Below are 57671 nucleotides of genomic sequence, written 5' to 3'. Positions count from 1 at the left end.
GCCGGCCCGATCCACCAGAACTCGGCGATCGTCGCCCAGAGCGGATCCACGCCCTCAGCCTAGCGAGGCCGGCTGGGAGCGCTCGCAGAGCGGGATGCCGCGGCATCCGCCCCTCGCCTCCGCTCGTCCCGCCCCTCGCCCGCACGCGTGAACGTCGACGAACTCCGCAGATTGTGACGAACTCCGCACGCATCCGGGCACGCGGGTGCGGAGGACGTGCCTGTGCGCGGAGCTCGTGGGGCGGCTCAGCCGAAGAGCAACGCGAGCACCGTGGCGCCGCCGCCGACGAGGATCAGCGCGACGATCGTGACCCAGGCGATGATGCGGGTGCGGCGCGTGCGCGCCTCGTTCATGCCCTCGTACTCGTCCGGCTCGCTCATGCGCCTCAGCCTACGGGCTCGACGACCGTCGGTCCGAAGGCGGCCGGCAGTGTCGCCTGCGAGCGCGCCCGCAGCTCCGAGACCGCGACCGTGAACACGTCCTGCACCTCGAGGGCGTTCTCCGCTGTGTCGGCGGTCGCGTCGGTGACGCCGATGCGCAGTACCGGATAGCCCCGGCCCTCGCACAGTCCGCGGAACTTCACGTCCTCCTCGCGCGGCACCGAGACGATGACGCGGCCGGTCGACTCGCTGAACAGGGCGGTCGCGGCATCCACGCCGTCGCGCTCCATGATCTCGCGCAGCCAGACGCGGGCGCCGACGCCGAAACGCGTCACCGCTTCGGCCAGGGCCTGGGCGAGTCCGCCCGACGAGAGGTCGTGGGCGCTGGAGACGAGCTCCTGCTGGGATGCCGCGTGGATGAGCTCCGCGAGACGCTTCTCCTGGGCGAGGTCGACCGCCGGCGGACGTCCGCCGAGGTGGCCGTGCACGGTCTCGGCCCACGCCGAGCCGCTCAGCTCGGTGGCCGTGACGCCCAGCAGGTAGATGTTCTCGCCGGCATCCTGCCAGCCGCTCGGAATGCGGCGGGCGACGTCGTCGATGATGCCGAGCACGCCGACGACGGGCGTCGGGAAGATCGGGGTGTCGCCGGTCTGGTTGTAGAAGCTGACGTTGCCGCCGGTGACCGGGACGCCGAGCTCGAGGCACGCGTCGGCAAGACCGTCGACGGCCTGGCCGAACTGCCACATGACCTCGGGGTTCTCCGGGCTGCCGAAGTTGAGGCAGTCGGTCACGGCGGTCGGAACGGCGCCCGTGACGGCGACGTTGCGGTACGCCTCGGCGAGGGCCAGCTGCGCGCCCGCGTAGGGGTCGAGCTGGCAGAAGCGCCCGTTGCAGTCGGTGGCGATGGCGAAGCCCAGGCCGCTCTCCTCGTCGACGCGGATCATGCCGGCGTCGTCGGGGAAGCTGAGGGCGGTGTTGCCCATGACGTAGTAGTCGTACTGGTTGGTCACCCAGCTCGTGTCGGCGAGGTTCGGGCTGCCGAGCAGATCGAGGAACTGCGTGCGCAGGGTGGCGGGGTCGTCGGTGCGCGGCAGGGCGGATGCCGAGTCGTCGCGCAGGGCGTCGATCCAGGTCGGGTAGGCCACGGGGCGCTCGTAGACCGGGCCGTCGACCGCGACCGTGGAGGGGTCGACGTCGACGATCTGCTCGCCGTGCCAGAAGATCTGCAGGCGGCCGTCGCCGGTCACCTCGCCGAGCACGCTGGTCTCGACATCCCATTTGCCGGTCACTGCCAGGAACGCGTCGAGCTTCTCGGGCGCGACGATCGCCATCATGCGCTCCTGGCTCTCGCTCATGAGGATCTCCTCCGGCGTGAGCGTGGGGTCGCGCAGCAGCACGTTCTCGAGGTCGACGCGCATGCCCGAGCCGCCGTTGGCGGCCAGCTCGCTCGTGGCGCAGGAGATACCCGCGGCGCCGAGGTCCTGGATCGCCTCGACGAGCTCGTCGCGGTACAGCTCGAGGCAGCACTCGATGAGCACCTTCTCGGCGAACGGGTCGCCGACCTGCACGGCGGGACGCTTGGTCGGGCCGCCGTCGGCGAAGGTGTCGGACGCGAGGATCGATGCGCCGCCGATGCCGTCGCCGCCCGTGCGGGCGCCGAAGAGCACGACCTTGTTGCCCGCGCCGGTGGCGTTGGCGAGCTTGATGTCCTCGTGGCGCATGACGCCGACCGCGAGGGCGTTGACCAGCGGGTTGCCCTGGTAGACGGCGTCGAACACCGTCTCGCCGCCGATGTTCGGCAGGCCCAGGCAGTTCGCATAGAAGCTGATGCCGCTGACCACACCGTGCACGACGCGGGCGGTGTCGGGGTTGTCGATCGCGCCGAAACGGAGCTGGTCCATGACGGCCACCGGACGGGCGCCCATCGAGATGATGTCGCGGACGATGCCGCCCACACCCGTTGCGGCGCCCTGGAACGGCTCGATGTAGCTCGGGTGGTTGTGGCTCTCGACCTTGAAGGTCACCGCCCAGCCCTCGCCCACGTCGACGACACCCGCGTTCTGGCCCATGCCGACCATGAGCCGCTTCTTCATCTCCTCGGAGACCTTCTGGCCGAAGCGGCGCAGGTAGATCTTCGACGACTTGTAGGAGCAGTGCTCGCTCCACATCACCGAGTACATCGCCAGCTCGCCGCTGGTGGGACGGCGACCGAGGATCTCCTTGATCTGCGCGTACTCATCGCTCTTGAGGCCGAGCGCCGCGTACGGCTGCTCCTTCTCCGGCGTCTGGACGGCGTTCTCGACAGTGTCTGCGACCTTGCTGTCGGATGCGGGGGTGCTCACGCGGCGGGACTCCAAGACTCGGGTGCCGGGGACGGCCTCAGTCTAGCCGGGCGGCCGTCGACCGGGCGGCGCGGGTCGGGCCGTGCCGTTCAGGCCTCGTCGTCGATCACGCCGATGCCGACGGCGTGATGGCTGGGCTCGGCGGCCTGCGGCAGCGTGGGCTCGGTCGGGTGCGGCGCGAGCGGCTCGTCGGGATGCGGCGCCAGCGGCTCTTCGGGATGCGGCGCCAAGGGCTCCTCGCCCGGATCCTTCTCCGTGCTCGGCGCGGTCAGCTCTTCAGTGTCGGGCTCGGTCGTCGCGGGCGCGTCTTCGGTTCCCACACCAGGCGTGTTGTCGGGGGATGTGTGCGGGTCGGTCATGTGGTCCTCCTGCGTCATGACCTCCACTGTTCGCCGCCATCGGCGGTGACGCACGGGGGTTGACAAGAGGGCTCGTGGATGTTGCCGCTGCGACGTATCCTCGCCCCCATGACCGGACTCACCCCGTATCTCTCCTTCGACGGCACGGCTCGCGCGGCCCTCGAGTTCTACCGCGGGGTGTTCGGCGGCGAGCTCGTCCTCGCGACGTTCGGCGATTTCGGGCGCGACGACGGGCCCGCCGACCACATCGCGCACGGCATGCTGCAGGGTCCCGTCGAGCTGTTCGCGTCGGATGCCGCTCGCGGCGAGCCGACTCTGGAGCTTCGCGGCATCCTGTTCTCCCTCTTGGGCACCGCCGAGCCGGCGACGCTCGAGGAGTGGTTCGCGGCGCTCGCCGAGGGCGGCGACGTGCTCGGCCCACTCGCGCTGCGACCCTGGGGCGACCATGACGGTCAGGTGCGCGACCGGTTCGGGGTGGCCTGGCTCATCGGCTACCGGGGATGAGCGACCCGGTCGCTGCGCGGCGGAAGGGGATGGTATCCCGAGTCGAACAGACGGTGCCCTCGCGGTCATCGGCGGTTAACCTGCTCGCTTCCGGCCGTCTGCTTCCGACCGCTTTGCTCACCCTTTGTGTCCCTCAACGTACCGTCCTTCCTTCGCACCCATGGGGCCGGAGCGCTCGTCGTCGCTCTGGCCTTCGGAACTCTGACCGCGACCGGAGCGGTTGCGGCCGAGCAGCCCGCGGCGTGGCCTCTGCTTGTCTCCGAGATTGCGCCTGACAACGCGGGCACCCCCGACCTCACGGGCGGCAGCACGGGGGATCAGGACCAGTTCGAGTTCTTCGAGATCACCAATCTCTCCTCGGCGCCGATCGATGTGCGCGCGGGCGGGTACGCGCTCAGCTACATCTACAACGCGACGGGTTCCCCCACCGACGTCACCGCCGAGAAGCCCCTCATCGTCACCGAGGCGAGCCCCGTGATCCCCGCGGGCGCGTCCGCCGTGTTCTGGATGCAGTACACCAGCGGCTCGACGGCGGACAGCACGCGCTTCACCGATGCGCAGTTCCGCGCACACGTGGGAGCCACCGACGAGGTGCCCCTGTTCCACGTGACAGGACAGGCGGGGATGTCCAACACCGGCACTCGCGGCATCCGCATCGCACGCAACGGCGAGACGGTCACGTGGTCCTCGTACACACGAGACGCGACCGACAAGGGTCGCTCCACCCACTTCGGCGTCCCGACGGACGCATCCTCGCGGGGCGCGCTGTCGCTCGGAGACGGCGTGTACACGGCCGGCACCGTGACGGACGCGCAGAGAAAGCCCGCCGTCAGCACCCCGACCGAGCCCACCCCGACCCCCACCCCGACCCCCACGGCCACAGCTCCCACCGTGGGTCCCGGCGCCGCCGGCAACGCGGCCCGCTACTTCCCGCTCGCGATCACCGAGATCCTCGGCGACAACCCGGGCACCGACCTGTACGAGTACCTCGAGGTCACCAACACGACCGATCAGCCGATCGATCTCGACGCGCAGAAGATCGGCATCCGTTACAACACGTCGCAGTGGAACGCCGGCAGCGACCAGCCCATCTTCCGCCAGGACGGCGACGGCACCACCGCCACGGTGATCCCCGCCGGCGGTGTGGCCCTGTTCTGGATGAACTACAAGGAGAGCAGCACGCAGCGCTCCATGAGCATTCAGCAGTTCCGGGACTATTACAGCCTCGGCGCCGACGTGCCGGTCTACCGTTTCGGAACCCAGGAGGGCTTCGCCAACGGCGGGAACCGGGGCTTCAGCCTTGTCAAGGACGGCGCCGTGATCAACCGCGCCTGGGTGGGCGCAGGCAAGATCGACAGCGCAGGCGGGGTCGTGCAGTTCGGCGTGCCCTCGACCATCGGCGGCACCGACGCGGTCGTCGTCGCCGAGAACGCCCCGCGCACCCCCGGTGCGATCACGACCGCTCAGGTCACGAGCGCGCTCACGCGCCCGACCGACGCGGCACTGACCTCGCCGATCCTGCAGATCACCGAGCTCGCCCCCGACACCGTGAACGTGCACGGGTCCGACGGCTACGAGTTCGTCGAGGTCTACAACGCCTCCGACGCGCCGGTGAACTTCGGCGACTACGTCCTCAACTACATCTACACGGACAACTCGCTCAGCGGCCCGGTCTCGCAAGGATCGACGCAGTGGCCGGCGACGCCCGCGAACCCGGTCATCCAGCCCGGCACGGCGTTGGTCCTGTGGGTGAAGAACGGCAACAACACCGCGCTGACAGCCGCTGACTTCAATGCGCAGTTTGGCACGTCACTGGTCTCCGGCCAGAACCTGATCGAAGTGTCGTCCGGTGGCATGGCCAATGGCGGATCGCGCGGCATCCAGATCTCCACCAACGTCGGCACCGATGTGAGCCGTGCCTACTACTTCAGCGACGACCAGACGACGTCCACGACGGCGATCCAGTACGCCTGGAATCCGCAGGGCGCCGCGCCGATCTGGTCTCCCCAGCCCGCCGACGGCACGGTCCAGGCGCTGCTGCGCCTCGACACCCCGACGCCCGGGTCCGTCAGCGACGACCAGGTGCGCTCCGGGCTGCGCCCCGCTCCCGCCGCAGGTACCGCACCCGTCATCACCGACCTCACCGGCGGCACGGAGACACCCAGTACGCCGGGCCTGGACCTCGGGTTCGACATCACCGACGATCACGAGGTGCGTACCGTCACCCTCACTCTCACCGACAACCTGGGTGCGACGATCACGCGCAATCTCACCTTCGGCGCCGCGAACCGCTACCTGTACTCCGTGCCTCAGGTCGACCTGTTCGGCAAGCGGTGGGTGGAGTACACCCTGACCGCGACCGACGGCTCGCAGACCACGACCCTGGGGCCCGTGCGCGTCACGTTGACGGATGCCGCGACCGACCCGGTGCGGCTGAACCTCACCGAGGGGCAGTTCGTGTCGGGCCCGGTGCGCGTGCAGGGCACGAGCGACGCCGCACCCGGCGCTCTGGCGCTCAGCGCCGACGGTGCGGCGCTGGACTCGGCGACCCCGTCGCTGGAGGCCGGGCCGATCTTCGCCTTCGAGGCGACCAACACCGACGCGTTCTTCCGCAACGGCGTCAAGCTCGGTGACGACGTGCTAAAGATCTTCGACGAGGGTTACTACGAGCGCATCGTCACCGTCGACGCGGCGGTGCCGGTCACCCGTGTGGAGAAGGGCAAGCCCCTCACCCTCACCGTCACGTCGGGCACCAAGGCCCAGCCCAGCGGCGACCCGAACGAGAACAACGACGACTTCTCGGCGCTGAACTTTCGCCTGGCGCTGCCCGACGGACGCGTGCTGCGCCCGGTCAGCTGCGCGACCAGCTGGGAGGCCGACGGGGCGGTGACCGCTCCGGCGCCGTACACGTGCGCCACGGGCGACAAGCGCGTGAACTTCAGCGACGACGCGCTCGTCTCGATCGATCTCACGTTCGACATCCCGGCCGACGCGTTCGACTCGATCGCCGCCACGTGGGACACCACGAAGGTCGTCGACGGTGCCCACACCGTCGCGGCCACCGACGGCGCGGACCGCGTCGCACGGTCGGTGCGGGTCGACAACACCGCGCCCGTCATCACGACGGCCCTCACCGACGGTCGGCTCTACCGCGGCGAGTTCTCGGTCGACGGTTCGGCCGCGGATGCCGGCTCGGGTCTCGACACGCTGACCGCGACACTGGACGGCGCCGCGGTCACGCTGCCGCTGACCACCTCGTCGCTGACGCTCGCCCCGGGCGACCACACGGCCGTCTTCACGGCGCGCGACCACGTCGGCAACACCGCCACGCGGACGATAGCCTTCCGCACGGCGGACGAGCGCCCGGGCATCACGCTGCTGGCGCCCTCGGCGGGCGGCACCGTCACGGGCGACAAGGCGACGCTCTCCGCCACTGCGACCTCGGCCGAGGCCGACGCGCTCGACCTGAGCTTCCGCCGGGGGTACACGTTCACGCCCGCGCAGAGCCAGGTGCACGTGGCATCCGGAGCGACGACGACGGCAGCGGCGGGCGACCGCACGGATGCCGTGCCGCTGAGCGCCGACGACCTCGCCACGCTCTCCGCGACCGACGGGGTGGATGTCGCCGCCACGAGCGACACGGCCTTCCCGTACCAGCTGTTCACGATCGACGTGCCGGCCGATTCCGGCTCGGGCGCGCTCGCCCGCGTCACCTGGAAGGGGCGCGCCAACGCCGACGCGAAGGTGCTGCTGTACGCCCGCAAGACCGACGGATCGTGGGAGAAGGTCGACCAGTACCTGACGACCGGGGGTGCGGCCACCGACTTCACCCTCAATGCGCTCGTCCCCGTCGACACTCACGCCGACGGCGGCACGCTCACCTTCCTCGTGCAGCACTCCGAAGGCTTCGCCGGCACCGCGCGCTCGAGCCGGACGGATGCCGTGACCGCGTACAACGCGGGGGCCACCCCGCGCGACCAGTACGACTTCACGATCGGCTGGGAGTCGGACACGCAGTACTACAACGAGAACCAGGGCTACCTGGCCGGTACCACCGGTGACGACACCTTCTACCAGCACCAGGTCGACATCCACGACTTCCTGCTGAAGCAGCGCGACAGCCTCAACCTGCAGTACGTCATGCACACCGGCGACATCGTCGACGACTACGTCGCCACCGACCGGGCCGTCGGCAACGACGACCCCGAGTACGAGTGGAAGAACGCCGACGCGCAGTACAAGCGTTTCGACGAGGCGGGGCTGCCGTACGGCGTCCTCGCCGGGAACCACGACGTGGGCCACGCGGCCGATGACTACTCGAACTTCTCGACGTACTTCGGCGAGAGCCGCTACCGCGGCAACCCCTGGTACGGCGGGTCGTACAAGGACAACCGTGGCCACTACGACCTCATCACGGTCGGCGGAGTCGACTTCCTGATGCTGTACATGGGCTGGCCCGCGGTCAACAACGCGGCGTCCAACGACGAGGACATCGCGTGGATGAACGCCGTCATCCAGCGCTACCCCGAGCGCAAGGTGTGGATCGACCTGCACGAATACATGCTCACCACCGGTGGTCTGGGGCCGATCCCGCAGCGCATCTTCGACGAGGTCGTCAAGGCCAACCCGAACGTCTTCGCGGTCAGCTCGGGCCACTACCACGATGCGTACACGCGCACCGACGCGATCGACGACAACGGCGACGGCCAGCCCGACCGCACGGTCTACTCGATGCTGTTCGACTATCAGGGTCTGCAGGAGGGCGGCCTCGGCTACCTGCGTCTGCTGCACTTCGACAACAAGGACGGGCGGATGATCGTCCGCACCTACTCGCCGTCGCTGGACATGTTCGACTCGCAGGACCCGGCGCTCACGAGCCCCGAGGGCATGCAGGAGTTCACGATCCCCTACTCCGCGATCGGGCTGAAGACGCAGACCAAGACGCTCGCGACCGACTCGTTCCGGGCCGACATCCTCACTGCCGACGAGGTCGGAAAGGTCGCCCAGGCGCCCTCCGGCTCGGTCTCCACGGTCGACTGGAAGAGTCTGACGGCGGGCGAGCGCGGATGGTACGTCACGGCCACCGGCCCGCACGGCGGACTGGAGTACTCCGAGGTGCGCACCTTCACCGCGGTCACGGGCGGTTCGACCGATCCGGGCGCGGGGGGCGGCACCGGGCAGCCCGGGACGGGCGGTGGCGCTCCGCAGCCGGGCACGGGAGGCGGCACCGATCTGCCGAGTACCGGCGGCGCTACCCCGGCGGTCGCGCTCGCTCTGTCGCTCGACCGCGTGAGCGCGGGAGCAACCGTGCGCGTGATGGTGCAGGGGCTCACGCCCGCGGCCTCCTACCGGTTGGTGCTGCATTCGACGCCGGTGCTCCTCGCGACAGTGACCGCCGCCGCGGACGGCTCGATCGACGTGACCGTGCTGATACCGCAGTCCATCACGCCCGGAGCGCACACCCTGCAGCTGTCGCGCGCCGACGCTCCCGACACGGTCGTGGCGTCCGCTGCCGTGACGGTCACGGCGGCGGGCCTGGCCGCCACCGGTGGACACGGTGACGACCTGGGGGCGGTTCTGGCGGGAGGCATCCTGCTGATGCTCGTCGGCCTGGTCGTCGTGAGGCGGCGTCGCCGTCACGCGCACTGATCCCCTCGTCGCAAGGGGTGCGTCCGTCCTGCGGGTGCACCCCCTGCGTCCCGGTGGGGGAGGCCTGACGTACCCTCGGGGCATGTCCCGTGACGTCCTCTCCGCACGGCGGCGGGAGCTCGATGCCCTGCTGATGCGGCTCGACACCGATGACGCGGCCGTGCGCGCCGACCGGTCGGCTGCGACCGCCGATGACGAGCACGACCCCGAGGGCTCGACGCTCTCCGGCGAGTGGCAGCGCATCGATGCGCTTCGTCGTTCCGTGCTCGACGAGCGGGCGGAGGTCGACGCCGCGCTCGCCCGCGTGGATGCCGGGACCTACGGCATCTGCGTCGTCTGCGGGAACGTGATCGCGCCCGGCCGGTTGGAAGCCCGGCCGATGGCCACCACCTGCATCGCCTGCGCCGCCTGACCCGTAGCCGATCCTGCGCGCCCGAGGCTCCGAGCCTCCCGACATCGTGTGTGACGCATGACGCGGCGTCCCGAACTCCTCCATTCGGCCGGTTCACGGCGGTGTGGAGCGGCCTCAGCTGCAGGATCGGGCCGAGATGGAGGAGTTCGGCGCGCCCTCCGCACGCAACGCGGTGGCAGCGCCTGGCCGGGAGGCGCCGGTCGACCCACCGAGGGTATTGACGCCCGGCATCCACTGTCCTAACGTACAACCAAATGGTTGCACAAATTGAGTTGAGCGACGATGAGACCGACCGCCTGTTCCACGCCCTCGCGGCGGCGACGCGACGCGACATCCTGCGGCGCACGATCGTCGACGAGCAGTCGGTCTCGACACTCGCCGCGGATTACGACATGTCGTTCGCCGCGGTGCAGAAGCACGTGGCGGTGCTCGAAGCCGCCGGCCTCGTCATCAAGCGGGCTGAGGGACGCGAGCGTCTCGTGCGCGCCGACCCGCGCATGATCTCCCGCGCCCGGGCGCTGCTCGCCCGTTACGAAGACCTGTGGCGCTCGCGCATCGACCGCCTCGACGCTCTGCTGGCTGAACCGCACGATCCCCGTCCCACGCAAGGAGACTGACATGCCCGTCACCGACATCACGACCGACCCCGAGAACCTCACGATGACCCTCGTCGCGGATGCCGCGGCGCCCGTCGCCCGCCTCTGGGAGGCCTTCACCGACCCCCGGCAGCTCGAGCGCTTCTGGGGCCCTCCCGGCTGGCCCGCCACCTTCACGTCGTTCGATCTGCGTCCCGGCGGACGCGTCGACTACCGCATGACGAGCCCGCAGGGCGAGCGTTCCGCCGGATCGTGGGAGGTGCTGAACGTCGAGCCCGGACGCAGCTTCGAGGTGCTCGACTCGTTCATCGGCGACGACGGTGAGAAGCTCGACGGCTTCCCGTCGATGCGGATGCTCTTCTCATTCGAGGCGACCGCCGAGGGCTCGCGCCTCACCAACACCACCTTCTTCACGTCGCTCGAAGCGCTCGAGCAGGTCGTCGCGATGGGCGCGATCGAGGGTTCGCGTCTGGCGATGAGCCAGCTCGACGCGGTGCTGCAGGACCTCCGCGCCTACGCGCAGGGCAAGGGCACCCGCACCGAGCTGCTGACCGATCAGCACGTGCGCATCACCCGACTCATCGAGGGCTCGCGCGAGCTGGTGTGGCGCGCCCACCACGAGCCCGAGCTGCTGCGGCAGTGGCTGCTGGGACCCGACGGCTGGCAGATGATCGAGTGCGAGGTCGGCGAGACCACCCGCTTCGTCTGGCAGCAGGGCGACGACGAGTCGACCCGGTTCGGGTTCGAGAGCGAGACCGTGCTCAGTGAGCCGATCTGGCGCGAGGTCTCCACCGAGCGGATGATCGGGATGCCGGGACCGGCCACCCTCAACGACCTGCAGCTCTACGAGGAGGATGGTGCGACCCTGCTGACGTTGCTGCTCGAGTACCCCGACAGGGAGACGCGCGACATGATCCTCGCCACCGGCATGACCGACGGTATGGAGGCCTCGTACGTGCGCCTGGAGGCGGTCGTCGCCGGCTGAGGGGCGGCGCGTTTCGACTCGGCGCTGCGCGAGCGCAGCGAGTCGAAACGCGGGCGCGGTCGCTCCGCGACGCAACTGCAAGGGATACTGCCCGACACGCCGCGGCATCCCTTGTCCCTGCCCGCGTGTCGCGGCTACGGCCTTGCAGTTCGGATGGGGGCGGGGGCGGCGCGACTCGATCGCGGTCAGTCCCCGAGCACGAGGCGGTAGCCCATCCCCTGCTCCGTGAGCAGATGCTGCGGGTGCGCGGGGTCGCGCTCCAGCTTCTTGCGCAGCTGCGACATGTACAGGCGCAGGTATCCCGAATCGGCTACCTGGTCGGTGCCCCAGATGTCCTTCAACAGGTTCTGCCGGGTCACGAGCGTTCCGGGGTTGCGGGCCAGGAACTCGAGCATCCGCCACTCCGTCGGCGTCAGGTGCACGACCTCGCCGCCGCGGACGACGCGGGTCGCGGCCAGGTCGACCTCGACATCACCGAAGCGCACGACCGGGGTATCCGCGGATGCCGCGGATGCCACGCCCCGCCGGCGCGCGAGGGCCCGCAGGCGCGCGAGCAGCTCGTCGATCTGGAACGGCTTCGTGACGTAGTCGTCGGCCCCGGCATCCAGAGCCTCGACCTTGTCGGCCGAGCCTGTGCGTCCGGAGACGACGAGGATCGGCACGTCGGTCCACCCGCGGAGCGCGTGGATCACCTCGATGCCGTCGAGACGCGGCATTCCGAGGTCGAGCATGACGACGTCGGGGCGCGCCTGTGCCGCGGCGGCGATCGCGGCGGCGCCGTCGGGCGCGGCGATGACGTCGTAGCCGTGCGCGGCGAGGGTGATGCGCAGCGCCCGCACGAGCTGCGGGTCGTCGTCGGCGACCAGGATCTTCACGCTCTCATCCTCCCGCCTCGGCCGCCGGCGGGGCGGCGAGGTCGGATGCCGCGGCATCCACCGGCAGCGAGACCACCATCGTCAGCCCGCCGCCGGGCGTGGTCTCGGGTGTCAGGGTGCCGCCCATGCCCTCGGTGAAACCCTTCGACAGGGCGAGCCCGAGTCCGAGCCCGGTGGTGTTGTCGGTGTCACCGAGCCGCTGGAAGGGCGTGAAGATGTCGTCCTGCCGGTCGGCGCTGACGCCGGGGCCGTGGTCGACGATACGCAGTTCGACGGTCGGTCCGAGCCGGCTGGATGCGATGCGCACGCGCGTGCCGGGCGGCGCGTAGCGGCGCGCATTGGCGAGCACATTGACGATGACCCGCTGCAGCAGCACGGGGTCGGCGCGCACCGCAGGGACGGTCGGATCGAGCGCGAGCTCGACGACGTCGGGTCCGATGCCGAGCTCATCGAGGGCTTCGAGGACTGCTCCCGCAAGGTCGACGGGGGAGAGCGAGACGGCGAGCACGCCCGCCTGCACGCGGCTGACGTCGAGCAGATCGGTGACCAGCGCCGCGAGCGCGGCGAGCGACTCGTCGGCGGTCGCGACGAGCTCGTCGTGATCGGCGGCGCTCAGCGACGGCCCCGCCGCACGCAGGCCGCCGACGGCCGCGATGGCCGCGGCGAGCGGGCGGCGCAGGTCGTGGCTGACCGCCGACAGCAGCGCCGTGCGCACCTGGTCGGTGGCGGCCAGGGCGTCGGCGGTGCGGGCCGTCTGCGTGAGCTCGCTGTGTTCCAGAGCTGCGGCGAGCTGGGCGGTGATGACATCGAGGAGGCGTCTTTCCGGGGCGCCGACATCGCCGCCGTGCAGCTCGAGCGTGGCGCGAGGGCCCCCCGCGGCATCCGTGCCGACGGGCACCACGATCGCCCGGCCGTCGCGCACCGGCTCGCCGTCGGTCGCCAGCACCTGCTGGGTGGATCCGTCTCCGGCCAGCAGGCGCGCCCCGCTCACGCCGAACGCCTCGCGGGTGCGGCTGACCAGGGCCGGGACGGCGCTCTCGCCGCGCAGCACGCTGCCCGACACCGTCGCCAGCAGCTCCGACTCGGCGGCCGCGCGCCGAGCACGGCGCGTGCGACGTGCGGCTTGATCGACGATCCAGCTCACCAGGATCGCGATGACGACGTAGAGCACGAGCGCCAGCGCATGCAGCGGGTTGTCGATCGTCACCGTGAAACGCGGATGGATGAAGAGGAAATCGAGCGTCAACCCCGACAGCACCGCCGCGAACAGCGCCGGCCAGATGCCGCCGATCAATGCCACGACGACCACGAGCAGCTGGTACGAGAGCACGTCGGAGGTGATCGTCTCCTCGTTGGAGGTCGCGAACAGCAGCCACGACAGCAGCGGCCCGCCGGTGAGCGCGACGACCAGACCCAGGATGCGCCGGCGCCAGCCGAGCGCTCCGCCCGTCACGCGCGGCAGATGCAGGGTTCCGCCCGCGGCGGCGTGGGTGACGATGTGCACGTCGATGTCGCCCGACTCGCGGATGACCGTGGCCCCGATGCCCGGGCCGGTGAACGCCGCGCCGAGGCGGCTGCGGCGGCTGGCGCCCAGCACGAGCTGCGTCGCGTTGACCGATCGCGCGAACTCGACGAGGGTCCGCGGCACGTCCTCGCCGATCACCTGGTGGTAGCTGCCGCCGAGCGACTCGACGAGTGCGCGCTGGGCAGCGAGGGCTCCGGGAGCGGCGGCACGCAGCCCCTCCTGCGTCGTCACGTGCACGGCGAGCAGCTCGCCGCCGGCAGCACGCGCGGCGATGCGCGCCCCGCGCTGCAGCAGCGTGTCGCCCTCCGGGCCGCCGGTGAGGGCGACGACGACGCGCTCGCGCGCCTGCCACGCCCCGCGGATGCCGTGCTCCTCGCGGTAACTCTGCAGCGCGCTGTCGACCTCGTCGGCGAGCCACAGCAGCGCGAGTTCTCGGAGCGCCGTGAGGTTCCCGAGGCGGAAGTAGTTCGACAGGGCGGCATCGATCCGCTCCGCGGGATACACCGCGCCGGCGGCGAGGCGATCTCGCAGCGACTGGGGTGCGAGGTCGACGACCTCGATCTGGTCGGCGGCGCGCACCACGGCATCCGGTACCGTCTCGCGCTGCGTGACCCCGGTGATCTGCGCGACCACTCCGCCGAGCGAGGCGATGTGCTGGACGTTGACGGTCGTGATGACGTCGATACCGGCGGCCAGCAGCTCTTCGACGTCCTGCCACCGCTTCTCGTTGCGGGAGCCGGGTGCGTTGGTGTGGGCGAGCTCGTCGACGAGCGCGATCTCCGGATGCCGATCGAGCAGGCCGTCGAGGTCGAGTTCGTCGAGCTCGACCTCGCGGTGGCGCAGACGCCGGCGTCCGAGCGTGGGCAGGCCTTCCGCGCGCGCCGAGGTCGCCGCACGGCCGTGGGTCTCGACGATGCCCACGACGACGTCACGACCGTCGGCGAGCAGGCGATGGCCCTCGGACAGCATCTCGTACGTCTTGCCGACGCCGGGCGCGGCTCCGAGCAGCACCCGCAGACTGCCGCGCTTCATGCGTTCACCCTAGTTCTCCCGCCGCCCGCCCGAACGGCAAGGGATGCCCGGCGACGCGCCGTGGCATCCCTTCCGGGGGCGGCGTGTCGGCGCGTAGACCTTGCAGTTGGGGTGCGGTCCGCGGCCCGGACGGGGCTCCCGCCGTAGGCCCGACCCGACCTGCCCGACCTGCCCGACCTGCCCGACCTGCCCGAACCGGCCAGACCGACCCGACGAGACCGACCCGACCCGGCCACCGCCACCTGCCCGAGCTGAACCAACCGCAACCGACCCGAACTGCAAGGGATGCCGGGGGGCACGCCGTGGCATCCGTCGCACCGGCGGCGTGTCCCGGCGTCGACCTTGCAGTCCGGTTGCTCCCGCGAGTTCCGACTCGGCCCCGCTCGTTGAGCGACGCAGCGCGTCGAAGCGCCGCTTGCCGCCGTCCCGCACGCGTCAGCGTCCGAGGGCGTCGAGGGCGATGTTGAGCTCGAGCACGTCGACGCGGGCCTCGCCCAGGAAGCCGAGGTCCCGCGCCGTGGTGTGCTGATCGACGAGCGCCGTCACCACGGCCGGGTCGAGGCCGCGCGCCGCCGCCACACGCGCCACCTGCAGCTTCGCGTACGCCGGCGAGATGTGCGGGTCGAGCCCGGAACCGGATGCCGTGACGGCATCGGCGGGGATGTCGCCCACCGGCACGCCGTCCGCCGAGGCGATCGCGGCCTGACGCTCACCGATCGCGGTCACGAGGTCGCTGTTCTCGGGCCCGAGGTTCGACCCGCTCGAGGCCGTGCCGTCATAGCCGCTGCCCGCGGCCGATGGCCGCGACTGGAAGTACTGCGGGAGGGCTGCGCCGTCGGCATCCGTGAAGGACTGGCCGATCAGCGCGCTGCCGACGACCTGCCCGTCGGCGTCGCGGACGAGCGAGCCGTTCGCCTGCGCGGGAAGGGCCAGCTGGCCGACGCCCGTGATCACGGCCGTGTACGCGATGCCGAGCACGGCCGTGGCGACGAGCATCGCACGGGCGGCGACGCCGAGGTGGCGGGCATATGTACGGGTGGAGGTACGGGTGGACATGACGATGCCTTTCGAGAACCCGGCTCAGAAGCCCGGGAGAAGGCTCACGACGAGGTCGATGAGCTTGATGCCGACGAAGGGGGCGATGACGCCGCCCAGGCCGTAGATGAGGAGGTTGCGCCCGAGGATCTGCGAGGCGCTCGCCGGCCGGTACGCGACGCCCTTCAGCGCCAGCGGGATCAGGACGACGATGATGATCGCGTTGAAGATGATGGCGCTGGTGACCGCCGACGCGGGCGAGTGCAGCTGCATGAGGTTCAGCGCCGCGAGTCCGGGGAAGACGCCCATGAACATCGCCGGGATGATCGCGAAGTACTTCGCGATGTCGTTGGCGAGAGAGAACGTCGTCAGCGCTCCCCGGGTGATGAGCAGCTGCTTGCCGATCCGGACGATGTCGATGAGCTTCGTCGGGTCGGAATCGAGGTCGACCATGTTGCCGGCCTCCTTCGCGGCGGAGGTGCCCGTGTTCATCGCGACGCCGACGTCGGCCTGCGCGAGCGCGGGGGCGTCGTTGGTGCCGTCACCGGTCATCGCGACGAGCGCGCCGCCGGCCTGCTCGCGCTGGATGAGCGCCAGCTTGTCTTCGGGGGTCGCCTCGGCGAGGAAGTCGTCGACGCCCGCCTCCGCGGCGATCGCCCGCGCGGTGAGCGGGTTGTCGCCCGTGATCATCACGGTGCGGATGCCCATCGCGCGCAACTGCGTGAACCGCTCGGCGAGGCCCTCCTTGACGACGTCCTTCAGGTGCACGGCGCCGAGCGGAACTCCTCCAGTTCGGGGGTCGAGCGTGGCGACCACCAGCGGGGTTCCGCCGGACTGGGCGATGGCGTCGGTGAATTGGAGGAGTTCGGCGCGCTGCTGCGGCGCCACGGGCTGCCCCTCCGCCTCGAGCCAGGCGAGCACGGCGGATGCCGCACCCTTGCGCACCTGCGTGCCGTCGGCCAGGTCCAGACCGCTCATGCGCGTCTGTGCGGTGAACGGCACGGGAGTCGATCCCTCGGGTGCGGCGGGGGCGACCCCCTGAGTCGCGGCGAGTTCGACGATCGACACACCCTCGGGAGTCGGGTCGGCGAGCGACGACAGCACGGCCGCGCGGGCCAGCTCGTCGCCGTCGACACCGGTGAGCGCGGCGAAGGCGCTCGCGCGGCGGTTGCCGTAGGTGATCGTTCCGGTCTTGTCGAGCAGCAACGTGGTCACGTCGCCGGCGGCCTCGACGGCGCGCCCCGACATGGCGAGCACGTTGTGCTGCACCAGTCGGTCCATGCCGGCGATGCCGATCGCCGACAGCAGCGCGCCGATCGTGGTCGGGATCAGACACACCAGCAGGGCGACGAGCACGGGGATACTGACGGGGCTCGCCGCGTACGAGGCGATCGGGTTGAGCGTCAGCACGACGATCACGAACACGATCGACAGGCTGGCCAGCAGGATGCCGAGGGCGATCTCGTTGGGGGTGCGCTGACGGTTCGCGCCTTCGACGAGCGCGATCATGCGGTCGACGAAGGTCTGGCCCGGCTGGGAGGTGATGCGCACGACGATGCGGTCGCTGAGCACGCGGGTGCCGCCGGTGACGGCGCTGCGGTCGCCGCCGGACTCCCGGACGACGGGCGCCGATTCGCCGGTGATCGCGGACTCGTCGACCGTGGCGATGCCCCAGATCACGTCGCCGTCGCCGGGGATGAGCTCGCCGGCCGACACGACCACGACGTCGTCGAGGGCGAGCTCCGAGGAGGCCACGTCGTCGGTGGCGGCAGCTGTGGCCGCGGCATCCGTGGCGGCGTCGTAGGCGCGCACCCGGTGCGCGACCGTCGCGGTGCGGGTCGTGCGCAGGGCCTGCGCCTGCGCCTTGCCGCGGCCCTCGGCCACCGACTCGGCGAGGTTGGCGAACAGCACGGTCAGCCAGAGCCAGACGGCGATGCCCCAGGTGAAACCGGCCGGCACGGGCGTGCCGCCCGAGTTCTGCGGACCGCCGAGGAAGGGTTCGGCGATGGCGATGGCGGTGGTGAGGGCCGCGCCGACCCACACGAGGAACATGACGGGGCTCCGCCACAGCTCGGCGGGGTTGAGTTTGCGCAGGGCCCCGGGAAGGGCGCCGACCAGCTGTGTCCAGCCGAACGCGCGGCGGGTGGGAGCGGGCGACGACGCGGCGTCGTCACCGGCGGGTTGCGGACGGTCGAGGACCGGAGCGGACGTGTTCATGTCAGGAGAGACCTTCTGCCAGGGGACCCAGCGCGAGAACGGGGAAGTAGGTGAGAGCGGTGATGACGACCGTCACGACCGCGAGCAGGCCGACGAACTGCGGGCGATGCGTCGGGAGGGTGCCGGCGGTGGCGGGCACGCGCTCCTGCGCGGCGAGCGAGCCGGCCAGGGCGAGCACGAGCACGATCGGTACGAACCGCCCGAGCAGCATCACCACCCCGAGCGCCGTGTTGAACCAGGGCGTGTTGGCGGTGAGCCCGGCGAAGGCCGAGCCGTTGTTGTTCGCGGCCGACGTGAACGCGTAGAGCACCTCGGTCATGCCGTGGATGCCGGGATTGAGGATCGACGTCGCCTCGACATCGGCCCGCACGGCGGGGATGCCGAAGCTCAACGCCGTTCCCGCCAGCACCAGGGTCGGAGTCACCAGGATGTAGAGGCTCGCGAGCTTGATCTGGGTGGGGCCGATCTTCTTGCCGAGGTACTCGGGGGTGCGACCCACGAGCAGTCCGCCGACGAACACGGCGATGATCGCGAGCACGAGCATGCCGTACAGGCCCGACCCGACACCGCCGGGGGCGACCTCGCCGAGCATCATGTTCAGCAGCGGAATCATGCCGCCGGTGGCGGTGTACGAGTCGTGCATCGAGTTCACGGCGCCGGTCGAGCTGAGGGTCGTCACGGCTGCGTACAGCGCCGAGCCGACGATGCCGAAGCGTTGCTCCTTGCCTTCCATCGCGCCGCCCGCGAGCTGCGGGGCGGTGCCGTGTCCGGCGACCTCGAGCGCGCTCACCGCGGCGATCGACGCGATCGCCAGCGTCGACATGACCGCGAGGATCGCGTAGCCCTGACGGTTGTCGCCGACCATGCGGCCGAACGTGCGGGGGAGCGAGATCGGGATCACGAGGATCAGCAGCAGCTGGACCAGGTTCGTCCACGGCGTCGGGTTCTCGAACGGGTGGGCGGAGTTGGCGTTGAAGAACCCGCCGCCGTTGGTGCCGAGCATCTTGATCGCCTCTTGCGAGGCGACCGGTCCGCCCGGGATCGACTGCGTCGCTCCGGTGAGGGTGTGCGCGTCGACGAATCCGTTCAGGTTCTGGATGACGCCGCCGGACAGCAGGACCACCGCGGCCACGACCGCCATCGGCAGCAGCAGCCGACCGAGTCCGCGCGTGAGGTCGACCCAGAAGTTGCCGATCGTGCTCTGCCCGCGCCGCGCGAAGCCGCGCACGAGCGCGATGGCGACCGCGATGCCGACGGCGGCGGAGACGAAGTTCTGCACGGTGAGGCCGGCGAGCTGCACGAGGTAGCCCATGGTCGCCTCGGGAGAGTACGACTGCCAGTTGGTGTTGGTGACGAAGGATGCCGCGGTGTTGAACGCCAGGCCCTCCGGCACGGCCGGGAGCCCGAGCGAAGCGGGCAGGAAGGCTTGCAGGCGCTGCAGCGCGTAGACGAAGAGCACGCCCATGAGCGAGAAGGCGAGCACGCCGCGGGTGTAGGCCTGCCAGGTCTGTTCGCTGCGCGCGTCGACGCCGATGAGACGGTAGACGACCCGCTCTGCGGCGGCATCCTTCTCACCCGTGAAGATGCGGAACATGAGGTCGCCGACCGGGCGGTACAGCAGAGCGAGCAGCAGGATGAGGGTGGCGATCTGGAGCACGCCGAACCAGATGTCTGCGGAATCGACGCCCATCAGAAGCGCTCCGGCTTCACGAGGGCGACGACCAGGTAGACGACGCTGGCGACACCGAGGACGGCGCCGATGATCGAGAAGATGTCCATCAGAGCCGCTCCGCCCCCTTCGCGACGAGGGCGACGATCGCGAACACCGCGATCGTCACGACGACGTAGATCACATCGAGCACAGGAACTCCCGGACACTGACCGCGCTCGCTGATTCCGCGCGGGCGCCCACCATGGGCACGGGATCCGATACAACTCCGCTGCCGCGGCGGCTTCCGACGTCCTTACGGTTTCCCTACGGGTGCTCGCGATGTCCTCACGGCTCGCTCACGTCGCGGGCGGGGGCCGCGCCGAAACGCCGATCCGGCGCAGCCTGCCGCATCCGCTACCTTAGGTAAGGCAATCCTTACTCAAAGATCGTAGGAGGTCCCGTGCGCGGTTCCGTCTCGTCGCGTCCATCCGCCGCCGCGGCTCTGCTGCTCGTCGCCGCCCTGCTCACGGGGTGCGCGGCCGTCGCCACTCCCGCCGACACCGAGGCGAGTGCGCCGCGCGCGCGGCTGACCGAACTGACGCCGCTGGCCGATCCGCGCAGCCATGTCGGTCCGTCGACCGCGACCCTCACCGACGCGCGGATCCTGCGGGTGGCCGAGAGCCCCACCCCGAGCCTGCCCGTCACCGTCACGTCGCACGACCTGTCCGGCGACGTGCCCGTGACGGTGACGGACGTCTCCCGCATCATCGCGATGGACCTGTCCGGGTCGCTCGCCGCGACCGTTGCGGGCCTCGGCTTCGCGGGCGGGCTCGTCGGACGCGACATCTCGACGACCTTCCCCGAGGCGCGCGAGCTGCCCCTCGTCACCGCCGGCGGACACTCCGTCAACGCCGAAGCCGTCATCGCGCTCGCCCCGACCCTCGTCATCACCGACGGCAGCATCGGACCCGCCGACGTCGTCCAGCAGCTGCGCGACGTCGGCATCACGGTCGTCTTCGTCGAACGCTCGACGTCGTTCGCCGGTGCCGTCGCGCAGGCTCGGCAGGTCGCGCAGGCACTCGGCGTGCCCGAGACCGGTGAGCTGCTGGCCACGCGCATCCAGGACGACGTCCAGCGGGTGACGGCGGAGGTCGCACGGCTCGCGCCGGCCGCGGCATCCGACCGCGTGCGCATGGCGTTCGTCTACCTGCGCGGGTCCGCCGGTATCTACTACCTGTTCGGCAAAGAGTCGGGCGCCGACGACCTCATCGCGGCGCTGGGCGGCGTGGATGTCGCCGGGGAGCTGGGATGGCGCGGCATGCAGCCGCTCACCGACGAGGCGATGGTCGCCGCCGACCCCGACCTCATCCTGGTGATGACCGACGGCCTCGCCTCCGTCGGCGGCGTCGACGGCCTGCTCGCCGCGAAGCCGGCCATCGCCCTCACGGCCGCCGGCCAGCACCGCCGTTTCGTCGACATGGCGGACGGGCAGATCCTCTCGTTCGGGCCCCGTTCGGCCGACGTGATCGACGCCCTCGCGCGCGCCGTCTACGCTCCGGATGCCGCGCCCTCCACCTCCGGGACGAGCCCGGCGCCCGCGCCGTGAGGGCCGCTGCGCCACCCCTCGTGAGGGCCGCCGTCGCGACGGCCTCGTCCCCGGGGCGCCGCGCCGTGGTCGGGATCGTCACCGGGATCCTGTTGGTGGCCGGGGTGATCCTCTCCGCCGGGAGCGGTCAGCTGCCCATCGGTCCGGCCGAGGTCGTCGGCTCGCTGCTGCGCGCCGTCGGCGTTCCGAACGGGTGGGCACCGACGGACGCCCTCGTCGAGCAGACCCTGTGGCAGATCCGATTCCCCCGGGTCGTGATGTCCGTGCTCGTCGGTGCGCTCCTCGCCGTCGCCGGCGCGATCATGCAGGCGATCTTCGCCAACCCCCTGGCCGAACCCGGGGTCGTGGGCGTGTCGTCGGGAGCCGCCGTCGGTGCGGCGCTCGCGATCACCCTCGGGCTGAGCACGTTCGGCGGATGGACGACCGCGGCGCTCGCCTTCCTCGGCGGGCTCGCGGCGACCCTCATCGTCTACGCGACCGCGCGATCGCAGGGGCGCACGGAGGCGGTCACGCTGATCCTCACCGGCATCGCGGTCAACGCGTTCACGGGCGCGGCGCTCGCGGTGATGATGTTCCTCGGCAACACGGCGTCGCGGGAGCAGATCGTGTTCTGGCAGCTCGGATCGATGAACGGGTCGCGGTGGCCCGAGGTGGCGCTCGTCGCACTGATCGGCCTCTTCGCCACGGCCATCGCTCTCTCGCTCGCCCGGCCGCTCGACCTCCTCGCGCTCGGCGACCGCACGGCCGCGCACCTCGGCGTGCGCGTGGAGCGGCTGCGGGTCGTCAGCATCGTGCTCGTCGCGCTGCTGACCGGTGTCGCGGTGGCGTTCATCGGGATCATCGCGTTCGTGGGTCTCGTCGTCCCGCACGTCATGCGCATGCTGCTCGGCCCGTCCAACCGTGCGCTGCTGCCCGCAACGCTCCTCGGCGGCGCGGTCGTGCTCGTGTACGCCGACCTGCTCGCGCGCACGGTGATCCCCTCGGCCGATCTTCCGATCGGCATCCTCACCTCGCTCGTCGGCGGCCCGTTCTTCTACGCGCTGCTGCGGCGCAACCGGCGCCGGTCGGGAGGATGGGCGTGAGCGGCGTCGCGTACGCGCTGGAGGGGGTCGGTCGCCGGGTCGGCGCACACGAGCTGCTCGCCGGAGTCGGTCTGGAGATCGTCTACGGTCGCGTGCTCGCGCTGGTCGGACCGAACGGCGCGGGCAAGTCCACGCTGCTGAGCGTGCTGACGGGGGATGCCGCGGCATCCACCGGCAGCGTCCTGCTCGACGGGCGTCCGCTCGCCGCGTGGCGCACCCGTGAGCTGGCCCGCACGAGAGCCGTGCTGCTGCAGGCGCAGCACGTCGCGTTCTCGTTCACGGCCCGCGAGGTGGTGGAGATGGGGCGCGCGCCGTGGACCGGCACGGAGCGGGCGGATGCCGATGAGGAGCGGATCGCGGCGGCGATGGCGCGTGCCGACGTGACGCACCTCGCCGATCGCGCCTACCCCTCGCTGTCGGGCGGTGAGCGCGCCCGGGTGGGTCTGGCGCGGGTGCTCGCGCAGGACACGCGGATCGTGCTGCTCGATGAGCCCACGGCGGCGCTCGACCTGCGCCATCAGGAGGACGTGCTGCGCATCGCACGCGATCTCGCCGCCGCGGGACGGGCGGTCGTCGTGGTGCTGCACGACCTGTCGCTGGCGGGAGCCTACGCGGACGAGGTCGCCATGCTCGACGGGGGCCGTCTGGTCGCCTCCGGCGCCCCCGAGCGAGTGCTCACCGCGGCGCGGGTGGAGGACGTGTACGGGACGCCGGTGCGGGTGCTGGCCGACCCCGACACGGGGCGACCTCTCGTACTCCCGCGCCGCGGGTCGTGACGCGGCCCGCTCCCCGCGCGCTTCCCGGTCGTTGAGCGAGGCGCCGGGCGCCGAGTCGAAACGCCCCGGCGCCCGGCGTGCTCAGGCCTCGGGGGTGCGCCGGCGCTGCGCCTTCGACGGGCGGATCGCGGGCACGTCGCCGACGATCGGCACCGGCGTGCGGTACAGGTGCACGCCGTAGCGCGCCACGAGCCCGATGAGCACCATCAGCTTGTTGCGCGGGCCGAGCAGGCTCACGATGTGGACGAACAGCCACGTCATCCACCCGAACGAGCCCGTGAGGGTGACCGTCTTTCGCAGCAATGGGATCTTCGAGAGGAAGCGCAGAGCATGCAGCCCGGGGAGGTTGGCGATGCCGGGCAGCTCCCCGATGGCGGCGCGGCGGCCGATGATCGCCAGCTGTCCCTTGTCGTAGTACGAGAACGGCTGCGTCGGCTGTCCCGCGATCAGCCGCACGATCTGGCGCGCCACGTGCTCACCGCCCTGGATCGCCGGCTGTGCCAGCTGAGGCAGGTCCTGCGGCGCGATCGCGACGTCGCCGGCGGCGAAGACTCCCGGCAACCCCACGACCTGCAGATCCTCGCCGACGCGAATGCGGTCGCCCTTGTCCAGCGGCAGGCTCCAGTCCCGCACCTCCTCATGCGGTGCGACGCCCGTCGCCCACACGGTGAGATCGGACGGCAGCACCGTGCCGTCCGAGAGCACGACGGCATCCGGTCGCACCTCGTCGACGCCGGAGCCGAGGCGCAGCTCGACGTCGCGGCGGCGCAGCTGGGCGGCCGCGTAGTCGCGGAGCTTCGGGATGAACGGCTTGAGGATCTCGCTGCGCTGCACGAGCGTGATGCGGAACGCATCGCCGTCGAGCTCGGGGTACGCCGGCTCGAGGCCCTGGTCGCGCAGTTCCGCGAGGGCACCCGCCATCTCGATGCCGGTCGGCCCGCCGCCGATCACGATGACCGAGAGGCCCTTGGTGCGCTCGCCCTGCACGGCGACGCGCTCCAGCCGTGTGAAGAGGGCGTCACGGATCGCGATCGCCTGCGAGCGGGAGTAGACCGCGAAGGAGTTCTCCTTCGCGCCCGGCGTACCGTGATACGCCGTCGTCACCCCGTTGGCGACGAGCAGGTAGTCGTAGGACATCTCCTGACCGTCCAGCAGACGCACCGTGCGGGCATCCGTGTCGATCTCCATCAGGTGCTCGTGCACGACGTCGAGGTTGGGCTGGCGCACCCGCAGACTGCGGAGGAAGTGGGTGACGTCGCCCGGGTTCAGACCGCCCGTGGCGACCTGGTACAGCAGCGGCTGGAACGTGTTGTAGACGCGGCGGTCGACGAGCGTCACCCGCACGTCGGCGTGACGCAGGGCCCGCGCGGCGCTGATGCCGGCGAAGCCGCCGCCGATGATGACCACGTGCGGCCTCGCGTCGTGCGTCGGGTTCGTCGAGTCGTCGGGAGCCTGCGATGCGGATGCCGTCATAGCCGCAGATTACCGCGACCACGTGTCAGACCCCTGTCCCTCGCGGCCGATGCGGGGGTGGGAGAATAAGGGGATGAGCCCTTCCGACGACCGCCGCATCGAGACCGCGCAGGTGCGCCGCAGCCCGCGGTACACGGTTTTCCTGCTGGCGGGCGCGTTTGTCGGCATCCTGGCCGCCCTCGTGCTCACGTTCGCCTTCGGCGGTGACAATGAGAGTGCGAGCACGGGGGTCTCGTACTCGACGACGCAGGTCTTCGGGTTCATCTGCCTGTTCGCGATCCCGATCGGCGTCGCCGTCGGCGGCGTGGTCGCGCTCGTTCTCGACCGCTCGCTGGCCCGTCGTGCCCACGAGGTGCGCGTCGAGCGCGAGGTCATCACGATCGACGACGCGGAGTAACCGCCCGCCGCTTGCCCCGGAGTCGCCGGCGACAGGCAATCTGCCCAGAACAGGCCGATCAGCCGCGCAATGGCCTGCCCCCGGCAGATTGCCTCTGCTCGGTCGAGCCGGGGATGCCGCTCCCGGATGCCGCCGCTGCCGGATGCCGCCGCTACGCGATGTCGGCGATGATCGGCGCGACCGCGGCGTCGAAGGCGGCGATGTCGCCGCGCAGGCCGTCGGTCACCGCGATCGTGAGCGCTCCGATCCACCAGACGCCGCGCTGCGTGAACGGCAACACCTGGACGTTGAGCTCGAACGAGTGCGCCCGCCGCCCCACGACGCGCTCGTGCTCGGCGATCGCGCTGGCGTAGGCGCGGTACGACGCTCCCGTTCCCAGACGCGACCGGTAGTGCTGATGTTCCGCACGGGCATACGCCACGGCATCCGGCCCGTGGGGCATGATCGCGTCGGCGAGCTCCTCGAAGCCCTCGACGGGAAGTGCGACCACGGTCTCGAAGCCGTCGATGAGTTCGAGCGGTACAGGGGAGGGGTTGGCCTGCGGTTCGACCGTCAGATCCCAGTACGCGCGCCACTGCCGCTCGATCGCGGAGCGGTCGTCGTACTCGCTGATCGGTGCGCTGCGCGGAGGGACGCCCCGCAGGTGCGGCAGCTCCTCCGGAAAGCGGATGCCGAGCACCTGGCGCAGATACAGTGCGACGAGGACCGGGAGGGTGGCGTCCTCGCGGACGATCCACTCCGGTGCTTCCGCGGCTGCCATGCCGCCATCCTAGGGACAGGGGTTCGCCGGGCGACAGGGTGCGTCTGCTGCGCAGCTCCCACGGTCCGCGCGCCCCGCCCCTGCCGGTAGGCTGTTCGCGTGGCAGAAGCCCCACAGAATCCCTATTCCGAAGCCGGCGTCGACACCGCGGCGGGAGATCTCGCCGTCGAACTGATGAAGTCGGCCGTTCGTCGCACCCACGGGCCCGAGGTGCTGGGCGGTGTCGGCGGGTTCGCCGGCCTGTTCGACGCCTCGGCGCTGAAGTCGTACGAGAAGCCGCTGCTGGCCACGTCGACCGACGGCGTCGGCACCAAAGTCGCGATCGCGCAGGCGATCGACAAGCACGACACGATCGGCCACGACCTGGTCGGCATGGTCGTCGACGACATCGTCGTGGTCGGCGCGAAGCCGCTCTTCATGACCGACTACATCGCCTGCGGCAAGGTCTTCCCCGAGCGCATCGCCGACATCGTCCGCGGCATCGCCTCCGGCTGCGAGCTGACCGGCACGGCACTCGTCGGCGGCGAGACCGCGGAGCACCCCGGCCTGCTCGGCATCAACGACTACGACGTCGCGGGAGCGGCGACCGGTGTCGTCGATGCCGGTGACGTACTCGGGGCCGACCGCGTGCAGCCGGGCGACGTGGTGCTGGCCCTGGCCTCCAGCGGGCCGCACTCGAACGGCTACTCGCTCGTCCGCCACATCGTCGCGGGCAAGGGCATCAGCTACGGCGCCCACGCCGCCGACTTCGGCCGCACGTGGGGGGAGGAGCTGCTCGAGCCCACCCGCCTGTACACGCTGCCGCTGCTGGACCTTCTCACCTCGCTGCCGGGTGCGATCCACGCGCTCAGCCACGTGACCGGTGGCGGCATCGCCGCGAACCTCGCCCGCGTGCTACCGCCGCAGGCGTGGGTCGAACTCGACCGCTCGACGTGGTCGCCCAGCCCCGTGTTCCGCGTGCTCGCCGACCTGGGCGGGCTGCGGCTGGAAGACACCGAGGGCACCTGGAACCTCGGCATCGGTTTCGTCGCCGTCGTCTCGGCCGAGAAGGCGGATGCCGCGGCATCCCTCCTGTCGGCCGCCGGCATCGCGACGTGGCAGGTCGGCGTCGTCCAGGAGGGTGCGCGCCCGGAGGGCCACTTCGAGCAGGGCGCCAAGGGCGTGGACGGCGGCGCCGTGCGTCTCGTCGGCGCGTATTCATCAGCCGTCTAGGTTCATCGGCTGCCGAGGTTCATCAGCCACCTCGGCGCAGAAACGGATTGAGCAACACCACATGTGCGGAATCGTCGGCGTTGTCGGACAGGGCCCGGTCAATCAGGACATCTACGACTCGCTGCTGCTGCTGCAGCATCGCGGGCAGGACTCGACGGGTATCGCGACGGCCGAGACCAGCGGCGTCTTCCACCTGTTCAAGGCCAAGGGACAGGTGCGCGAGGCGTTTCGCACCCGCGACATGCGTGCCCTCTTGGGCAACATCGGCCTCGGACACGTGCGCTACGCCACGAAGGGCACCGCGTCGAGCGAGGAAGAGGCGCAACCGTTCTACGTCAACGCCCCCTACGGCATCGTCCTGGTACACAACGGCAACCTCACCAACACGCGTGAGCTGACGCAGGAGCTCTTCAGCAAAGACCGCCGTCACCTCAACACGAGCTCCGACACCGAGCTGCTCGTCAACGTGCTCGCCAACGAACTGCAGTCTTCGATCTCCGGGCTCGAGCTCGACCCGGCGCAGGTGTTCCAGGCGGTCACGCGGGTGCACGAGCGCGTCGAAGGCTCGTACGCGACCATCGCGTTGATCGCCGGGTACGGTCTGCTCGCGTTCCGCGACCCCTTCGGCATCCGTCCCCTCATCCTCGGCACGCGCCCCGCGGTGGATGCCGAGGGAGCCCCCACCGGCCGCTACGAGTGGATCGTCGCGTCCGAGTCGCTGGTGCTGGAGAACGGCGGCTTCGAGGTCGTCCGCGACGTCGAGCCCGGCGAGGCCGTGTTCATCGACGTCGAGGGCAACCTTCACACCCAGCAGTGCGCGACGAACCCGCAGCTGGTCCCGTGCTCGTTCGAGTACGTCTACCTCGCCCGTCCCGACTCGATCATGAACGGCATCTCGGTGTACGAGGCGCGGCTGCGGATGGGGGAGCGCCTGGCCGACACGATCGCGAAGTACACCCCCGCCGGCACGATCGACGTCGTCATGCCCATCCCCGACAGCTCGCGACCGGCGGCCATGCAGGTTGCGCGCAAGCTCGGCATCGAATACCGCGAGGGCTTCTACAAGAACCGCTACGTCGGTCGCACGTTCATCATGCCCGGCCAGGCGGTGCGCAAGAAGAGCGTGCGGCAGAAGCTCAACGCGATGTCGAGCGAGTTCAAGGGCAAGAACGTGCTGCTCATCGACGACTCGATCGTCCGCGGCACGACGTCTAAGGAGATCATCCAGATGGCCCGGGATGCCGGGGCCAAGACGGTCACGTTCGCCTCGGCCGCCCCGCCGGTGCGCTACCCGCACGTCTACGGCATCAACATGCCCTCGCGCCACGAACTCGTCGCGCACGGCCGCACGATCCCCGAGATCGCCGAAGAACTCGGTGCCGACTACATGGTCTATCAGGAGATCGACGATCTGAAGGCCGCGATCCTCGAGGGCTCGACCGACGTCCAGGACCTCGACATGAGCTGCTTCGACGGCCGGTACGTCACCGGCACCGTCTCGGAGGAGTACCTCGCCTGGGTCGAAGGCACGCAGGAGAGCTGACCCGGGTCTTTCTCCCGTCCTGCCCCGGCGCCGATACTCTAAGTCCAACATCGTCGCCCGTCCGCGACAGCTCGATGAGAGTGAGTGCAGCGATGAACAGCCGATCCGGTGAACCCGCGACTCGTGCTCAGAGACTGGCCCGCGGCCTCACGAAGGCGCTCGGTGCCGTGGCGGACGTCGTCGGAAGGCTCGCCCGAGCCCTCTCCGGCCGGTACTGACCGTCGGCCGCGCGCGGCGTTTCGACTCGGCGCCGTGCGCCTCGCTCAACGAGCGGTGGCGCTGCCCCCGGTCGTTGAGCGGCGGTGGTGCTGCCCCCGGTCGTTGAGCGAGCGGAGCGAGTCGAAACGTGCTGCGCCCCGCGCCCTAGGGTGGATCGGGTGACCGATCCCCGCCCCCGCTCCCTCTGGCGGGGCCGGCTCCTCGCGCTCGTCGGCGTCGTGCTCGTCGCGTTCTCCCTGCGTTCGGCCGTCGCCGCGCTGTCGCCGATCATCTCGGAGGTGCAGGCCGACTTCGCCGTGCCGACATGGGTGGCCGGTCTCATCGGCACCGCGCCACCGGTCTGCTTCGCCGTCTTCGGCATCGTGACCCCGATCCTCGAGCGCCGGTTCGGGCTGGAACGGCTGGCGGCGGCATCCATGCTCATCGTCACCTCCGCCCTCATCGCGCGTTCCCTCGCGGGGGATGCGGCCACGCTGCTGCTGGCGACGACGGTCCTGTTCGCCGCCGTGGGCGTGGGCAACGTCGTCCTGCCGCCGCTGATCAAGACGTACTTCCCCGATCGCGTGGGCACGATGACCGCGCTGTACTCCGCTCTTCTCGCGATGGCCGCGTTCGTGCCGCCGCTGGTGGCGGTGCCGGTCGCGGATGCCGCGGGCTGGCGGTTCTCGCTGGGCATGTGGGCGATCCTCGCGCTTCTGGCGGTCGTGCCCTGGGTGACGCTGGTGGCGCGCGCGAACGTCGCCCGCGCGCAGGCGCCCGTCACCGTGGATCTCGACGCCCCCGCGCCCGGGGTGTTGGGACGTCTGCCTCGGCTGGCGCTCGCGTGGGCGCTGGCCGGGACCTTCGGCATCTCCGCGGCGAGCGTCTACGCGTGCTTCGCCTGGCTGCCGGTCGTTCTCGTCGACATCGCCGGCGTCTCGCACGCCGAGGCCGGCGCGCTGCTGTCACTGTTCGGTGCGATGGGCTTGCCGTGGTCGATCATCGTGCCGATCCTGATCACCCGGTGGCGTCGGGTCGGCGTCGTGTACGCCGCCGCTCTGATCGCGGGGCTGACGGGGGTGGCCGGAATGCTGATCGCGCCCGCCGCGGCCACGATCCTCTGGGTCGTGCTGCTCGGTACCCCTCAGGCGTTGTTCCCGGCGGTGCTGGTGCTCATCCAGCTGCGCTCGCGCACGCACGAGGGCTCCGTAGCGCTCAGCGGCTTCGCGCAGAGCGTCGGCTACGGCATCGCCGCGCTGTTCCCGCTCATGTTCGCCGTCGTCCACGAGCTGACCGGACAGTGGCAACCGGTGCTCACCGTCTTCGGCTTGCTGTTTCTCGCGACGATCCCCACCGGCCTGATCGTGACGAGACCGCGCACGATCGAGGACGAGTGGGAACACCGTCACGGAACGTGGTGAGCGCCTCTCAGCGCGCGAGCGACTCCCGACGCGTCAGGCTGTCTCCAGCTCGTCCTCGTCGTCGGCATACTGATCGGCCCACTTGTCGACGTACGGGTCTTCCTCGTGGTGTCCGAGCTCCTTTTCGAGCGCGGAGTAGTTCACGTTATAGGTGTCGTACTTCAGCTCGCGAGCGATTTTGGTGTGCTTCGCTTTCTGACGGCCACGCCCCATGCGAGACCCCCTCATTTCTGAGTCACGGACGATGCGGGTTTCCCGCATTTCGTCCGGCGCATTCACGATGCGATTGACGATCCGGCTTCCTGCCGGGAAGAGTAGCATTCAGAATAACACGGTGCCCCCGGCGCCTCGCGGTGCGGGGGAGGACGGGGAGTGTCGCATGGCCGAGACAGACGAGAGCGCGGTTCCTCAGCGAGCGGTGATCGTGGGCGCGATTCCCGATCAGCCGACGCGCGTCCTGAAGGAAGCCGCCCGCTACGCGAAGCTGTTCTCGGCACCGCTGATCGTCGCGCACGTCGACGTCACACGCTTCGTCACGTACGAGGACCCCGACGGCTACATGCACACCGCGCCGATCGACATCGACCTCGCCATCGGGGAGGCGCAGCTGAGTGCGGTCACCAGCGCCGCGGCATCCGTCCTCGACGGCTCGGGCGTCGACTGGAGCGTCACCCAGCTCGTCGGCGACCCGGCTCTGGCGATCAAGCACCTCTCCGAGAAGGCGCAGGCGCGCCTGATCGTCGTCGGCACGCGCCGTCGCGGGTTCGGCGAGTCGGTGCGCGAGTTCTTCACGGGGTCGGTCGCCGCTCGTCTCGCCCACCGCCAGTCACGCCCGATCCTCGTCGTCCCCCTGGAAGACCCGGTGGACGACGACGAGGACCTCTGGCCCCCGTCCTAACCCCGCCGCTCCCTCCCGCGAGCCACTACGAACTCGCCGAGCCGCCATCCTTTGACGCGCCGGAACGTGGCGGCTCGGCGGAATGATGGCGGCTCGGCGGGGACAGGGGGGTGGGGGCGGGGTCAGCGGAGCGTGCGCGTGAGGGCGGCGAGGGCCTCATCCAGCGCGCGCGACAGGTCGTCGACGGCGTCGGCCGCGAGCCGTCCGCCGTGCGCCAGATGGGTGCGCAGATCCGCCCGCACGGTGCCGCGGAACTCGGCGACGATCGCCTCGGCCCGCCTCATCTGCTCGCGCGACGACGCCCGCGCCTCGTCCCACCCCGACGCGGATGCCGAGGCGCGTGCGTCGTCGCGGTCACGCTCGGCGTTGTCGCGCTCGGACTGCGCTGAGGCGGCCAGGTCGGCGCGCAGGCTCTTCATCGCCTCCCGGACGCTGCCGCGAACCTCGTCGGCGATCAGGCGCACGCTGTCGGCGAGTCCGGCCTCGATCCCCTCGAGCTCGTGGGCGCGAGCGGCCACCTCGGCGCGTCCCGCCTCGGTGATCGCGTAGACGGTCTTGCGGCCGTCGACGGTCTTGGTGACCAGACCCTCCTCCTCGAGCTTCGACAGCCGCGGATAGATGGTGCCGGCGCTCGGCGTGTAGGTGCCGCCGGTGCGATCCGACAGCGCCTGCATCAGGTCGTAGCCGTGACGCGGTGACTCGTCGAGGAGGTTCAGCAGGTAGAGGCGCAGGTCGCCGTGCGAGAAGACGGGAGGCATGCTCAGTTCTCCTCTGCGGTCGCGGATGCTGCGGCATCCGGAGCCGCCGGCGAACGGCGCAGCACCGTGACATCGCCCGACACGGAGTTCGCGCGCACATCTGCGAAACTGCCGCTGAGCTCTCCGACGGAGTCGACGTAGTTCGACGGCCCGGAGCTCGATCGCTTGACGCCGTCGACCATGAGGCGGCCGCTGACGCTGCGCAGCACGAAGTTCGCTGGGTGGCCTTCGTCGAGACGGACGGTGGCGTCACCCGACACCGTGTTGAGGCTGACGAGATCGACCCGATCGGTCGAGTCGACGAGCATGCCGCCCGACACCGTGTCGATCGTGGCCTTGCGGATGCTGCCGGTGGCCGCCACATCACCCGAGACCGAGTTGGCGCTGAGCGCGCCGTCCAGGCCGCGGATCTGCACGTCGCCCGAGACGGCGTTGACCGAGAGATCGCCGGCGAGGCCGTCGACGATGATGTCGCCGGAGACGGTGTTCAGGCGCGCGCCAGAGGTGAGCCCCGACACGAGCGCACTCGCGGAGACGACGCCGAGGTTCAGCAGGATGCCGCGGGGGACCGCCACGCTGATCTCCGCCTTGGGACCGCCGGAGCCGAAGTTGCGGAACACCTCGAGGAAGTTGTCCCAGCGCAGCTGCGGGTGATCGATCTCCACCACGTCGCCGGAGGCCTCGATGCGGAGGTCTTTGATGGTGACGGCATGCACTTCGATGCGGACGCCGGGCTCATCGTGCGCGACGACATCGATCTGGCCGCCGACGAGGCCCACCTTCAGCTTGCGGATGTCTTCGAGGTCGATCACCCGGGTCTCGCCCGGCTTGATGAGCCACTTCTCCAGAGTCATGGTGTTCTCCTGACACGAGGCGATTCGAGATATATCGCGTTGAATCAACGATAACACGATATATCTCGACTTACCAGTGCGCGCCGACTCCCGGGTTCGTCCGTCCCTTGTTGACGCTGACGGGCGGCGTCACCGACAACAAGGGACGGACGACGGGAGCGATTCGTGGCCCGCAACGCAGACGCGCCGGCCCACCGTGAGGTGAGCCGGCGCGTTGTCCGGTTGAGCGGCGTCGCTACGCGCGACCGCCGCGAACGAGTCGCAGCAGGAACGCGATGATCGCGATCACGGCAACGATCAGGGCGACCCACAGCAGCCAGTTCAGGGCGGCGTTCATGCCGCCGACGATAGCGAGGACGATCGCGACGACGATGATGATGATCAGAGCGAGATTCATGTGATTGCTCCATTCTCGAGGGACTCCATGACCCCCTGAAACTAGCCGTGTTCTGTGGGGCGGACACCCCCCTTGCCGCAGCCCCCGAAACTGCGATAGGGACGGATGCATGCCCCAGAACGGAACATCTCCTTCGCTCAAGGATCCCGAGCTCTACGAGGAGCTGCGCGCGGACGGCGCGTCGAAGCAGAAGGCCGCCCGCATCTCCAACGCCGCCGCGCGGGACGGCCGTGAAGCCGTGGGGCGACGGGGCGGCGCGTCCGGCTCATACGAGGACTGGACGGTCGCCGAGCTGCGTGCCCGTGCGAAGCAGCTCGGCATCCGCGGATACTCCGGGGCGCGCAAGGCGGAGCTCATCGACATGCTCCGAGACTCCTGACGTGCCGCGCCTTCGCCGCGTCCGCCCCGGACGCGACCTCGGCTACCGGCGCCTGCGGTCCGGTTCGGGATTCCGATACGTGGATGCCGACGGGGCCGCTCTCCCCGCCGCGGAGCGTGAACGCGTCGTCGCGCTCGTCATCCCGCCCGCCTGGAACGACGTCTGGATCTGTGCCGCCGCGAACGGGCACGTCCAGGCCACCGGCGTCGACGAGGCCGGACGGATGCAGTACCTCTATCACCCGGACTGGTCGACGACCCGCGACAAGGGCAAGTACGCACGGGCGCTGCAGCTCGCCGAGTGCCTCCCACGCGCCCGGGGCCGCATCACCGCGTCGCTCCGCCGCGACGGCCTCGACCGCGAGCGGGTGCTGGCGACCGCCTTCCGGCTGCTCGATCAGGCGGCACCTCGAGTGGGCAGCGAGCGCTACTTCACGGCGCACGGCAGCCGCGGTCTCACCACGCTGCAGCGGCGGGATGCCGCCGTCAGCGGCACGGTCACGAGCCTGCGGTTTCCGGGCAAGAGCGGCAAGCGGCAGAGCCTCGAGGTGGATGACGAGGATCTCGCCGTCGTCGTCGAGCTGCTCGCGGCGGGCCGACCGGCCGCACCGCTGCTGGCGTATGTGCGTGGCCGACGCCGCGTTCCCCTCACCCCGCGGGATGTCAACGTGTACGTCCGCACGATGACCGGCGGCAGCTTCACCGCGAAGGACTTCCGCACGCTCCGCGGCACCATTCTCGCCGCCGACGCCCTGGCGCGCATCGGGACCACCGCGACCAAGACCGACCGCAAGCGCGCCGAGGTGCTGGCCATCAAGGCGGCGGCCGCGGGTCTGGGCAACACGCCGACGGTGGCCAAGAGCTCCTACATCGACCCCCGCGTGTTCGCGCGGTATCGACGCGGCGAGCTGTTGGACACGACCGTTTCGCCGGAATCGGCGATCCGTGCGCTGCTGTCCCCGTAAGGCGACGCTAGTCTGCGGACGTGACTCGTCCTCGCTGGTTCTCGCCGGTCGCCCTCGTGCTGGTGATCCTCGGCGGAATGATCGGTGTCGCGATCCGCGCCGTCGTGGTGGTGCCCCTGGGCGCTGCGAACCCGCATCCGCTCGTGGTGCCGGCCGTCACACTCGTGATCAACCTCGTCGGTTCGCTGCTGCTCGGCGTCATCGTGGGCTGGCTCGCCGACCGGCATCCCCGCGCCCGCCTCTTCCTCGGTACGGGAGTCATGGGCGGCTTCACGACGTACAGCGCCTTCGCCGTGCAGGCGCTGTCGACCTCCAGCGCCTCGCCCTATGTCGGCATCATCCTCGTCGTGGTCTCGCTGTTCGGCGGTGTCTTCGCGGCCGTCGTCGGTCTTGCCTTCGGACGACGGATCGCCGATCGGCCGGGCGAGATCGAACAGCCGGAGGATGCCGAATGAACCCGTTCGAGATGGCAGCGCTCGTCGTCGGCGGCGGGCTCGGCGCCGGCGCGCGGTATGTGATGGATGCCGCGATCATGCGCGGGCGATCCGGCGCCTTTCCGCTCGGCATCCTTCTCGTGAACGTCCTCGGGTCGTTCCTGCTGGGTCTGGTCACCGGTCTCGGACCGAACGTCTCGCCGGCGTGGGCCAGCATTCTCGGAGTGGGCGTGCTGGGCGGGTTCACGACGTTCAGCACCGTGTCCACCGAGACGGCTCTGCTGGCCGAGCGCGGACGCCGTGACTGGGCGTGGGTCAACCTCATCGGCACGCTCGTGCTCGCCCTCATCGCCGCCGCTGCCGGCCTCGTCATCGGCGAGCTCTTCCCGCGCTGAGCGCCGGCTGAGCGTCGGCACCCCTGGGTGTCGACTGTTCGGATTGTCGGGTTATCCCCCGGCTCCCGCCGCCGCCCGCCGCCGGTCCGCGTGCGAGAATGAGGCGGATACACGCGTGTATCGAACGCTTCGTCCGCGCCCGTCCGAGAGCAAGGGTCTTCTGTGTCGCACCTCGCCGTCCTGAGCCTGAAGAACCGGGCGCTGATCGCCCTCATCACGATCGTCGCGGCCATCTTCGGCGGCCTCGCCCTCACGAGCCTCAAGCAGGAGCTCATCCCCTCGGTCGAGTTCCCGCAGCTCTCGATCCTGTCGACGTACCCCGGTGCGTCGCCAGATGTGGTCAACAATGACGTGTCGACGCCCATCGAGACGGCGATCCAGGGCATTCCCGGCCTCGAGTCGACCACCGCGACGAGCACGACGAACGCCTCGATCATCCAGGCGTCCTTCACCTACGGCACCGACCTGGCGACCGCGGAGCAGAAGATCCTGCAGGCGATCAACCGCATCAAGTCGACGCTGCCCACCGGCGTCGAACCCAATGTGGTCTCCTTCTCGATCGACGACCTGCCCGTCATTGCGCTCGCCGTCACCGGCTACAGCGACGAGAAGACGATCCAGGCGCAGCTGCAGGCCACGACGATCCCCGATCTCGAAGACGTCAAGGGCGTCAGCGCCGCCACGATCGTCGGCGGCCAGGGCCAGCGGGTCACGATCACCCCGGACCAGGCGAAGCTCGCCGCCGCCGGCTTCACCCAGAACGCGCTCACCGACGCCCTCAAGCAGAACGGTGTGCTCTTTCCCGGCGGCACCGTCACCGAGGGCGACCAGACCCTCACGGTGCAAACCGGCAGCAAGCTCACCTCGGTCGATCAGATCTCCGCCCTGCCGCTCGTGCCCACCTCGGCGGCCCAGTTCGAGGGGGCGGCCAAGAACGGTCCGCTGAAGATCGGCGACGTGGCCACCGTGGCGCTCGCGCAGGACCCGGTGACCTCGATCTCGCGCGTGAACGGCGAGCCCGCACTCACCGTCTCCATCACGAAGCTCCCCGCCGCCAACACCGTCGACGTCAGCCGCGCCGTCACCGCTCTCCTGCCGAAGCTGCAGAGCGACATCGGCGGCGATGCCCGCTTCAGTGTCGTCTTCGACCAGGCTCCCTTCATCGAGCAGTCGATCGAGTCGCTGGCCCAGGAGGGGCTGCTGGGCCTCGTCTTCGCCGTGCTCGTGATCCTTCTCTTCCTGCTGTCGGTGCGCTCGACGCTCGTGACCGCGATCTCCATCCCGACCAGCGTCCTCATCACGTTCGTCGGCATCCAGGCGTTCGGCTACTCGCTGAACATCTTGACCCTGGGTGCCCTCACGATCGCGATCGGCCGCGTCGTCGACGACTCCATCGTGGTCATCGAGAACATCAAACGTCACTACGTCGAGGGTGCCGACAAGCTCTCGTCGATCCTGCTCGCCGTCCGTGAGGTCGCCGCCGCGATCACGGCCTCGACGATCACCACCGTCGCGGTGTTCCTGCCGATCGCGTTCGTGGGCGACGTGACCGGCGAGCTGTTCCGGCCGTTCGCGATGACGGTGACGATCGCGATGGCGGCGTCGCTGTTCGTGGCGCTGACGATCGTTCCCGTGCTCGCGTACTGGTTCCTGCGACCCGGCAAGCCGGTGCGCGACGCCGAGGGCAACCAGGTCGACCCGGAAGACCCCGCGGCGCCCCCCTCGCGCCTGCAGCGTGCCTATCTGCCGGTTCTCGGCTGGACCCTGAAGCATTCGTGGGTGACGCTGCTGGTGGCCGTTCTCGTGCTCGGTGGCACGATCGCCGCGGCGCCGTTCATGAAGACGAACTTCCTCGGCGACAGCGGACAGAACACGTTCACCATCACCCAGCAGGTTGGACAGGCCCCCAGCCTCGACGCCGAGGATGCCGCCGCGAAGAAGGTCGAGACCGCGCTGAAGGGCGTGGCCGGCATCACCACGGTGCAGACCTCGATCGGATCGAGCGGTTCGGCCGTGCGCGATGCGTTCCGTGGCGGCAGCACCGGCATCACCTACTCGGTGACCACCGACACGTCGGCCGATCAGGTGACCGTGCGCAATGACGTGGAGCAGGCGCTCGCCGACCTCACCGATGTCGGCACCGTCACCGTCTCGTCCGGCCAGGGCGGCTTCGGCTCCAGCAACGTGGAGGTCGACGTGACGGCGCCGTCGGCCGACGCGCTGCAGACCGCGACCGACGCGGTCGTCACCGGTCTGCAGGGCAAGAACGGCATCGGCCAGGTCACCTCGAACCTCTCGGCATCCCTCCCCTTCGTCGCCGTCACGGTCGACCGCGCCAAGGCCGCGCAGCTGGGGCTGTCGGAGGTCGCCGTCGGCGGACTCGTCTCGAACACGATGCAGCCGCGCCAGATCGGATCGGTCGAGATCGACGGCACGTCGCTGACCGTCTACCTGCAATCGTCGTCGGTGCCGAAGACGATCGACGAGCTCAAGGGACTGCAGATCGCGTCTGCGAACGGGCTCGTCCGTCTCGATCAGGTCGCGACCGTCGAGCAGAGCAAGGGCCCGACCTCGATCACGACGCAGCGCGGTCAGCGCACCGCGACGGTGACGGTGACCCCGTCGACGGACGACCTGAACACCGCCTCGGCGAGCGTGCGCACGGCATTGGCCGGGCTCGAGCTGCCGACCGGCGCGGCCGCGAAGGTCGGCGGTGTGGTGACGCAGCAGTCCGATGCGTTCGGTCAGCTGGGCCTCGCGATGCTCGCCGCCATCCTCATCGTCTACATCGTGATGGTCGCGACGTTCAAGTCGCTGCGTCAGCCGCTCTTGCTGCTCGTGTCGGTGCCGTTCGCGGCGACCGGAGCGATCCTGTTGCAGATCGCGACCGGTGTGCCGCTCGGGGTCGCCTCGCTGATCGGTGTGCTGATGCTGATCGGCATCGTCGTCACGAATGCCATCGTTCTCGTCGACCTCGTCAACCAGTATCGCGAGAAGGGGCTCAGTACCCATGACGCGACCGTCGCGGGCGGTTCGCGACGACTGCGCCCCATCCTGATGACCGCGCTCGCGACGATCTTCGCCCTCACGCCGATGGCGCTCGGCATCACCGGCCACGGCGGTTTCATCTCGCAGCCCCTCGCGATCGTCGTGATCGGCGGACTGGTCTCCTCGACCGTGCTGACGCTGCTCGTGCTGCCGACGCTCTACAACCTCGTCGAGGGTGCACGCGAGCGTCGGGCTGCGCGGCGGGCGGGCGACGGCGGTGGCCGCAAGGCGGCTGCGGATGCCGATGCAGGCCCCGTCGCCCCGGCATCCGGTGCCGCCGCGCTGCACCCGCGCCGCGACCTGCGTGGCAAGTAGTCAGCTGCGCGGCTCGGGCTGATCGGCGACGACCATGAAGCGGATGAAGACGGCGAGCCAGCCGAAGATCAGCGCGAACACGATGATCTCGAAGGCCGTCAACCCGAAGTAGCCCGTGGCGAACAGCGCGATCGAGACGAGGAGACCGGCGAGGAACGCCCACGACGCGAGGAAGTAGGCGCGCGGCATCCGCCGCACGATCCACGGGCCGCCGACGAGGAGCAGCAGGAACATCAGAGCCATCCCCGACGCCGACAGGTTGTGCAGCAGCATGTTCACGTTGACGGGGAAGATGCCGACGCAGGCCAGCATGACGCCCATGATCGCGAGCGCTGTGCCGACGACACGGATGCCGCGTGGCCCTTCGCCCAGCGCGGCGAGGTCGTGGGAGACGTACAGCGTGAAGGTCGTCACGAGCAGGCCTCCGGCGATGAGCGTGCCGTTGAAGAGGAAGCTCGACATGTCGCCGAACGTGCCCAGCTGGCTGAAGTGGTACGTCCACCACATCGGGTCGGAGGTCGTGATCATGGCTGCCAGCGTCCCGATCCCGATGAAGGTGACGAGCAGCGTCGTGAGACGCTGGGTCGTCATCCGCGAGGCGGAGAGGTAGCTCAGCCAGCCTGACAGCCCCGTCGCCGTCGCGGCCAGCACCGTCGTCCAGAACGCGGTGAGCTCGACGTTGATGAAGGCCCGCGAGAGCACCGCGAACAGGGCGACCGTCCCGATCATGGCGAGGGCGCCGTGCGCGATGACGACGGATGCCGTCGACACCACGTAGCGCCAGCTCGCGATCCTGCGCCGCCACTCCTGGCCGTCGGTCGTGCGGGCGCGCCAGTATCCGAGCGCGGAGCTGACGGCCGCCGCCAGGCCTGCCCCGGCCGCGGCCCAGGAGGCGAGGCTCGCATCGCCCCAGAGGCGCACACCGACACCCAGCAGTCCGATGATGAGCCCGACGACGCCGCCGGAGACGGCGGCGATCGCGGCGGCGAGGAGGGCCTCCGCCTCGACGCGCAACGACGGCGCCGGGGCGCGATCGGCCTCGGCCTCGGCCGGGAGTCGGGAGGGTTCGGCTGCGGTCATGGCGCCAGTGTAGGGGCCCGCCGGCGAGCCTCGTTCACGGCGTCACGGGAGGCGACCGGCGCTCTCACAGGTGAGGCGAGTACAGTGGTGCGGTCGGCTCTGGACACCGCACTGTGGTGCGGGTGGGTTTGTGAGTCCAAGGGGCCGATGGTGAGCGTCGATCGACGCGCATGAACCATCACTGTTGAATGGCCCCCGGAGCACCGGGTTGCCCGCCGCCCCGATCCGTCCGACCTCCTGGTCGCCTCGGCTCTCGCTGCGCGGCGGCGCTGTTCTCGCGCGAGAAAACCCAGGAAGAACACCATGCCCAAGAGCAAGAAGCCGGCCGGCGGCCGCGCCCAGAACTTCGAGCCCCGCTACGGGTCGAAGACCAGCTACCAAGACGCCAAGCGCCGTCCCGGCCAGTCGTCCGCCGGTAAGCCCGGCAGCAAGAGCCCGAGTCACCGCGGCTACCGCGCCGCCGAGGCGACCGACGCGGCATCCGCCCCGAAGCAGCGCTGGAGCGCGCAGGAGCGCGCCGGTCGCGACGAGGCTCGCGGCATCCGCTCGCGCGCCAACGGCGAACGCCCGCGTCGCGACGACCGCGACGGCTTCCGGCCCGCGCGCGACGAGCGTCCCGCCCGCTCGTTCGATGACCGCCCGCGTCGCGATGACCGCCCGGCTCGTTCATTCGACGACCGCCCCCGTCGCGATGACCGCCCGGCCCGTTCGTTCGACGACCGCGGCCGCAACTCCTCCACGTCGGGCGCGGAGCGCCGCGAGCGGCCTGCTTTCGGCTCTCGGGACGCGGGTCGGAGGAGTTACGACCGTCCGGCCCGTGACGACCGTCCGGCTCGGCCGTTCGATGACCGCCCGGCCCGTGACGACCGTCCGGCCCGTTCGTTCGATGACCGCCCGCGTCGCGATGACCGCGGTGGCTACGTTCGCAACTCCGGAGAATCGGCGCGCGGCGGTCGTGATGGCGCCCGTGTGCCCCGTGAAGGCCGCGATTTCCGGAGTACTGATCGTCCGGCTCGCTCGTTCGATGACCGCCCGCGTCGCGATGACCGTCCGGCTCGCTCGTTCGACGACCGCGGCCGCAACTCCTCCACGTCGGGCGCGGAGCGCCGCGAGCGGCCTGCTTTCGGCTCTCGGGACGCGGATCGGAGGAGTTACGACCGTCCGGCACGTGACGACCGTCCGGCCCGTGACGACCGCCCGCGTCGTGACGACCGTCCCGTCCGCACTGCCGGCGGCAACCGCTCCGACTGGAACTCCGACGCGAAGGATGCCGCGGCACGCAAGGCCTACGAGGAGCACGCCGACGTCGTGCACGAGAAGCTGCAGGCGCAGGCCGTGCAGGCCGAAGAGGTCGCGGACGTGAGCTTCTCGAGCCTCGGCCTCGGCGACAACATCGTGCGGACCCTCGCCGAACTCGGCGCCGCGGCGCCGTTCCCGATCCAGGCCGCCACGATCGCGCCGATCCTCGCGGGCAAGGACGTGCTCGCCCGCGGTCGCACCGGCTCGGGCAAGACCATCGCGTTCGGCGCTCCGCTCGTCGAGGCGGTGCTGCGCAGCCAGGCCGGCAAGCGCCGTGCGTTCGGGCGCAGCCCGAAGGCGCTGATCCTCGCCCCGACGCGCGAGCTCGCGCTGCAGATCGACCGCACCATCCAGCCGATCGCCCGTAGCGTCGGCCTCTTCACGACGCAGATCTACGGCGGTGTGCCCGCCGGGCGCCAGGTCGGGGCCCTGAAGAAGGGCGTCGACATCATCATCGGCACCCCCGGGCGTATCGAAGACCTGCAGAACCAGGGCAAGCTCGACCTCTCCGAGGTCGGAATCGTCGTGCTCGACGAGGCCGATCACATGAGCGAGCTGGGCTTTCTCGAGCCGATGCAGCGGATCCTCCGACTCGTCGACCCTGACGCGCAGAAGCTCCTGTTCTCCGCGACACTCGACCGCGAGGTCGCGGCCCTCGTCGATGAGTTCCTCGTCGACCCGGCCGTCTACGAGGTGGCCGGCGAAGACCAGGATTCCGGCACGATCGACCACCGCGTGCTCGTGATCGATCACCGTGACAAGGCGGAGATCCTCACCTCGCTCGTCGACCGCGCCGGCAAGACCCTCGTGTTCGCCCGCACCCGTGCCTACGCCGAGATGCTCGCCGAGCAGTTCGACGACGCCGGCATCCACGCCGTCGCCCTCCACGGCGACCTGAACCAGGCCAAGCGCACGCGCAACCTCGAGCGCCTCACGTCCGGTCGGGTCAGCGTGCTCGTCGCCACGGATGTCGCCGCGCGCGGCATCCACGTCGACGACATCGACCTGGTCGTCCAGGCCGACGCCCCCGACGAGTACAAGACCTACCTGCACCGCTCCGGCCGCACCGGCCGTGCGGGCCGCGTCGGCACGGTCGTGACGCTCATCCCCCGCCAGCGCCGCCGTCGCATGACGGAGATGCTCGACCGCGCCGAGATCGACGCACCGTTCGAGGACGCCCGCCCGGGCGACGACGTGCTCGAGGAGATCTCGGGCCGTCAGGCCGCGCACGTCGACCGCTGAGTCGCGCTTTCCAGAGGGGCCGTGGCGTTCGCGTCGCGGCCCCTCCGCCGTCCCGGCGGAGCAGAGCCGTCCGGTCAGAACAGCATCGCGGGGGCGGATGCCGCGGACGCCGATGATGCCGCCGCCCGGGCGGTCGTCCGTACCGGGCCCGGTCGTGCGGGCCGGGTCTCGACCTCGTCTTCGGGACCACCGGTGAGCCGGTGCCGTCTCAGCAGCGGGCGCACGCGAGCCGCAAGCCACTTCCGGTACCCGGCGGGCGCGTAGACCGTGGCGCCGGGGTAGAGCCCGCGATACGCGGGCACGAGTCCCGGGTGCTCGCGCTCCAGCCACTGCCAGAACCACTCCCGGGCACCGGGACGCAGGTGCAGTGCTCCGAAGACGACACGAACCGCTCCGGATGCCGCGATGCGCGCGAGCGCATCGTCGAGCACCGTCACGGAGTCGGTCAGGTGCGGCACGATCGGCATGAGGAACACGGTCACGGCGAACCCCGCCTCGGTCGCGGCCCGCACGGTGTCCAACCGTGCCTGGAACGTGGGTGCTCCGGCTTCGAGGGTCTGCCGCAACTGCTCGTCGGGCATGGCGATCGACATCGCGAGGTGGACGGGCACTCGACGTCGCGCCTCCGCGAGCAGCGGAAGATCGCGTCGCAGCAGCGTGCCCTTGGTGAGCACCGAGAACGGCGTGCCGCTGGCCGCGAGGGTGTCGATGATCTCGGGCATGAGCCGGTAGCGCCCCTCAGCCCGCTGATACGGGTCGGTGTTGGTGCCGAGCGCGACCGGCTCGTGCTGCCAGGACGGTGCGGCCAGCTCGCGTCGCAGCACCTCGGCCACGTTGACCTTCACGACGATCTGCTCGTCGAAGTCGCGCCCGGCGTCGAGGTCGAGGTAGGTGTGGGTGCCCCTCGCGAAGCAGTACGAGCAGGCGTGGCTGCACCCGCGGTAGGGGTTGACGGTCCAGTCGAACGGCATCGCGGATGCCGAGGGCACATGATTCAGCGCCGACTTCGCCGCCGCCTCGTGGAAGGTCATGCCCGCGAACTCCGGGGTCGTGACGGTGCGGACCAGACCGTCGAGGCGCTCCATGCCGGGCAGGGCAGCGGCATCCGTCGCATCGATACTCTGTCCGCGCCACCGCATGTCGTACATTCGAACATAGATGCGACAAATGCGCAATGTGCAGGCGCCGCACGGGCTCGGCGGGCAGAATGGGCGGGTGCCGCACCCCGACCAGCCGATCAGTCGCCGCGCCGCGCGCGCCGCCGTTGCGGCCCCGCGCGCCCGCGGAGCGTGGAAGTCGAAGGTGCCGCTGCGGGTGCGGTGGACGGCGTTCGCGATCGCTTTCTGGGCTGTGGCGGCGATCTTCGCCGTCTCGGCGTTCTCCCTCAGCGGCGCCCGCGGTCCGGGTGGCGCCGCGTCCGTGGCCACATCGAACGCGGCGGCGGCCGCTGTCGCGCTGCCCGGTGGAGCGGATGCGACGGCGGCACCCGCCACAGGGCTGCCGGTTCCCGCTCAGACCGGCGCGGCGGCACGGTGCGACGATCCCGCTGTGGTCGCCGCGCTCGCCGCCGGCAAGGACGAAGACGTCGTCACCGCCTTCGGTGGCGGCGCGGCCTTCCGCGGCGCCGTCGTCGACGGCGTCGCACCCTGCGTCGATCTCGGCGACCCGCACCGGCTCTGGGTCGTCGTCGACAAGAAGCGTCCCCTCAACCCGCTGGATGTCGAGCCCAGCGAGCTGGTCGCCCCCGCCGACATGCAGCGCACGGTCGACGGCCGGCTGCAGCCGACGGCTGCCGAGGCGCTGACGGCTCTCGTGGCCGCCGCCGCTCAGGAGGGTGTCGGTGCGATCGGTCTGAACAGTGCGTACCGGTCGTTCGCATCTCAGACGCGCACGTACAACGGTTACGTGAACTCGCTCGGCCGCGACGCGGCGGACCAGCAGAGCGCCCGCCCCGGTTTCAGTGAGCACCAGACGGGGCTGGCCACCGATGTCGCCGCCTGCGACAGCGGATGCGGCGCCATCGAATCGTTCGGCGGCACGCGTCAGGGCGCCTGGGTCGCCGCGAATGCGTGGCGGTTCGGCTACATCGTGCGCTACGAGAGTGGCTACACCGACATCACGGGCTACGAGGCCGAGCCCTGGCATCTGCGCTACGTCGGCCCCGAGCTCGCCAAGGCGTACCACGACGGCGGGTTCCACACGCTGGAGGATTTCTTCGGTCTTCCTGCCGCGCCCGGCTACTGAATCCCGCTCGTCGCGCTCGCGGTGAAACCCAGTACCATGGATGCTGAGATGCAATGCCATCGGCATCCGGGGTCCTTCCCGCGGCATCCGGCAGATTCCACACTCGAGGACGAGAGGACGGGCGCACCATGGAGCGCGAGATCTACGACGAGGACCACGAGGCGTTCCGCGACGTCGTGAAGGAGTTCCTCAAGCGCTTCGCCACCGAAGAGAAGCGCAAGCAGTGGGAGGCGGACGGCGAGATCGACCGCGCCACCATGCTCGCCGCCGGCGAGGCCGGCATCATCGGCCTGAGCGTTCCCGAGGAGTTCGGTGGCGCCGGCATGCTGCAGGACTATCGATTCCGCTCGATCGTCCTCGAGGAGACCATCGGCGCCGGGCAGGGGTCGCTGGCCGGTGCCTTCGGCATCCAGGACGACCTCGCCGTGCCGTACATCGTGCACATGGGGACGCAGGAGCAGAAGGAGAAGTGGCTGCCCGGCATGGCGACCGGCGAGATCCTCGGGGCGCTCGCGATGACGGAGCCGGGCGCGGGCAGCGACCTGCGCGGCATCAAGACGACCGCGAAGAAGGTCGACGGCGGCTACCTCGTCAACGGTGCGAAGACGTTCATCTCGTCGGGAAAGACCGCCGACATGGTCGTCACGTTCGTGAAGACCGGCGAGGGCAACCGCCCGGATGCCTTCAGCCTGCTGATCCTCGAGGACGGCATGGAGGGTTTCGACCACAGCAAGAAGCTCGAGAAGATGGGCTTCCACGGGTGGGACACCGCCGAGCTCAGCTTCACCGACGTGTTCGTCCCCGAGGCGAACCTCATCGGCGGCAAGGAGGGATTGGGCTTCATCCAGCTCATGATGAACCTGCCGCTCGAGCGTCTGTCGATCGGTGTCGCGGCCGCCGCGGCGGGCGAGGCCGCGTTCGCGTGGACGCGCGAATACGTGCTCAGCCGCGAGGCGTTCGGTGAGCGGATCGCCGACTTCCAGAACACGCGGTTCCTTCTCGCCGACATGGCCACGACAGTCGACGTCATGTGGACCTACAACGATCGCGCCATGATGCTCTACAAGGACAAGAAGCTCACCGCCGAAGAGGCCGCGAAGGTCAAGTTCTGGTCGACCGATCGCGAGGCGGAGCTGCTCGACATCGGCGTGCAGCTGCACGGCGGGTACGGCTACATCACCGAGTACCCGATCGCGCGCGCGTACCTCGACGCTCGCGTCCACCGCATCTACGGCGGCACGAACGAGATCATGCGCGACATCGTGTCGCGGCAGATCGTCGGCAAGCGCTGAGTCGAGCCGCGCCGAGGCCCGCGCCTCGGCGCGGCATCCGCGGCGTCCGCGAGCGTCCGTCGGCGTCCGCGAGACACCAGCGCTGCACCGAGAAACGGGCCTACCACCGGTGTTTCGGTGCGCAGAGGGTGTCTCGCGGACCGCAGGCGCGGGCGCGGACCGCAGGCGCGGGCGGGGGCCGTGGGCGCGGGCGGGTGTCGGCGGGCGCGGGTAGCGTGCGGGCATGGCGGATGCCGAGCGGTGCGTGCTGTGCGGGCTCGCACGGCCAGAGGCGGATGCCGGCGGCATCCTGACCTGCCCGGTGTGCGGGTGGCGCCTCGGCGACAGCCCCGACCCCGACCTGCCGCGCCCGCGTGTCGACGTCGTCTACTACGCGCGGTGGGACGATCGCATCAAGATCGGCACCACCCGGGAGCCGCGCCGGCGCCTCGCCGCGATCTGGCATCAGGAGCTGCTCGCATTCGAGCCTGGCGGGCGCGCGGTCGAGCACGCGCGCCACGTGCAGTTCGCGCACCTCCGCGAGGGCGGCGAGTGGTTCCGTGCCGCGCCGGAACTCCGCGCGCACGCGGCGGCGCTCGCCGACGGCATCCCACCCTGGCATCGCTATGCGCGCTGGGTCGCCGATGCTCTCCGCGGTGCGGTCAGCTGACAGACGGAGGAGCCCAGGGGAAGAGGGCGAGGAGGATGCCGGCGCTCACCAGCCAGAACGCGACGACGAACACGGTGTCGCGCGTCCGCCACGGCACCCCGTGGCGCTCGGTGCGGTCGGGGTGGGCGCCGAAGGCGCGGGCATCCATCGCGAGAGCGACGCGCTCGGCGTGGCGGATCGCGCCGGCGAGGAGCGGCACGAGGTAGCCCCACCAGCGGGCGATCGCGGCAAAAGGCCCCCGGCCGCCGTGCGATCCGCGCACCCGGTGAGCCTGACGGATCACGTCGAGCTCGTGCCCGAACCGCGGCACGAAGCGGAACGCCGCCAGCGCCGTGTAGCCGACCCGGTATGGCACGCGCAGCTGCTGCACGCTCGACCGCACGAGGTCGGGGCCCGTGGTCGTCAGCCCCGCGATCAGCGCGAGGGCGACGATCGCGGCGAGCCGCAGCCCCGTCGCGAACCCGACCGCCAGGGCTCCACTGGTCAAGGTCCATGAGCCGACGTGCGCGAGCACCGTGCCTCCGACGCGAGCGGGGTCGGTCCAGAGGCTCATCGACGCTCCGATGACGACGGCCGCCGCGGGGAGCGCGACGAACAAGAGCAGCATGACCCGAGCGGTCAGTCGCGCACCGAGGAGCACGACGACGTACGCGATCGCGATGAAGGCGAGCGGGGTGGCGAGATCGCGGGTGAACACCAGCAGCACCATCGCGGGCAGCGGCGCCGCAAGCTTCGCGAGGGGATTGATGCGCTCCAGCGCACGTGCGTTCTCGCGGCCGGCGGTCGCCCACGGATCGGTGATCGCCGCGCTCACGGTGCCGTCTCCGGAACAGGTAGGTCGGCGAGGCGCGTGACGCCGGCGAGAGAGGGATGCCGCGTCATCCCCGCGAACGCGCGTCGCAGCGGCGGCTGGCGCAGACCCGCCGCGCGCACCAGGGCGTCGTCCGCGAAGACCGCGGCGGTCGCAGCATCCGCGAGCACACGTCCGTCGCCGACGATGATCGTGCGATGCGCATGCTCGGTGACCAGCTGCATGTCGTGGGTGACGACGAGGATGGTCGTGCCGCCCGCATTCAGCCCTTCGAGCAGGCCCATGAGTTCGTCCGCGCGGGCGCGGTCCTGCCCGAACGTGGGCTCGTCGAGGGCGAGCACGGGTGCGCCCGCGACCAGCGCGGTGCCCACCGACAGGCGCCGCTTCTGTCCGCCGGAGAGCAGAAACGGGTGCACGTCGGCCTTGTCGTCGAGATCGAACCGGCGGAGCACGTCGACCGTCCGCTCCCGCACCTCGTCCTCGGCGAGCCCCTGCCGCCGCAGCCCGTGGGCCAGCTCGTCGAACACCGTATGCGCGATGAACTGGTGCTCCGGATTCTGAAAGACGAAGCCGATCCTCCGCGACAGTTCGCGCGGGTCGCTGCGCGCGACATCGATCCCGTCCAGAAGAACCTGCCCCCGCGCCACCGGGACGACCCCGGCGATCGACTGCAGCAGCGTCGTCTTGCCGGCCCCGTTGGCGCCGACGATCGCGACGAACTCGCCCGCCGCGACATCGAGATCGACGCCGTGCAGGATCTCGCGGCGGCCCCGGCGGGTGCGCAGTCCGCGGACGCGGATCAGCGGGGTTTCGGCGATCGGCACTGCCGGCGACACCGCCGCCGCCGCCGAGGGACGAACGGGCGACGGGGCCGGGGCGGATGCCGCGGCGGGGGCCGAAGCCGCATCGAGGGCGGTGCGCAGTTCGGCGGGATCGAGCGGCAGCGGCTCGAGCGCCCACCCGGCTGCCCGCAGCCGCATCGCGGCGAGGGTCGAGACGGGCAGCCAGACACCCATCTCATGCAGCTCCGCGGCGCGGGAGCGCAGCACCTCGTCGACGGTTCCGTCGGCCACGGTGCGTCCGGTGCGGTCGAGCACGACGACCCGGTCGACGATGCCGACCACGGCGTCGAGGTTGTGTTCCACGAGCACGATCGCCCGATCGCCGGCGGCGACCAGCTCGCCGAGTGTCGCGTAGACCTCCTCGACGCCCTGCGGGTCGAGGTTCGCCGTCGGCTCGTCGAGCACCAGCAGGGGTGAACCCATTGCGAGCGCGCAGGCGATCGCCAGGCGCTGGCGGCCGCCGCCGCTCAGGCGGTCGGGGTTCTCGTGGCGCCGCTCCCAGAGCCCGACACGTCGCAGGGCTTCTTCGGCGCGAGCCAGCACCTCCGCGACGGGCAGGCGCAGGTTCTCGGGCCCGAAAGCCACCTCGTCGAGGAGCGTCCCGGTCACCAGCTGCGCATCGGGATCCTGGAACACCATGCCGACCCGCTCGCTCAGCACCGACACCGCCGTCGTCGCCGTGTCGAGACCGTCCACTTCGACGAGGCCGCGGATGGTCGCCGCAACCGCGTGGGGGATCAGGCCGTTCAGGGCGAGCGCGAGCGTCGACTTCCCGGCCCCGCTCGGACCGAGCAGCAGCACGACCTCGCCGCGGTTCACGACGAACGAGGCGCCGGCGGGAGCCTCGGCATCCGCACCGTCGTGCCGGATGCCGAGATCGCGCACGCGCAGCAGCGGCGCGGGCGTGCGGGCGTCGGGCGCCGCGGCGTCCGCTCCGAAGTCGGCAGATGTCACGGGTCGTCCCAGCGGTCGGTCAGGGGTGTCCTCTCAGGTTAGCCGAACCTAACTTGCCGAGCCTCACGCGTGAGCAGAACCCGCTCAACGGCGGACGGTCTGCCGTGCGACTCCGGCTCGACGCAGCGACGCGCCGACTCTGAGTCCGATCGCCGTCCAGACCACCGGTCCGCACACCGACAGGGCGAGATAGGCGACCTGGGCCCACAGGGGGTACGCGCTCAGGTGCGCCGCGAAGAAGACCGCGACGGCCACGAGCACACCGATCACGATCGCGGAGATGAAGAACCGCCACGCTCCCCATACGCGGTAGCGGGTGAGTGCGGCGACACCCTCCTGGATCGCGCCGAACAGCAGCGCCGTGCCGAGGAAACGCGTGGTCCAGATCGGCGCGAACGCACTGGCGACGAGCGCGGCCAGGACGTGCGTGAGCACAGCAACCAGGGGCAGGCGCAGCACCTCCTGCGCGATGATGCCGGGGAGCACGTGCGCGCCGAGGACGAGGCCGTAGACGATGGCCAGACCGGGCACGGTGAGGACGATCGGCGTCACGAGTCCGGCGAAGCCGCCCAGGATGCCGGTGGCCACACCGATCGCCGCGCACACCAGCAGGACGCGCGTCGACAGGACGGTTTTTCGGGCCACGCCTCCAGCGTAGCCGCGCTGCCATCGGCCTCGGACCGGGAAAAAACCTCAGACCGTGCGGCGTCGAGGGGTCAGTCGCACTGCCGGCAGGGGCGGTGCCGGCACCCGTTCGCAGGCGTGCCCGATGACGTGCCCGAAGCGTGCGCCGGCCGTGCCGGTGTCGTCCGCTTCGCTCTCCCACGCGTCGCGCGCGGCGACGATCTCATCGTGTGAACGGCCCACGAAGTTCCACCACATGACGATGTCCGACTCGAACGGCTCGCCGCCGATCAGGAACAGTGTCGTCTCGCGCTGCGCGCTGACCTCGACGCCGTCTCGATGGATGCCGAGGTACAGCAGTCCCTGGTCGGGGAGGGCGGTCGCGGCATCCGGCGCGGTGTGCACCTCGGGCGCTCCGGCGACGCCGACGAGGGCGTACTCCCAGACCGGATCGAGTGGAAGGCGCACACGCGATCCTGCGGGCACGTGGATCTCGGCGCCGACGATCGGCGTGTGCATCGTCGCGGGCGAGCGTGCGCCGGCGAAGTCGCCGACGACGACCGTCGCCGTGGCGCCGCCGGCGTCCGGCCCGCCGTCGAGGGCGACGGTCGGGAGGTCCTCGTGGCGCTCGAACTCCGCCGCACCGTGCCGACGCGTCTCGGGGAGGGCCACCCACAGCTGCAGCGCGTCCAGCGGCACGGCGTCTTCACCCAGGGAGTACTCGGAATGCGCGATCCCGGCACCGCTGGTCATGAGGTTCAGCACGCCGCGGCTGACCACCACGTCGTTGCCGAGGGTGTCGCGGTGGCGCACCTCGCCGACGAGCGGCCAGGTCACCGTCTGCAGGCCGATGTGGGGGTGCGGTTCCACGCGCATGCGCGCCGTCTGCGGACCGAATCGGTCGAGGAAGCACCAGGCGCCGACCATCGGCAGGGCACGCTGGGGCAGACTGCGGTGCACCTCCATCGCCCGCACGCCGCCGAGAGGGACCTCGCGGGCCTCGAGCAGCAGTGCGCGGGGTCCGTCGCAGGCGGTCGGTCCGGCCAGGCCAGGGGCCGCGTCGTCGAGCCTCGTCATCCGCGGGACGACCCGACTCCTTCGTCGCCCGGGGTCGGCTCGGCCGTCGACGCGTGGGCCGCCGCCTCGACGTCACCCTCGCGCCACGCGACAGCGAGGCCGGGCACCTCGTTCTTCTGCAGGTATCGCACGACGAAGGGGCACACCGGCACCACGCTCACGCCGCGTGCGGCCTCACCCTCCATCGCCGCCGCGACGAGCTTCGTGCCGAGCCCGCGTCCGCCGTAGGCGGGGTCGATCTCCGTGTGCGGGAAGACGTGGCGGCCCTCGGCATCCTCCTCGTACTCGGTGAAACCGGCGACCCGGCCGTCGACGAGGATCTCGTAGCGGTCGGCGTCGTCGTTGCGGGCGATGCGGATGTCGTCGCTCATGACGTCCCTTTCGTGAAGATGTCCTCCCACCGTAGGCCGGTTCTGCGCAACGGCACCAGGCCTGTCGTTGCGAGGCGTGAATGGGGAGGATGGCGGGGTGACATCCCTCTCCCCCCGCCGCCGTTCGCGACCCCTTGTGCGCGCCGTGCGCTCTGCCGCGGCAGCCGCCGTCATCGCCGTCGCGCTGACCGGTTGCGGCGCCTACGGCCCGTCTCCGTCTCCGTCACCGTCTCCGTCTCCGTCGGCGCCGAGCCCGTCTCCGACTCCCACCCCGACGCCCACGGTCGACCCGCTCGCCGGGCTCGACCTGCGCCAGCGCGTCGGACAGCTCTTCATCGTCGGTACGCAGATCGACGCGGCGATGCCCGCGACCATGTCGGCCGTCACGGACCGGCACGCGGGCGGCATCTTCCTGCACGGGCGCTCGCAGGCGGGGGCCGCGGCGGTCGCCGCGCTCGTCGGCTCGTTCACGAGCGCGGATGCCGACGGCATCCCGATCTGGGTCTCCACCGACCAGGAGGGCGGCGAGGTCCAGGTGCTCACCGGGCCGGGGTTCGACGACATCCCGTACGCGATCCGGCAGGCCGACCTGCCCGACGACCAGCTGCGCGCATCGGCCACGACGTGGGGACAGCAGCTCGCCGCCGCCGGCGTCACGCTGAACCTCGCGCCCGTCGTGGACATCGTCACGAGCGAGGCGACCCGCTTCGACAATCCGCCCATCGGGGCGCTCGGCCGTCAGTACGGGTACGACGAGGCGACCGTGGTCGCGAAGGCCGGTGCGTTCGCCGACGGGATGCGGGCCTCGGACGTCATGCCGGTGTTCAAGCACTTTCCGGGGCTCGGCCACGTCACCGCCAACACCGACACCACGGCGAACGTGGTCGACACGACCGTCACCGCGGACGGCCCCGACGTCGCGGTCTACCGCAGCCTCCTGCGAGGCGGCCCCGCCGCCGTGATGGTCTCGAGCGCGATCTACCAGAACATCGACCCCTCGACCCCGGCGGTGTTCTCGCCGACGGTCGTGGGCCTTGCCCGGGCCCTCGTCGGCACGGACGGGATGCTCGTCACCGACGACCTCTCCGCCGCCCAGGCGGTGCAGGCGTGGAGCCCGGCCGATCGCGCCGTGCTCGCCGTGAGCGCCGGGGTCGACGTCGTGCTGGCATCGACCGATCCGAGCGTGTTCGCGGAGATGTACGACGCGGTGCTCGCCAAAGCGCAGGCCGACCCCGTGTTCGCGCAGCGGGTGGACGACGCCGCGCGGCACGTGCTCGCCGCCAAGGCTGCGCGCCCCTGACTGCACCGCCGCAGCGCCGCGCGACCGCGGGCGCCGCCGCGCCTGGCAGACTCGGGGAATGACCTCGCCTGCGGCACTGACCGACCTCGTGCCCGTCGGAGCGACGGCGGATGCCGCGTATGAGGGCTTCGTCGCGTGGGCCGCCGGCCGTGGGCTGGCACTGTACCCCGCGCAGGACGAGGCCGTCATCGAGCTGGTCTCGGGTGCCAACGTGATCCTGTCGACACCGACGGGTACCGGCAAGTCGCTCGTCGCGATCGCCGCTCACGCGGCCTGCCTCGCCGCGGGCGGCCGCTCGTACTACACCGCGCCGATCAAAGCGCTGGTCAGTGAGAAGTTCTTCGCGCTGGTCGAGGTGTTCGGCGCCGAGAACGTCGGCATGGTCACCGGCGACTCGTCGGTGAACCCGGATGCCGCGATCGTCTGCTGCACCGCGGAGATCCTCGCCAACATCGCCCTCCGTCACGGCGCGGATGCGCAGGTCGATCAGGTCGTCATGGACGAGTTCCACTACTACGGCGACCCCGACCGGGGATGGGCGTGGCAGGTGCCGCTCCTGCTGCTGCCGCAGGCGCAGTTCCTGCTGATGTCGGCCACCCTCGGCGACGTGACGCCGATCGCCGAAGACCTCGAGCGCCGCACGGGGCGCCCCGTGGCGCTCGTCACCGGCGTCGAGCGGCCGGTGCCGCTGCACTTCTCGTACGAGCGCCGGCCGGTGCACGAGGTGCTGACGATGCTCGTCGACGAGCGTGAGGTGCCGGTCTACATCGTGCACTTCGCACAGGCGGCGGCCCTCGAGCGTGCGCAGGCCCTGGCATCCGTCACCCTCACCACACGCGCCCAGCGCGACGAGATCGCCGACGCCATCGGCGGATTCCGCTTCACGACGGGTTTCGGCAAGACGCTGTCGCGGCTCGTTCGGGCCGGCATCGGCGTGCACCACGCGGGCATGCTGCCGCGCTATCGGCGACTCGTCGAGACCCTCGCCCAACGCGGGCTGCTGCGGGTGATCTGCGGCACCGACACGCTCGGGGTCGGCATCAACGTGCCCATCCGCACCGTCATGATCACGGCGCTGAGCAAGTACGACGGCACGAAGATGCGCCAGCTCAGCGCGCGCGAGTTCCACCAGGTCGCCGGCCGTGCGGGGCGCGCCGGCTACGACACCCACGGCAACGTCGTGGTCATGGCCCCCGAGTGGGAGATCGAGAACGCGGTCGCTCTCGCGAAGGCCGGCGACGACGCGGCCAAGCGCAAGAAGATCGTCCGCAAGAAGGCCCCCACCGGCGTCGTCAACTGGGGAGAGGGGTCGTACGAGCGGCTCATCTCCGCCGCTCCCGAGCCGCTCGTGCCGCAGCTGAAGCTCACCGCCGCGATGCTGATCAACGTCATCGGCCGCGGGGGAGACGTCTTCGACCACGTGCGCGCACTCGTGTTCGACAACCACGAGCCGGCCGCGCGTCGGTTCGCCCTCGCCCGACGCGCCATCGCGATCTTCCGCACGCTCGTGGATGCCGGGATCGTCGAGATCGACCGCTCCGCGCCATCGCGCCCTCACATCGCGCTCACCGTCGACCTGCAGCCGAACTTCGCCCTCAACCAACCGCTGTCGCCCTTCGCGCTCGCCGCGATCGAGCTGCTGTCGCCGGACGACGACATGGCTCCGGGCGCCGGGGCGCGTGTTCACAACTCCGGAGATCTCGCCGCCGAGGAGCCCACAGCGCCCGGTTCCAACGAAAATGCGTCGTCCTTCCGGAGCTATGAACAGCCCGCCCCCGCGACCGCCCCCGCCCCCGTCGCCCCGGGCGGCATCGGCACCGGCCACTACGCCCTCGATGTCCTGAGCGTCATCGAGGCCACACTCGACGATCCGCGCGCCATTCTCGCGCAGCAGGAGTACCGCGCTCGGGGCGAGGCGGTCGCCGCGATGAAACGCGACGGCATCGAGTACGACGAGCGCATGGCGCTGCTCGAGGAGATCACCTATCCGAAGCCGCTCGCCGAGTTGCTCACCCAGTCGTTCGAGGTGTTCGCGTCCTCGCAGCCGTGGGTGCGCGATTTCGAGCTGAGTCCGAAGTCGGTGGTCCGCGACATGTTCGAGCGAGCCATGTCGTTCGCGGAATATGTTTCCTTCTACCAACTCTCGCGCAGTGAAGGACTGGTGCTGCGCTACCTCTCCGACGCCGACCGGGCGATCCGCCAGACCGTTCCCGCCGATGCGCGCACCGACGAGCTGCGCGACATCATCGAGTGGCTCGGCGAGCTCGTGCGCCAGGTCGACTCGAGTCTCGTCGACGAGTGGTCGGCGCTCATCGACCCCACGGCGGTGCTGCCCGAGGACGGCGCTCCGGTCGTGCCGCCGGCGCCGCCCTCCATCCTCACGAACGAGCGTGCCTTCACGGTGCTCGTGCGCAACGAGCTGTTCCGGCGGGTGCAGCTCGCGGCTCTGCAGGACGACGACGCGCTGGTGGCCCTCGATCCCGAGGTCGGTTGGCCCGAAGCCCTCGACCGCTACTACGACGAGCACGACCAGATCCTCACCGGTGGGCCGGCCCGTTCGCCGCGGCTCTGCGTGATCGACACGGCGGATGCCGCGGCATCCGGCCTCTGGCGCGTCGAGCAGACGATCGACGATCCGGCCGGCGACCACGACTGGCGCATCCGGGCCGAGGTCGATCTCGCGGCATCCGTCGAGGAGGGCGCCGCCGTCGTCCGCGTGACCGAGCTCGTGCGGCTGTAGGCCCCCTCCCACCTCTACCACTCGCGAGCCGCTATGTTCCGCGCGAGCCGCCATCATCTGTCGTGGCGGCTCGGTGCGATCGTGACGGCTCGGCGGGGCGGGTGGGGAGGACGGCGTCGCGTGTCGGATGCCGCGGCTAGCCTGGACGGGTGAGTGCAGCCACCGATCGGTACGACGACCCCTACGCGGACGTGCCGTGGGATGTGGATGAGCTGACGCCGCCCGACGAGTTCGACATGGCGCCCCCGCCGGAGTACGACGGGTATGCCGGTGCGCTCGCTCGGGCGACGCGCGACACGGCTCCGGACGCCGCGGCCCCGGCTGCGGCATCCGGCGGCGCCCCGGCGCGACGCGCCGCCGCGGTCGCCCGCCCGCCGCGCTCGACCGATCCGAGGGCGGTGCTGAAGGAGGTCTTCGGCTACGACGAGTTCCGCGGCGATCAGGCCGACATCGTGGCGCACGTCGTCGCGGGCGGCGACGCCGTGGTGCTCATGCCCACCGGCGGCGGCAAGTCGATCACGTATCAGGTGCCCGCGCTCGTTCGTACCGGCACGGGGCTCGTAATCAGCCCGCTCATCGCACTGATGCACGACCAGGTCGACGCCCTGCGGGCCAACGGTGTGCGGGCGGCGTACCTGAACTCCACCCAGAATCCAGCCGAACGTGCCGGCGTCGAACAGGATTTCCTCGCCGGCGAGCTCGACCTGCTCTACATCGCGCCCGAACGCCTCAGCGCTCCTGCGACGAGCGCCCTGCTGCAGCGGGGCACGCTGAGTGTGATCGCCATCGACGAGGCGCACTGCGTCAGCCAGTGGGGTCACGACTTCCGTCCCGACTACCTCGCCCTCGGCGACCTGACCGATCGGTTCCCCGGGGTGCCGCGCATGGCGCTCACCGCGACGGCCACCCACGCGACCCATCAGGAGATCACCGAGCGGCTGCGCCTGCCCGACGCGCGGCATTTCGTCGCGAGCTTCGACCGGCCCAACATCCAGTACCGCATCGAGCCGAAGGTCGATCCGCGCCGTCAGCTGCTGCAGTTCGTCCGCGCCCAGCCGGCCGGCTCTGCCGGGATCGTCTACGCCCTCAGCCGCAAGTCGGTGGAGCAGACGGCCGAGTATCTGCGCACGCAGGGCGTGGACGCTCTGCCGTATCACGCGGGATTGGATGCCGCGGTGCGCGCCCACCACCAGCAGCGCTTCCTTCGCGAAGACGGCGTGGTGATGGTCGCCACGATCGCGTTCGGGATGGGCATCGACAAGCCGGACGTGCGCTTCGTCGCCCACATCGACCTGCCGAAGTCGGTCGAGGGCTACTACCAGGAGACGGGTCGCGCCGGCCGGGACGGCGACCCCGCCATCGCGTGGATGGCCTACGGGCTCGGCGACGTGGTGCAGCAGCGGCGTCTCATCGACCAATCGCCGGGGGAGCGGTCGTACAAGATGCGGCTCGGCCAGCACCTCGACGCGATGCTCGCGCTCTGCGAGACGGTGTCGTGCCGTCGGCAGAACCTCCTCGCCTACTTCGGGCAGAGCTCCGAGCCCTGCGGCAACTGCGACACCTGCCTCGACAGCCCCGACACCTGGGACGGGCTGGTTCCCGCGCAGAAGCTGCTGTCGACGATCGTGCGGCTGCAGCGCGAGCGCAACCAGGCGTTCGGCGCCGGACACCTCGTCGACATCCTCCGCGGAGCATCGACCGAGCGCATCCGTCAGCAGGGCCACGACGCGCTCGCGACGTACGGATTGGGAGCGGACCTCAGCGACCAGGACTGGCGCAGCGTCATCCGACAGCTGCTCGCCCGTGGCGTCATCGTCGCCCGTGGCGAGTACGGCGTGCTCGCGGTCGGCGACGAGGGTGCGGCGGTGCTGCGCGGGGAGACCCCCGTGCCGCTGCGCCGCGATGTGCTCGGACGCGGCGGGGGCGCCCCGCGCGTGCGCAAGGCGGCGGCCTCGGATGCTGTGGCCGACGGTGACCGCGACCTCTTCGAAGCCCTTCGCGCCTGGCGCGCCGGGGTGGCGAAGGAGCAGGGCGTGCCCGCGTACATCGTCTTCGGCGATGCGACGCTGCGGGCCCTGGCCGAGCAGCGCCCGGCATCCATCGCCGCGCTCGACGGCATCACCGGTATCGGTGCGAAAAAGCGCGAAGCGTACGGCGAGGGCGTGCTCGCGGTCATCGCCGCCCACTGACGCCAGCGTCGCGCGACGACCGGATACGGAGATGGACAACGGATGCGGATGCCGCGGCATCCCACGTCCGGATCTGTTGCGGGTCTCCGAAGCTGGTGCGTGGGGGGCGGTGTGGCTACCCGCGCCGCGCGCCCCTCGGTCAGCGTCGGGGGAGGATGTCGTCGAGGTGGGCGGCGAGCTCTGCGGCCACGTCGACGCTCTCGCGGTCGTACAGCCACTGGTACTGCAAGCCGTCCCAGAGCGCGACGAGGCGGATGGCCTCACGCGCGGGATCGCGGTGCGTCGGCAGGTCACCATCTCGCTGTGCCGCGCGGAGGACGGCGGTGAAGTACTCGATCGTCGTGGCGAAGCGCTGCGCGAAGTAGTCGTGGGCCGGATGGTCCGGCGGCAGCGCCTCGCACGAGAGCACCGCGTAGACCTCGATGAGTCCGGGCGCGGAGGCCGCATTCGCTGCGGCGTTGCGGGGCAGATCCCGCAGCGCATCG

Annotated in this window: 49 protein-coding genes (2 of these 49 cut by a window edge); 25 read left to right on the top strand and 24 right to left on the bottom strand. The window is 70.7% G+C overall.

Annotated elements, in window-relative coordinates; translation table 11 throughout:
* The 4 genes from HMPREF1529_RS03895 to HMPREF1529_RS03885 form a co-directional block, all read right to left on the bottom strand.
* Positions 1–50, bottom strand: partial view of a hypothetical protein gene (locus tag HMPREF1529_RS03895; RefSeq protein ID WP_016463776.1) — the beginning only. The gene continues 958 nt to the left of window position 1, outside the view; 50 of the gene's 1008 nt are visible here — the first part of the coding sequence; the start codon lies at positions 48–50; its stop codon lies beyond the left edge, outside the window.
* Positions 51–245: 195 nt separating this feature from the next.
* The gene (locus HMPREF1529_RS16380; RefSeq protein ID WP_005054860.1) at positions 246–380 is read right to left on the bottom strand and encodes a hypothetical protein; all 135 of its coding nucleotides are present in this window, start codon (positions 378–380) and stop codon (positions 246–248) included.
* Positions 381–385: 5 nt separating this feature from the next.
* On the bottom strand, positions 386–2722 hold the full coding sequence (gene purL, locus HMPREF1529_RS03890) for a phosphoribosylformylglycinamidine synthase subunit PurL (RefSeq protein ID WP_016463775.1): 2337 nt from the start codon (positions 2720–2722) through the stop codon (positions 386–388).
* Positions 2723–2811: 89 nt separating this feature from the next.
* Positions 2812–3081, bottom strand: coding sequence for a hypothetical protein (locus HMPREF1529_RS03885; RefSeq protein ID WP_016463774.1), 270 nt, complete (start codon positions 3079–3081; stop codon positions 2812–2814).
* Positions 3082–3189: 108 nt separating this feature from the next.
* Here HMPREF1529_RS03885 and HMPREF1529_RS03880 point away from each other — a divergent pair, with 108 nt between their 5' ends.
* From HMPREF1529_RS03880 to HMPREF1529_RS03860, 5 genes are all read left to right on the top strand, one after another.
* Positions 3190–3585, top strand: a complete 396-nt coding sequence (locus HMPREF1529_RS03880; protein ID WP_036282692.1) for a VOC family protein — start codon at positions 3190–3192, stop codon at positions 3583–3585.
* A 126-nt stretch (positions 3586–3711) separates the two neighbouring features.
* Entirely contained in the window at positions 3712–9234 is a 5523-nt protein-coding gene (locus HMPREF1529_RS03875; RefSeq protein ID WP_016463772.1) for a metallophosphoesterase, read from the top strand.
* A gap of 82 nt (positions 9235–9316) precedes the next feature.
* Positions 9317–9646, top strand: a complete 330-nt coding sequence (locus HMPREF1529_RS03870) for a TraR/DksA family transcriptional regulator (protein ID WP_016463771.1) — start codon at positions 9317–9319, stop codon at positions 9644–9646.
* A 254-nt stretch (positions 9647–9900) separates the two neighbouring features.
* Positions 9901–10263, top strand: coding sequence for an ArsR/SmtB family transcription factor (locus tag HMPREF1529_RS03865; protein WP_016463770.1), 363 nt, complete (start codon positions 9901–9903; stop codon positions 10261–10263).
* Position 10264: 1 nt separating this feature from the next.
* A complete protein-coding gene (locus HMPREF1529_RS03860) occupies positions 10265–11227 on the top strand; it encodes an SRPBCC family protein (protein ID WP_016463769.1) in 963 nt (320 codons plus the stop codon).
* Between the two features lie 185 nt (positions 11228–11412).
* Here HMPREF1529_RS03860 and HMPREF1529_RS03855 read toward each other — a convergent pair whose 3' ends face one another.
* From HMPREF1529_RS03855 to kdpF, 6 genes are all read right to left on the bottom strand, one after another.
* Positions 11413–12102, bottom strand: a complete 690-nt coding sequence (locus HMPREF1529_RS03855; protein WP_016463768.1) for a response regulator — start codon at positions 12100–12102, stop codon at positions 11413–11415.
* A 4-nt stretch (positions 12103–12106) separates the two neighbouring features.
* Positions 12107–14659, bottom strand: a complete 2553-nt coding sequence (locus tag HMPREF1529_RS03850; RefSeq protein WP_016463767.1) for a DUF4118 domain-containing protein — start codon at positions 14657–14659, stop codon at positions 12107–12109.
* Between the two features lie 435 nt (positions 14660–15094).
* Positions 15095–15715: a potassium-transporting ATPase subunit KdpC gene (kdpC, locus tag HMPREF1529_RS03845; RefSeq protein WP_016463766.1), complete on the bottom strand. Its 621-nt coding sequence runs from the start codon at positions 15713–15715 to the stop codon at positions 15095–15097.
* A gap of 24 nt (positions 15716–15739) precedes the next feature.
* Positions 15740–17911 (bottom strand): potassium-transporting ATPase subunit KdpB, encoded by a 2172-nt coding sequence (gene kdpB, locus HMPREF1529_RS03840; protein ID WP_016463765.1) that lies wholly within the window; start codon positions 17909–17911, stop codon positions 15740–15742.
* A 1-nt stretch (position 17912) separates the two neighbouring features.
* Positions 17913–19601 carry a potassium-transporting ATPase subunit KdpA gene (gene kdpA / locus HMPREF1529_RS03835; protein WP_016463764.1) on the bottom strand — a complete coding sequence of 563 codons (1689 nt, stop codon included), beginning with the start codon at positions 19599–19601 and terminating at the stop codon, positions 17913–17915.
* Positions 19601–19690, bottom strand: coding sequence for a K(+)-transporting ATPase subunit F (gene kdpF, locus HMPREF1529_RS03830; protein WP_016463763.1), 90 nt, complete (start codon positions 19688–19690; stop codon positions 19601–19603). The genes kdpA and kdpF overlap by 1 nt, the downstream gene beginning before the upstream one ends.
* A 332-nt stretch (positions 19691–20022) precedes the next feature.
* Between kdpF and HMPREF1529_RS03825 the strand changes: the two genes are divergently transcribed.
* Genes HMPREF1529_RS03825 through HMPREF1529_RS03815 form a run of 3 tightly spaced genes read left to right on the top strand, consistent with a single transcriptional unit; the run spans position 20023 to position 23026 of the window.
* Positions 20023–21168, top strand: a complete 1146-nt coding sequence (locus HMPREF1529_RS03825) for a heme/hemin ABC transporter substrate-binding protein (RefSeq protein ID WP_016463762.1) — start codon at positions 20023–20025, stop codon at positions 21166–21168.
* A complete protein-coding gene (locus tag HMPREF1529_RS03820) occupies positions 21165–22250 on the top strand; it encodes a FecCD family ABC transporter permease (RefSeq protein ID WP_016463761.1) in 1086 nt (361 codons plus the stop codon). Before HMPREF1529_RS03825 ends, HMPREF1529_RS03820 begins: the two co-directional genes overlap by 4 nt.
* Positions 22247–23026: a heme ABC transporter ATP-binding protein gene (locus HMPREF1529_RS03815; RefSeq protein ID WP_016463760.1), complete on the top strand. Its 780-nt coding sequence runs from the start codon at positions 22247–22249 to the stop codon at positions 23024–23026. Before HMPREF1529_RS03820 ends, HMPREF1529_RS03815 begins: the two co-directional genes overlap by 4 nt.
* Positions 23027–23107: 81 nt before the next feature.
* On the opposite strand, the gene HMPREF1529_RS03810 is transcribed toward HMPREF1529_RS03815, so the two are convergent.
* Positions 23108–24433 (bottom strand): NAD(P)/FAD-dependent oxidoreductase, encoded by a 1326-nt coding sequence (locus HMPREF1529_RS03810; RefSeq protein WP_016463759.1) that lies wholly within the window; start codon positions 24431–24433, stop codon positions 23108–23110.
* A 139-nt stretch (positions 24434–24572) separates the two neighbouring features.
* Between HMPREF1529_RS03810 and HMPREF1529_RS03805 the strand changes: the two genes are divergently transcribed.
* Entirely contained in the window at positions 24573–24896 is a 324-nt protein-coding gene (locus tag HMPREF1529_RS03805; RefSeq protein ID WP_016463758.1) for a hypothetical protein, read from the top strand.
* Positions 24897–25047: 151 nt separating this feature from the next.
* Here the strand turns inward: HMPREF1529_RS03805 and HMPREF1529_RS03800 are convergent, their stop codons facing one another.
* Positions 25048–25656, bottom strand: coding sequence for a hypothetical protein (locus HMPREF1529_RS03800; RefSeq protein WP_016463757.1), 609 nt, complete (start codon positions 25654–25656; stop codon positions 25048–25050).
* A gap of 99 nt (positions 25657–25755) precedes the next feature.
* Between HMPREF1529_RS03800 and purM the strand changes: the two genes are divergently transcribed.
* The 3 genes from purM to HMPREF1529_RS03785 all read left to right on the top strand — a co-directional run bounded on the left by purM (position 25756) and on the right by HMPREF1529_RS03785 (position 30030).
* Positions 25756–26868, top strand: coding sequence for a phosphoribosylformylglycinamidine cyclo-ligase (purM, locus tag HMPREF1529_RS03795; RefSeq protein WP_016463756.1), 1113 nt, complete (start codon positions 25756–25758; stop codon positions 26866–26868).
* Positions 26869–26929: 61 nt separating this feature from the next.
* Positions 26930–28411, top strand: a complete 1482-nt coding sequence (gene purF, locus HMPREF1529_RS03790; protein ID WP_016463755.1) for an amidophosphoribosyltransferase — start codon at positions 26930–26932, stop codon at positions 28409–28411.
* 377 nt (positions 28412–28788) lie between these two features.
* Complete coding sequence (locus tag HMPREF1529_RS03785; RefSeq protein WP_016463754.1) at positions 28789–30030, top strand: MFS transporter; 1242 nt, start codon at positions 28789–28791, stop codon at positions 30028–30030.
* 33 nt (positions 30031–30063) lie between these two features.
* On the opposite strand, the gene HMPREF1529_RS03780 is transcribed toward HMPREF1529_RS03785, so the two are convergent.
* The gene (locus HMPREF1529_RS03780) at positions 30064–30243 is read right to left on the bottom strand and encodes a DUF3073 domain-containing protein (protein ID WP_005054410.1); all 180 of its coding nucleotides are present in this window, start codon (positions 30241–30243) and stop codon (positions 30064–30066) included.
* A 166-nt stretch (positions 30244–30409) separates the two neighbouring features.
* On the opposite strand from HMPREF1529_RS03780, the gene HMPREF1529_RS03775 reads away from it, so the two are divergent.
* The gene (locus HMPREF1529_RS03775) at positions 30410–30928 is read left to right on the top strand and encodes a universal stress protein (protein WP_016463753.1); all 519 of its coding nucleotides are present in this window, start codon (positions 30410–30412) and stop codon (positions 30926–30928) included.
* 122 nt (positions 30929–31050) lie between these two features.
* Here HMPREF1529_RS03775 and HMPREF1529_RS03770 read toward each other — a convergent pair whose 3' ends face one another.
* The 3 genes from HMPREF1529_RS03770 to HMPREF1529_RS16045 all read right to left on the bottom strand — a co-directional run bounded on the left by HMPREF1529_RS03770 (position 31051) and on the right by HMPREF1529_RS16045 (position 32937).
* Positions 31051–31686: a PadR family transcriptional regulator gene (locus HMPREF1529_RS03770; RefSeq protein WP_016463752.1), complete on the bottom strand. Its 636-nt coding sequence runs from the start codon at positions 31684–31686 to the stop codon at positions 31051–31053.
* Between the two features lie 2 nt (positions 31687–31688).
* A complete protein-coding gene (locus tag HMPREF1529_RS03765; RefSeq protein ID WP_016463751.1) occupies positions 31689–32540 on the bottom strand; it encodes a DUF4097 family beta strand repeat-containing protein in 852 nt (283 codons plus the stop codon).
* A gap of 235 nt (positions 32541–32775) precedes the next feature.
* Complete coding sequence (locus HMPREF1529_RS16045; RefSeq protein ID WP_005054418.1) at positions 32776–32937, bottom strand: hypothetical protein; 162 nt, start codon at positions 32935–32937, stop codon at positions 32776–32778.
* 109 nt (positions 32938–33046) lie between these two features.
* Here HMPREF1529_RS16045 and HMPREF1529_RS03760 point away from each other — a divergent pair, with 109 nt between their 5' ends.
* From HMPREF1529_RS03760 to HMPREF1529_RS03740, 5 genes are all read left to right on the top strand, one after another.
* The gene (locus tag HMPREF1529_RS03760; RefSeq protein ID WP_016463750.1) at positions 33047–33316 is read left to right on the top strand and encodes a DUF7218 family protein; all 270 of its coding nucleotides are present in this window, start codon (positions 33047–33049) and stop codon (positions 33314–33316) included.
* Position 33317: 1 nt separating this feature from the next.
* The gene (locus tag HMPREF1529_RS03755) at positions 33318–34280 is read left to right on the top strand and encodes a DNA topoisomerase IB (protein WP_016463749.1); all 963 of its coding nucleotides are present in this window, start codon (positions 33318–33320) and stop codon (positions 34278–34280) included.
* A gap of 20 nt (positions 34281–34300) precedes the next feature.
* A complete protein-coding gene (locus HMPREF1529_RS03750) occupies positions 34301–34735 on the top strand; it encodes a fluoride efflux transporter FluC (protein ID WP_231477239.1) in 435 nt (144 codons plus the stop codon).
* On the top strand, positions 34732–35109 hold the full coding sequence (crcB, locus tag HMPREF1529_RS03745; protein WP_005054428.1) for a fluoride efflux transporter CrcB: 378 nt from the start codon (positions 34732–34734) through the stop codon (positions 35107–35109). The genes HMPREF1529_RS03750 and crcB overlap by 4 nt, the downstream gene beginning before the upstream one ends.
* 162 nt (positions 35110–35271) lie before the next feature.
* A complete protein-coding gene (locus HMPREF1529_RS03740; RefSeq protein ID WP_016463747.1) occupies positions 35272–38472 on the top strand; it encodes an efflux RND transporter permease subunit in 3201 nt (1066 codons plus the stop codon).
* Here the strand turns inward: HMPREF1529_RS03740 and HMPREF1529_RS03735 are convergent, their stop codons facing one another.
* On the bottom strand, positions 38473–39552 hold the full coding sequence (locus HMPREF1529_RS03735; RefSeq protein WP_005054432.1) for a hypothetical protein: 1080 nt from the start codon (positions 39550–39552) through the stop codon (positions 38473–38475).
* Positions 39553–39855: 303 nt separating this feature from the next.
* Between HMPREF1529_RS03735 and HMPREF1529_RS03730 the strand changes: the two genes are divergently transcribed.
* On the top strand, positions 39856–42093 hold the full coding sequence (locus HMPREF1529_RS03730; RefSeq protein ID WP_016463746.1) for a DEAD/DEAH box helicase: 2238 nt from the start codon (positions 39856–39858) through the stop codon (positions 42091–42093).
* Positions 42094–42167: 74 nt separating this feature from the next.
* Here HMPREF1529_RS03730 and HMPREF1529_RS03725 read toward each other — a convergent pair whose 3' ends face one another.
* Entirely contained in the window at positions 42168–43232 is a 1065-nt protein-coding gene (locus HMPREF1529_RS03725) for an Rv2578c family radical SAM protein (RefSeq protein WP_036282979.1), read from the bottom strand.
* A gap of 28 nt (positions 43233–43260) precedes the next feature.
* On the opposite strand from HMPREF1529_RS03725, the gene HMPREF1529_RS03720 reads away from it, so the two are divergent.
* The 3 genes from HMPREF1529_RS03720 (at position 43261) to HMPREF1529_RS03710 (ending at position 46278) form a co-directional block, all read left to right on the top strand.
* A complete protein-coding gene (locus HMPREF1529_RS03720; protein WP_016463744.1) occupies positions 43261–44337 on the top strand; it encodes a M15 family metallopeptidase in 1077 nt (358 codons plus the stop codon).
* Between the two features lie 128 nt (positions 44338–44465).
* A complete protein-coding gene (locus tag HMPREF1529_RS03715; RefSeq protein WP_005054439.1) occupies positions 44466–45629 on the top strand; it encodes an acyl-CoA dehydrogenase family protein in 1164 nt (387 codons plus the stop codon).
* Positions 45630–45852: 223 nt separating this feature from the next.
* On the top strand, positions 45853–46278 hold the full coding sequence (locus HMPREF1529_RS03710; protein ID WP_016463743.1) for a GIY-YIG nuclease family protein: 426 nt from the start codon (positions 45853–45855) through the stop codon (positions 46276–46278).
* On the opposite strand, the gene HMPREF1529_RS03705 is transcribed toward HMPREF1529_RS03710, so the two are convergent.
* From HMPREF1529_RS03705 to HMPREF1529_RS03685, 5 genes are all read right to left on the bottom strand, one after another.
* Positions 46271–47092 carry an energy-coupling factor transporter transmembrane component T family protein gene (locus HMPREF1529_RS03705; protein ID WP_016463742.1) on the bottom strand — a complete coding sequence of 274 codons (822 nt, stop codon included), beginning with the start codon at positions 47090–47092 and terminating at the stop codon, positions 46271–46273. The genes HMPREF1529_RS03710 and HMPREF1529_RS03705 overlap by 8 nt on opposite strands.
* The gene (locus tag HMPREF1529_RS03700) at positions 47089–48885 is read right to left on the bottom strand and encodes an ABC transporter ATP-binding protein (protein ID WP_016463741.1); all 1797 of its coding nucleotides are present in this window, start codon (positions 48883–48885) and stop codon (positions 47089–47091) included. The genes HMPREF1529_RS03705 and HMPREF1529_RS03700 overlap by 4 nt, the downstream gene beginning before the upstream one ends.
* An 84-nt stretch (positions 48886–48969) precedes the next feature.
* Positions 48970–49530, bottom strand: a complete 561-nt coding sequence (locus HMPREF1529_RS03695; RefSeq protein ID WP_005054446.1) for an ECF transporter S component — start codon at positions 49528–49530, stop codon at positions 48970–48972.
* Positions 49531–49578: 48 nt separating this feature from the next.
* Entirely contained in the window at positions 49579–50586 is a 1008-nt protein-coding gene (locus HMPREF1529_RS03690) for a pirin family protein (protein WP_016463740.1), read from the bottom strand.
* On the bottom strand, positions 50583–50957 hold the full coding sequence (locus HMPREF1529_RS03685; protein WP_016463739.1) for a GNAT family N-acetyltransferase: 375 nt from the start codon (positions 50955–50957) through the stop codon (positions 50583–50585). The genes HMPREF1529_RS03690 and HMPREF1529_RS03685 overlap by 4 nt, the downstream gene beginning before the upstream one ends.
* Before the next feature lie 97 nt (positions 50958–51054).
* On the opposite strand from HMPREF1529_RS03685, the gene HMPREF1529_RS03680 reads away from it, so the two are divergent.
* The 3 genes from HMPREF1529_RS03680 to recQ all read left to right on the top strand — a co-directional run bounded on the left by HMPREF1529_RS03680 (position 51055) and on the right by recQ (position 57186).
* Positions 51055–52257: a glycoside hydrolase family 3 N-terminal domain-containing protein gene (locus HMPREF1529_RS03680; RefSeq protein ID WP_016463738.1), complete on the top strand. Its 1203-nt coding sequence runs from the start codon at positions 51055–51057 to the stop codon at positions 52255–52257.
* Positions 52258–52315: 58 nt separating this feature from the next.
* On the top strand, positions 52316–54997 hold the full coding sequence (locus HMPREF1529_RS03675; protein WP_016463737.1) for a DEAD/DEAH box helicase: 2682 nt from the start codon (positions 52316–52318) through the stop codon (positions 54995–54997).
* Positions 54998–55146: 149 nt separating this feature from the next.
* Positions 55147–57186 carry a DNA helicase RecQ gene (recQ, locus tag HMPREF1529_RS03670; protein WP_016463736.1) on the top strand — a complete coding sequence of 680 codons (2040 nt, stop codon included), beginning with the start codon at positions 55147–55149 and terminating at the stop codon, positions 57184–57186.
* 139 nt (positions 57187–57325) lie between these two features.
* Here recQ and HMPREF1529_RS03665 read toward each other — a convergent pair whose 3' ends face one another.
* Positions 57326–57671 carry the final stretch of a TetR/AcrR family transcriptional regulator gene (locus tag HMPREF1529_RS03665; protein WP_016463735.1) on the bottom strand. The gene runs 944 nt beyond the window's last position, so 346 of the gene's 1290 nt are visible here — the last part of the coding sequence; its start codon lies off the right edge, out of view — the gene reads right to left on this strand; it ends in the stop codon at positions 57326–57328.

Origin of the sequence: Microbacterium sp. oral taxon 186 str. F0373 (assembly GCF_000411455.1) — a bacterium.
Taxonomy (GTDB): domain Bacteria; phylum Actinomycetota; class Actinomycetes; order Actinomycetales; family Microbacteriaceae; genus Microbacterium.
This window is presented reverse-complemented; position numbering and strand designations above follow the sequence as displayed.

Coding starts and splice junctions, on each gene's coding strand:
- HMPREF1529_RS03775 (WP_016463753.1), top strand. CDS start 30,410: ATGGCCGAGACAGACGAGAGCGCGGTTCCTCAGCGAGCGGTGATCGTG.
- HMPREF1529_RS03715 (WP_005054439.1), top strand. CDS start 44,466: ATGGAGCGCGAGATCTACGACGAGGACCACGAGGCGTTCCGCGACGTC.
- kdpC (WP_016463766.1), bottom strand. CDS start 15,715: ATGTCCACCCGTACCTCCACCCGTACATATGCCCGCCACCTCGGCGTC.
- HMPREF1529_RS03780 (WP_005054410.1), bottom strand. CDS start 30,243: ATGGGGCGTGGCCGTCAGAAAGCGAAGCACACCAAAATCGCTCGCGAG.
- HMPREF1529_RS03865 (WP_016463770.1), top strand. CDS start 9,901: ATGGTTGCACAAATTGAGTTGAGCGACGATGAGACCGACCGCCTGTTC.
- HMPREF1529_RS03675 (WP_016463737.1), top strand. CDS start 52,316: ATGACCTCGCCTGCGGCACTGACCGACCTCGTGCCCGTCGGAGCGACG.
- HMPREF1529_RS03720 (WP_016463744.1), top strand. CDS start 43,261: ATGCGCAATGTGCAGGCGCCGCACGGGCTCGGCGGGCAGAATGGGCGG.
- HMPREF1529_RS03870 (WP_016463771.1), top strand. CDS start 9,317: ATGTCCCGTGACGTCCTCTCCGCACGGCGGCGGGAGCTCGATGCCCTG.
- HMPREF1529_RS16045 (WP_005054418.1), bottom strand. CDS start 32,937: ATGAATCTCGCTCTGATCATCATCATCGTCGTCGCGATCGTCCTCGCT.
- HMPREF1529_RS03765 (WP_016463751.1), bottom strand. CDS start 32,540: ATGACTCTGGAGAAGTGGCTCATCAAGCCGGGCGAGACCCGGGTGATC.
- HMPREF1529_RS03880 (WP_036282692.1), top strand. CDS start 3,190: ATGACCGGACTCACCCCGTATCTCTCCTTCGACGGCACGGCTCGCGCG.
- HMPREF1529_RS03735 (WP_005054432.1), bottom strand. CDS start 39,552: ATGACCGCAGCCGAACCCTCCCGACTCCCGGCCGAGGCCGAGGCCGAT.
- HMPREF1529_RS03805 (WP_016463758.1), top strand. CDS start 24,573: ATGAGCCCTTCCGACGACCGCCGCATCGAGACCGCGCAGGTGCGCCGC.
- HMPREF1529_RS16380 (WP_005054860.1), bottom strand. CDS start 380: ATGAGCGAGCCGGACGAGTACGAGGGCATGAACGAGGCGCGCACGCGC.
- HMPREF1529_RS03725 (WP_036282979.1), bottom strand. CDS start 43,232: ATGCGGTGGCGCGGACAGAGTATCGATGCGACGGATGCCGCTGCCCTG.
- HMPREF1529_RS03885 (WP_016463774.1), bottom strand. CDS start 3,081: ATGACCGACCCGCACACATCCCCCGACAACACGCCTGGTGTGGGAACC.
- HMPREF1529_RS03710 (WP_016463743.1), top strand. CDS start 45,853: ATGGCGGATGCCGAGCGGTGCGTGCTGTGCGGGCTCGCACGGCCAGAG.
- kdpF (WP_016463763.1), bottom strand. CDS start 19,690: ATGGACATCTTCTCGATCATCGGCGCCGTCCTCGGTGTCGCCAGCGTC.
- HMPREF1529_RS03800 (WP_016463757.1), bottom strand. CDS start 25,656: ATGGCAGCCGCGGAAGCACCGGAGTGGATCGTCCGCGAGGACGCCACC.
- HMPREF1529_RS03850 (WP_016463767.1), bottom strand. CDS start 14,659: ATGAAGCGCGGCAGTCTGCGGGTGCTGCTCGGAGCCGCGCCCGGCGTC.
- HMPREF1529_RS03685 (WP_016463739.1), bottom strand. CDS start 50,957: ATGAGCGACGACATCCGCATCGCCCGCAACGACGACGCCGACCGCTAC.
- kdpB (WP_016463765.1), bottom strand. CDS start 17,911: ATGAACACGTCCGCTCCGGTCCTCGACCGTCCGCAACCCGCCGGTGAC.
- kdpA (WP_016463764.1), bottom strand. CDS start 19,601: ATGGGCGTCGATTCCGCAGACATCTGGTTCGGCGTGCTCCAGATCGCC.
- HMPREF1529_RS03730 (WP_016463746.1), top strand. CDS start 39,856: ATGCCCAAGAGCAAGAAGCCGGCCGGCGGCCGCGCCCAGAACTTCGAG.
- HMPREF1529_RS03860 (WP_016463769.1), top strand. CDS start 10,265: ATGCCCGTCACCGACATCACGACCGACCCCGAGAACCTCACGATGACC.
- crcB (WP_005054428.1), top strand. CDS start 34,732: ATGAACCCGTTCGAGATGGCAGCGCTCGTCGTCGGCGGCGGGCTCGGC.
- purF (WP_016463755.1), top strand. CDS start 26,930: ATGTGCGGAATCGTCGGCGTTGTCGGACAGGGCCCGGTCAATCAGGAC.
- HMPREF1529_RS03760 (WP_016463750.1), top strand. CDS start 33,047: ATGCCCCAGAACGGAACATCTCCTTCGCTCAAGGATCCCGAGCTCTAC.
- HMPREF1529_RS03690 (WP_016463740.1), bottom strand. CDS start 50,586: ATGACGAGGCTCGACGACGCGGCCCCTGGCCTGGCCGGACCGACCGCC.
- HMPREF1529_RS03770 (WP_016463752.1), bottom strand. CDS start 31,686: ATGCCTCCCGTCTTCTCGCACGGCGACCTGCGCCTCTACCTGCTGAAC.